At 72.3% G+C, this 55,659-nt stretch carries 52 protein-coding genes and 2 pseudogenes (2 of these 54 running past the window's edge); 23 read left to right on the top strand and 31 right to left on the bottom strand.

The genetic code is table 11. The features are described 5' to 3' along the window. Positions 1–923: the 5' portion of a deoxyribose-phosphate aldolase gene (deoC, locus tag VT52_RS13125; RefSeq protein WP_046420409.1), read on the bottom strand. The gene continues 37 nt to the left of window position 1, outside the view; the window shows 923 of its 960 coding nt (coding positions 1–923); its start codon is at positions 921–923; its stop codon lies off the left edge, out of view. Positions 924–1,079: 156 nt separating this feature from the next. On the opposite strand from deoC, the gene VT52_RS13130 reads away from it, so the two are divergent. Then, positions 1,080–1,781: a PH domain-containing protein gene (locus VT52_RS13130; protein ID WP_046420466.1), complete on the top strand. Its 702-nt coding sequence runs from the start codon at positions 1,080–1,082 to the stop codon at positions 1,779–1,781. Positions 1,782–1,968: 187 nt separating this feature from the next. On the opposite strand, the gene VT52_RS13135 is transcribed toward VT52_RS13130, so the two are convergent. The 3 genes from VT52_RS13135 to VT52_RS13145 form a co-directional block, all read right to left on the bottom strand. Beyond that, the gene (locus tag VT52_RS13135) at positions 1,969–3,612 is read right to left on the bottom strand and encodes a phospho-sugar mutase (protein WP_046420411.1); all 1,644 of its coding nucleotides are present in this window, start codon (positions 3,610–3,612) and stop codon (positions 1,969–1,971) included. A 583-nt stretch (positions 3,613–4,195) separates the two neighbouring features. Then, positions 4,196–5,020, bottom strand: a complete 825-nt coding sequence (locus VT52_RS13140) for a purine-nucleoside phosphorylase (RefSeq protein WP_046420413.1) — start codon at positions 5,018–5,020, stop codon at positions 4,196–4,198. Positions 5,021–5,158: 138 nt separating this feature from the next. Beyond that, positions 5,159–5,596 (bottom strand): gamma-glutamylcyclotransferase family protein, encoded by a 438-nt coding sequence (locus tag VT52_RS13145; RefSeq protein ID WP_046420416.1) that lies wholly within the window; start codon positions 5,594–5,596, stop codon positions 5,159–5,161. A gap of 275 nt (positions 5,597–5,871) precedes the next feature. On the opposite strand from VT52_RS13145, the gene VT52_RS13150 reads away from it, so the two are divergent. Together VT52_RS13150 and VT52_RS13155 are read left to right on the top strand one after the other, a co-directional pair. Beyond that, positions 5,872–7,320, top strand: a complete 1,449-nt coding sequence (locus VT52_RS13150; protein ID WP_046420417.1) for an NAD(P)H-quinone dehydrogenase — start codon at positions 5,872–5,874, stop codon at positions 7,318–7,320. 177 nt (positions 7,321–7,497) lie between these two features. Next, entirely contained in the window at positions 7,498–8,430 is a 933-nt protein-coding gene (locus tag VT52_RS13155) for a DeoR/GlpR family DNA-binding transcription regulator (RefSeq protein ID WP_079175019.1), read from the top strand. Positions 8,431–8,761: 331 nt separating this feature from the next. On the opposite strand, the gene VT52_RS13160 is transcribed toward VT52_RS13155, so the two are convergent. Next, positions 8,762–10,534, bottom strand: a complete 1,773-nt coding sequence (locus VT52_RS13160) for an acetyl/propionyl/methylcrotonyl-CoA carboxylase subunit alpha (RefSeq protein ID WP_046420422.1) — start codon at positions 10,532–10,534, stop codon at positions 8,762–8,764. Between the two features lie 363 nt (positions 10,535–10,897). Between VT52_RS13160 and VT52_RS13165 the strand changes: the two genes are divergently transcribed. Next, positions 10,898–11,488 (top strand): hypothetical protein, encoded by a 591-nt coding sequence (locus VT52_RS13165; protein WP_420856279.1) that lies wholly within the window; start codon positions 10,898–10,900, stop codon positions 11,486–11,488. Here VT52_RS13165 and VT52_RS13170 read toward each other — a convergent pair. The 4 genes from VT52_RS13170 to VT52_RS13180 form a co-directional block, all read right to left on the bottom strand. Then, a complete protein-coding gene (locus tag VT52_RS13170) occupies positions 11,460–12,077 on the bottom strand; it encodes a Maf family protein (RefSeq protein WP_046420424.1) in 618 nt (205 codons plus the stop codon). The two genes, VT52_RS13165 and VT52_RS13170, sit on opposite strands and share 29 nt — an antisense overlap. A gap of 54 nt (positions 12,078–12,131) precedes the next feature. Beyond that, positions 12,132–12,269: a morphogenic membrane protein MmpB gene (mmpB, locus tag VT52_RS37955; protein ID WP_167377695.1), complete on the bottom strand. Its 138-nt coding sequence runs from the start codon at positions 12,267–12,269 to the stop codon at positions 12,132–12,134. Between the two features lie 101 nt (positions 12,270–12,370). After that, the gene (locus VT52_RS13175) at positions 12,371–12,580 is read right to left on the bottom strand and encodes an acyl-CoA carboxylase epsilon subunit (protein WP_046420425.1); all 210 of its coding nucleotides are present in this window, start codon (positions 12,578–12,580) and stop codon (positions 12,371–12,373) included. Between the two features lie 25 nt (positions 12,581–12,605). Continuing rightward, positions 12,606–14,219: an acyl-CoA carboxylase subunit beta gene (locus VT52_RS13180; RefSeq protein ID WP_046420427.1), complete on the bottom strand. Its 1,614-nt coding sequence runs from the start codon at positions 14,217–14,219 to the stop codon at positions 12,606–12,608. Positions 14,220–14,329: 110 nt separating this feature from the next. Here VT52_RS13180 and VT52_RS13185 point away from each other — a divergent pair, with 110 nt between their 5' ends. Then, the gene (locus tag VT52_RS13185; protein ID WP_046420429.1) at positions 14,330–15,193 is read left to right on the top strand and encodes a biotin--[acetyl-CoA-carboxylase] ligase; all 864 of its coding nucleotides are present in this window, start codon (positions 14,330–14,332) and stop codon (positions 15,191–15,193) included. 214 nt (positions 15,194–15,407) lie between these two features. Here the strand turns inward: VT52_RS13185 and VT52_RS13190 are convergent, their stop codons facing one another. The 3 genes from VT52_RS13190 to VT52_RS13200 all read right to left on the bottom strand — a co-directional run bounded on the left by VT52_RS13190 (position 15,408) and on the right by VT52_RS13200 (position 17,829). Continuing rightward, positions 15,408–15,986: a TetR/AcrR family transcriptional regulator gene (locus tag VT52_RS13190; RefSeq protein ID WP_046420430.1), complete on the bottom strand. Its 579-nt coding sequence runs from the start codon at positions 15,984–15,986 to the stop codon at positions 15,408–15,410. A gap of 101 nt (positions 15,987–16,087) precedes the next feature. Then, positions 16,088–16,939: an alpha/beta fold hydrolase gene (locus tag VT52_RS13195; RefSeq protein WP_338059189.1), complete on the bottom strand. Its 852-nt coding sequence runs from the start codon at positions 16,937–16,939 to the stop codon at positions 16,088–16,090. Further along, positions 16,936–17,829, bottom strand: a complete 894-nt coding sequence (locus VT52_RS13200) for an SDR family NAD(P)-dependent oxidoreductase (protein WP_046420432.1) — start codon at positions 17,827–17,829, stop codon at positions 16,936–16,938. Before VT52_RS13200 ends, VT52_RS13195 begins: the two co-directional genes overlap by 4 nt. Before the next feature lie 337 nt (positions 17,830–18,166). Between VT52_RS13200 and VT52_RS13205 the strand changes: the two genes are divergently transcribed. After that, on the top strand, positions 18,167–19,285 hold the full coding sequence (locus VT52_RS13205; protein ID WP_046420433.1) for an adenylate/guanylate cyclase domain-containing protein: 1,119 nt from the start codon (positions 18,167–18,169) through the stop codon (positions 19,283–19,285). A 14-nt stretch (positions 19,286–19,299) separates the two neighbouring features. On the opposite strand, the gene VT52_RS13210 is transcribed toward VT52_RS13205, so the two are convergent. Further along, the gene (locus tag VT52_RS13210) at positions 19,300–19,821 is read right to left on the bottom strand and encodes a hypothetical protein (RefSeq protein WP_046420472.1); all 522 of its coding nucleotides are present in this window, start codon (positions 19,819–19,821) and stop codon (positions 19,300–19,302) included. A 428-nt stretch (positions 19,822–20,249) separates the two neighbouring features. On the opposite strand from VT52_RS13210, the gene VT52_RS13215 reads away from it, so the two are divergent. The 3 genes from VT52_RS13215 to hutH all read left to right on the top strand — a co-directional run bounded on the left by VT52_RS13215 (position 20,250) and on the right by hutH (position 23,945). Beyond that, positions 20,250–21,044, top strand: a complete 795-nt coding sequence (locus VT52_RS13215) for an enoyl-CoA hydratase/isomerase family protein (protein ID WP_046420434.1) — start codon at positions 20,250–20,252, stop codon at positions 21,042–21,044. 124 nt (positions 21,045–21,168) lie between these two features. Then, the gene (locus VT52_RS13220) at positions 21,169–22,311 is read left to right on the top strand and encodes a GGDEF domain-containing protein (protein ID WP_046420435.1); all 1,143 of its coding nucleotides are present in this window, start codon (positions 21,169–21,171) and stop codon (positions 22,309–22,311) included. Between the two features lie 95 nt (positions 22,312–22,406). Then, positions 22,407–23,945 (top strand): histidine ammonia-lyase, encoded by a 1,539-nt coding sequence (hutH, locus tag VT52_RS13225; protein WP_046420437.1) that lies wholly within the window; start codon positions 22,407–22,409, stop codon positions 23,943–23,945. 40 nt (positions 23,946–23,985) lie between these two features. On the opposite strand, the gene VT52_RS13230 is transcribed toward hutH, so the two are convergent. Beyond that, the gene (locus VT52_RS13230) at positions 23,986–24,768 is read right to left on the bottom strand and encodes a hypothetical protein (RefSeq protein WP_240509738.1); all 783 of its coding nucleotides are present in this window, start codon (positions 24,766–24,768) and stop codon (positions 23,986–23,988) included. Between the two features lie 42 nt (positions 24,769–24,810). Then, a complete protein-coding gene (locus tag VT52_RS13235; RefSeq protein WP_046420441.1) occupies positions 24,811–25,146 on the bottom strand; it encodes a hypothetical protein in 336 nt (111 codons plus the stop codon). Positions 25,147–25,255: 109 nt separating this feature from the next. Here VT52_RS13235 and VT52_RS13240 point away from each other — a divergent pair, with 109 nt between their 5' ends. The 4 genes from VT52_RS13240 (at position 25,256) to VT52_RS13255 (ending at position 29,433) form a co-directional block, all read left to right on the top strand. Continuing rightward, complete coding sequence (locus tag VT52_RS13240) at positions 25,256–25,603, top strand: hypothetical protein (protein WP_046420443.1); 348 nt, start codon at positions 25,256–25,258, stop codon at positions 25,601–25,603. Positions 25,604–25,844: 241 nt separating this feature from the next. After that, on the top strand, positions 25,845–27,092 hold the full coding sequence (locus VT52_RS13245; RefSeq protein ID WP_046420444.1) for a L,D-transpeptidase: 1,248 nt from the start codon (positions 25,845–25,847) through the stop codon (positions 27,090–27,092). A gap of 129 nt (positions 27,093–27,221) precedes the next feature. Further along, positions 27,222–28,700, top strand: a complete 1,479-nt coding sequence (locus VT52_RS13250) for an ABC transporter permease (protein ID WP_046420446.1) — start codon at positions 27,222–27,224, stop codon at positions 28,698–28,700. Between the two features lie 49 nt (positions 28,701–28,749). Beyond that, entirely contained in the window at positions 28,750–29,433 is a 684-nt protein-coding gene (locus tag VT52_RS13255; RefSeq protein ID WP_046420447.1) for an ABC transporter ATP-binding protein, read from the top strand. Between the two features lie 18 nt (positions 29,434–29,451). Here VT52_RS13255 and VT52_RS13260 read toward each other — a convergent pair whose 3' ends face one another. Next, the gene (locus tag VT52_RS13260) at positions 29,452–30,351 is read right to left on the bottom strand and encodes a helix-turn-helix domain-containing protein (protein WP_046420449.1); all 900 of its coding nucleotides are present in this window, start codon (positions 30,349–30,351) and stop codon (positions 29,452–29,454) included. Positions 30,352–30,530: 179 nt separating this feature from the next. Here VT52_RS13260 and VT52_RS13265 point away from each other — a divergent pair, with 179 nt between their 5' ends. Continuing rightward, complete coding sequence (locus VT52_RS13265; protein WP_046420452.1) at positions 30,531–31,571, top strand: NAD(P)-dependent alcohol dehydrogenase; 1,041 nt, start codon at positions 30,531–30,533, stop codon at positions 31,569–31,571. 81 nt (positions 31,572–31,652) lie between these two features. Here the strand turns inward: VT52_RS13265 and VT52_RS13270 are convergent, their stop codons facing one another. From VT52_RS13270 to VT52_RS13285, 4 genes are all read right to left on the bottom strand, one after another. After that, positions 31,653–32,930: an ATP-binding protein gene (locus tag VT52_RS13270; RefSeq protein ID WP_046420453.1), complete on the bottom strand. Its 1,278-nt coding sequence runs from the start codon at positions 32,928–32,930 to the stop codon at positions 31,653–31,655. 106 nt (positions 32,931–33,036) lie between these two features. Then, positions 33,037–34,137 carry a hypothetical protein gene (locus VT52_RS13275; protein WP_046420455.1) on the bottom strand — a complete coding sequence of 367 codons (1,101 nt, stop codon included), beginning with the start codon at positions 34,135–34,137 and terminating at the stop codon, positions 33,037–33,039. 97 nt (positions 34,138–34,234) lie between these two features. Beyond that, positions 34,235–35,872: a M48 family metallopeptidase gene (locus tag VT52_RS13280; RefSeq protein ID WP_046428390.1), complete on the bottom strand. Its 1,638-nt coding sequence runs from the start codon at positions 35,870–35,872 to the stop codon at positions 34,235–34,237. Between the two features lie 248 nt (positions 35,873–36,120). After that, entirely contained in the window at positions 36,121–37,239 is a 1,119-nt protein-coding gene (locus VT52_RS13285; protein WP_046428387.1) for a hypothetical protein, read from the bottom strand. A 164-nt stretch (positions 37,240–37,403) separates the two neighbouring features. Here VT52_RS13285 and VT52_RS13290 point away from each other — a divergent pair, with 164 nt between their 5' ends. Continuing rightward, positions 37,404–38,558 (top strand): cystathionine gamma-synthase, encoded by a 1,155-nt coding sequence (locus tag VT52_RS13290; protein WP_046428386.1) that lies wholly within the window; start codon positions 37,404–37,406, stop codon positions 38,556–38,558. 43 nt (positions 38,559–38,601) lie between these two features. Here VT52_RS13290 and VT52_RS13295 read toward each other — a convergent pair whose 3' ends face one another. The 3 genes from VT52_RS13295 to VT52_RS13305 all read right to left on the bottom strand — a co-directional run bounded on the left by VT52_RS13295 (position 38,602) and on the right by VT52_RS13305 (position 39,987). Further along, entirely contained in the window at positions 38,602–38,850 is a 249-nt protein-coding gene (locus VT52_RS13295; RefSeq protein ID WP_046428384.1) for a hypothetical protein, read from the bottom strand. Positions 38,851–38,902: 52 nt separating this feature from the next. After that, the gene (locus VT52_RS13300; RefSeq protein ID WP_046428382.1) at positions 38,903–39,406 is read right to left on the bottom strand and encodes a sigma factor-like helix-turn-helix DNA-binding protein; all 504 of its coding nucleotides are present in this window, start codon (positions 39,404–39,406) and stop codon (positions 38,903–38,905) included. Between the two features lie 95 nt (positions 39,407–39,501). Next, on the bottom strand, positions 39,502–39,987 hold the full coding sequence (locus VT52_RS13305; RefSeq protein WP_476756021.1) for a MarR family winged helix-turn-helix transcriptional regulator: 486 nt from the start codon (positions 39,985–39,987) through the stop codon (positions 39,502–39,504). Positions 39,988–40,149: 162 nt separating this feature from the next. Here VT52_RS13305 and ilvA point away from each other — a divergent pair, with 162 nt between their 5' ends. Further along, positions 40,150–41,379 carry a threonine ammonia-lyase gene (gene ilvA / locus VT52_RS13310; RefSeq protein ID WP_046428380.1) on the top strand — a complete coding sequence of 410 codons (1,230 nt, stop codon included), beginning with the start codon at positions 40,150–40,152 and terminating at the stop codon, positions 41,377–41,379. Positions 41,380–41,474: 95 nt separating this feature from the next. On the opposite strand, the gene greA is transcribed toward ilvA, so the two are convergent. Together greA and VT52_RS13320 are read right to left on the bottom strand one after the other, a co-directional pair. Continuing rightward, positions 41,475–41,975, bottom strand: coding sequence for a transcription elongation factor GreA (gene greA / locus VT52_RS13315; RefSeq protein WP_046428378.1), 501 nt, complete (start codon positions 41,973–41,975; stop codon positions 41,475–41,477). 244 nt (positions 41,976–42,219) lie between these two features. Beyond that, on the bottom strand, positions 42,220–42,618 hold the full coding sequence (locus tag VT52_RS13320) for a DUF4307 domain-containing protein (protein WP_046428375.1): 399 nt from the start codon (positions 42,616–42,618) through the stop codon (positions 42,220–42,222). A gap of 103 nt (positions 42,619–42,721) precedes the next feature. Here VT52_RS13320 and mca point away from each other — a divergent pair, with 103 nt between their 5' ends. Both mca and VT52_RS13330 read left to right on the top strand, forming a co-directional pair. Next, positions 42,722–43,603: a mycothiol conjugate amidase Mca gene (gene mca / locus VT52_RS13325; RefSeq protein WP_079175020.1), complete on the top strand. Its 882-nt coding sequence runs from the start codon at positions 42,722–42,724 to the stop codon at positions 43,601–43,603. After that, a complete protein-coding gene (locus VT52_RS13330) occupies positions 43,596–43,835 on the top strand; it encodes a hypothetical protein (protein WP_079175021.1) in 240 nt (79 codons plus the stop codon). Before mca ends, VT52_RS13330 begins: the two co-directional genes overlap by 8 nt. Positions 43,836–44,922: 1,087 nt before the next feature. On the opposite strand, the gene VT52_RS13340 is transcribed toward VT52_RS13330, so the two are convergent. Further along, positions 44,923–45,648: an SDR family oxidoreductase gene (locus VT52_RS13340; RefSeq protein WP_240509739.1), complete on the bottom strand. Its 726-nt coding sequence runs from the start codon at positions 45,646–45,648 to the stop codon at positions 44,923–44,925. A gap of 105 nt (positions 45,649–45,753) precedes the next feature. On the opposite strand from VT52_RS13340, the gene VT52_RS13345 reads away from it, so the two are divergent. Together VT52_RS13345 and VT52_RS35600 are read left to right on the top strand one after the other, a co-directional pair. After that, complete coding sequence (locus VT52_RS13345; RefSeq protein ID WP_046428367.1) at positions 45,754–46,611, top strand: LysR family transcriptional regulator; 858 nt, start codon at positions 45,754–45,756, stop codon at positions 46,609–46,611. 34 nt (positions 46,612–46,645) lie between these two features. Then, a pseudogene (locus VT52_RS35600) lies at positions 46,646–46,783 on the top strand (IS3 family transposase); the annotation flags it as partial. A gap of 130 nt (positions 46,784–46,913) precedes the next feature. On the opposite strand, the pseudogene VT52_RS13350 reads toward VT52_RS35600, so the two are convergent. Then, positions 46,914–47,138: pseudogene (locus VT52_RS13350) on the bottom strand (flavoprotein); the annotation flags it as partial. Between the two features lie 414 nt (positions 47,139–47,552). Between VT52_RS13350 and VT52_RS13355 the strand changes: the two are divergent. Further along, positions 47,553–48,155, top strand: coding sequence for a nucleotide-binding domain-containing protein (locus VT52_RS13355; RefSeq protein WP_167377696.1), 603 nt, complete (start codon positions 47,553–47,555; stop codon positions 48,153–48,155). 233 nt (positions 48,156–48,388) lie between these two features. Here VT52_RS13355 and VT52_RS13360 read toward each other — a convergent pair whose 3' ends face one another. Beyond that, a complete protein-coding gene (locus VT52_RS13360; protein ID WP_046428361.1) occupies positions 48,389–48,955 on the bottom strand; it encodes a Uma2 family endonuclease in 567 nt (188 codons plus the stop codon). A gap of 231 nt (positions 48,956–49,186) precedes the next feature. On the opposite strand from VT52_RS13360, the gene VT52_RS13365 reads away from it, so the two are divergent. Then, positions 49,187–51,220 carry a thioredoxin domain-containing protein gene (locus VT52_RS13365; protein WP_079175022.1) on the top strand — a complete coding sequence of 678 codons (2,034 nt, stop codon included), beginning with the start codon at positions 49,187–49,189 and terminating at the stop codon, positions 51,218–51,220. 436 nt (positions 51,221–51,656) lie between these two features. Here the strand turns inward: VT52_RS13365 and VT52_RS13370 are convergent, their stop codons facing one another. From VT52_RS13370 to trhA, 3 genes are all read right to left on the bottom strand, one after another. Then, complete coding sequence (locus tag VT52_RS13370; RefSeq protein WP_046428356.1) at positions 51,657–52,400, bottom strand: Mut7-C RNAse domain-containing protein; 744 nt, start codon at positions 52,398–52,400, stop codon at positions 51,657–51,659. 33 nt (positions 52,401–52,433) lie between these two features. Next, positions 52,434–53,084: a TetR/AcrR family transcriptional regulator gene (locus VT52_RS13375; protein WP_420856280.1), complete on the bottom strand. Its 651-nt coding sequence runs from the start codon at positions 53,082–53,084 to the stop codon at positions 52,434–52,436. Positions 53,085–53,300: 216 nt separating this feature from the next. Next, a complete protein-coding gene (trhA, locus tag VT52_RS13380) occupies positions 53,301–54,014 on the bottom strand; it encodes a PAQR family membrane homeostasis protein TrhA (RefSeq protein ID WP_046428348.1) in 714 nt (237 codons plus the stop codon). A gap of 288 nt (positions 54,015–54,302) precedes the next feature. Between trhA and VT52_RS13385 the strand changes: the two genes are divergently transcribed. Continuing rightward, on the top strand, positions 54,303–55,659 hold the 5' portion of the coding sequence (locus tag VT52_RS13385) for a phosphoenolpyruvate carboxykinase (GTP) (protein WP_046428345.1). Its footprint extends 464 nt past the window's final position; the window shows 1,357 of its 1,821 coding nt (coding positions 1–1,357); its start codon is at positions 54,303–54,305; its stop codon lies beyond the right edge, outside the window.

Consider the following 55,659-nt stretch of genomic DNA (forward strand, 5'->3'; position numbering starts at 1 on the left):
CCGGTGGCCAGCTTCTGACGCTGCATCAGCAGGTCGTTGAGCAGCGAGGAGGCGCCGAAGCGGAACCAGTGGTTGTCCAGCCAGTCCTGGCCCGCCGTCTCGTTGACCAGGACGAGGAACTTGATGGCGTCCTTGGTGGTGCGGATGCCGCCGGCCGGCTTCACGCCGACCTGGATGCCGGTCTGGGCGCGGAAGTCGCGCACCGCCTCCAGCATCAGCAGGGTGTTGGCGGGCGTCGCGTTGACCGCGACCTTGCCCGTCGAGGTCTTGATGAAGTCGGCGCCCGCGATCATGCCGAGCCAGGAGGCGCGGCGGATGTTGTCGTACGTCGACAGCTCACCGGTCTCGAAGATGACCTTCAGCCGGGCGCTCGTCCCGCAGGCTTCCTTGACGGCTACGATCTCGTCGTACACCTTCAGGTACTTGCCCGCGAGGAACGCGCCGCGGTCGATGACCATGTCGATCTCGTCGGCGCCCGCGGCGACGGCGTCACGCACGTCGGCCAGCTTGACGTCGAGGGCGGCGCGGCCGGCCGGGAAGGCGGTGGCGACCGAGGCGACCTTGACGCCGGAACCGGCGACGGCCTCCTTGGCGACGGCCACCATGTCCGGGTAGACGCAGACCGCGGCCGTGGTCGGGGCGGTCCGGTCGGTCGGGTCGGGGTGGACGGCCTTGGCGCCGAGCGCCCGGACCTTGCCCGGGGTGTCCGCGCCTTCCAGCGTCGTCAGGTCGACCATCGAGATGGCGAGGTCGATGGCGTACGCCTTCGCGGTGGTCTTGATGGAACGGGTGCCGAGCGACGCGGCGCGCGCCTCAAGGCCGACCGCGTCGACGCCGGGCAGCCCGTGCAGGAAGCGGCGCAGCGTGCTGTCGGACGCGGTGACGTCGGCGAGCGCATGTGCTGGGGGTGCAGTGGTGGGCATGGTCACCAGACGAGCATATCTACGCGCGTAGCGGCTGTACACCCCCGGGCCGCATTCCGGGTCCTTCCGGTGCGTGCGGAACCGGGAAGACCACGGATGTGCACGGGTGCCGGGGCACCTGGCGGCGCCCGCTCCGGCGTCGTGCACAATCGGGCCATGACGACCCCGGACAACAAGCCACCCGCGTCGCAGCCTCCGGTGCCCGCCGTGAAGGACCGGATCTACCGCTCGCCCATGGGGCTCGCCGGCGGCGTGCTGCTGCTCGCGGTCGTCGCCTGGCTGGGCTCCGACGCGCTGTTCAACGGCCACGGCCGCGCCCCCTGGCTCGCACTGGCCACGATGATCCTGCTCCTGCCGCTGGTGATCGCCTTCACGCTGCGTCCGGCCGTGTTCGCCAACGAGGAACGGCTGCGGATCCGCAACCCGTACCGGGTGATCACCGTGCCGTGGGCGGAGGTCGAGGCGCTGCGTTCCGGCTTCACCAACGAGGTGCGCACCAAGTCCGGCGCCAAGTACCAGCTGTGGGCCGTTCCCGTGTCGCTGCGCGGCCGCAAGAGGGCGGAGCGGCGGGCGGCGTCCGCGGCCCGCCGCTCGGCGACGGGCAGCGCGGGACTCGGGGCCGGGCTCGGCGCCAGGGGCGTCGGCTTCGGCGGGCTCGGTGCCGGCGGCGCCGACACCATCGGGCCGGCTCGGGCGGAGAGCGACAAGATCATGGACGACCTGCGCGATCTCCTGGACCGGTGCGGCGACGGGGAGCCCGCCCAGGGCGGTACGACGATCCGCTGGGCCTACGAAGTGGCGGCGCCGACGCTGGCGGGGGCCGTGCTGCTGGTGATCCTGCTGGTGACCGGCGGCTGAGGAGGCACCGGCCTTCAGCTCTACGGCGGTCGCGGTTGCTGTCGCTGTCGTAGGGCGGTCGCGGCCCTACCGCGTCCGTGACCGCCGGTACGCACAGCCGGTACGCACAAGGGGCACCCCTGGGATCGGGATCTGATCCGGGGGTGCCCCTGGCTTTCTCCGGCTTTCTCCGGTGCCGTCGGCGGTTTCAGATGCCGGCGGCGGCGGAGAGGTCGCGCTTGACGGCCTCCAGGAGCTCCTTCGCGCGGGCGTGGGCGGCCGGGAGGTCGGTGCGCGCCGGAACCGGCACGACGACCTCCAGGTAGCACTTCAGCTTCGGCTCGGTGCCGCTGGGCCGGACGATGACGCGGGCGCCGTCCAGGGTGTAGCGCAGGCCGTCCGTCGGCGGCAGCGTCTCCGTGCCCTCGGTCAGGTCCTCCGCCCGGGTGACGGCCAGGCCCGCGAGCCGCGTCGGGGGCTGCTCGCGCAGGCGGCGCATCGCGTCGGCGATCAGCGAGAGGTCCTGGACGCGCACCGACAGCTGGTCGGTGGCGTGCAGTCCGTGCTCGACGGCGAGGTCGTCCAGGAGGTCGAGGAGGGTACGGCCCTCCTCCTTCAGGCCGGACGCCAGTTCGGTGATCAGGAGGGCCGCGGTGATGCCGTCCTTGTCGCGCACGCCCTCGGGGTCCACGCAGTAGCCGAGGGCCTCCTCGTAGCCGTAGCGCAGGCCGTCGACGCGGGCGATCCACTTGAAGCCGGTGAGCGTCTCCTCGTACGGCAGCCCCGCCTTGCCGGCGATCCGGCCGAGCAGGGAGGAGGACACGATCGACTCCGCGAAGGTGCCCCGGGCGCCGCGGCGCACCAGGTGGGCGGCGAGCAGCGCGCCGACCTCGTCGCCGCGCAGCATCCGCCAGTCGGCGCCGTCCTTGACGGCCACGGCGCACCGGTCGGCGTCGGGGTCGTTGGCGATGACCAGGTCGGGGTCGGTGGCGCGGGCCCGGCCGAACGCCAGGTCCATCGCGCCCGGCTCCTCGGGGTTGGGGAAGGCGACGGTCGGGAAGTCCGGGTCGGGCTCGGCCTGCTCGGCGACCAGCACGGGCTCCGGGAAGCCGGCGCGGGCGAACGCGGCGAGGAGGACGTCCTTGCCGACGCCGTGCATGGCGGTGTAGACGGTGCGGGCGGTGCGGGGGGAGCCGGCGGCCAGTACGGCGTCGGTACGGGCGAGATAGGCGTCCAGGACCGCGTCGTCCAGGGTCTCCCAGCCGGACTCCGGGCGGGGCACGTCGGCCAGGGAGGCGATCGCGTCGATCTCGGCGGCGATGCCCGCGTCGGCCGGGGGCACGATCTGCGAGCCGTCGCCCAGGTACACCTTGTAGCCGTTGTCCCGGGGCGGGTTGTGGCTGGCGGTGACCTCCACACCCGCGACCGCGCCCAGGTGCCGGATCGCGAAGGCGAGCACGGGAGTGGGGAGCGGACGGGGGAGCACGGCGGCGCGCAGGCCGGCGCCTGTCATCACGGCGGCGGTGTCGCGGGCGAAGTCGGCGGACTTGTGGCGGGCGTCGTAGCCGATGACGACGAGGCCGGCGTCGGAGCCCCCGTGCGGGGTGCCGTTCTTCTTCAGGTACGCGGCGAGGCCGGCGGCGGCGCGGATGACGACGTTGCGGTTCATGCGCATCGGGCCGGCACCCAGCTCGCCGCGCAGGCCGGCGGTGCCGAACTGGAGGGTGCCGGCGAAACGTGCCGCCAGCTCCTTCTCGTCGCCGGAGCCGATCAGTTCGGCGAGTTCGGCGCGGGTCTCCGGGTCGGGGTCCTCGGCGAGCCATGCGTTGGCCCGCGCGATCAGATCGTGCACCTTGGGATCAACCTCTCCTGTGTTTGCCGAGTGGCTCTGGTTCGGCCGGGGGCGGCTGCCTGGGCCGCAATTGTCTCTGGTGGCGGGGGCGCTCGCGGGTACCGCTCGTTCCGCTCGTTCCGCTCGTTCCGCCGGGCGGGTCGCCGGGGCGTGACAGTCGCCGGCGCGCCCCGGCCTCTGAGCCGGGCGCCTGGCGGCGCCGACGAGATCCCGAGACCGACGACCGGGCTCCCCGTGCCGCTCGGCCGCGTGCCGCGAGGTGCCCGATGACGGACCGCAGTCACGGACCGCAGTCGTCCTGGACATGCGCACCGTCCGGAACCCGGAACCCGGAACCCGGAACCCGGAGCCGTCCGGCGGTCGGCCGGACCGCCCGCGCCGACCCGGCACCCGTCCGGATCACGCACGCCGTCCGTCACCGGCCCGGACGCGCGCACCGCACGGCACGGGCCGGGACGCACGAGCCGTCCGGCACCAGCCGGACACGTGCGGGGCCCGGCACCGCCGGCGGCACCCGTACACCGTCCCCGGCGTCGGCCGCCGGGAGCACGGGGCTTTTGACGCCCAGGCCGTCCGCCGAGGGTTACAGCTTCCGCAGCACCTTCGCCAGCAGCGCCCCCATGCGGGCGGCCGAGTCGCGGCCGGCCTGGAGGACTTCCTCGTGGTTGAGGGGTTCACCGGTCATGCCCGCGGCGAGGTTGGTGACCAGGGAGATGCCCAGGACCTCGGCCCCGGCCTCGCGCGCGGCGATGGCCTCCAGGACCGTGGACATGCCGACCAGGTCCGCGCCGATGACGCGGGCCATGCGGATCTCGGCCGGGGTCTCGTAGTGCGGGCCGGGGAACTGCGCGTAGACACCCTCTTCGAGGGTCGGGTCGATCTCCTTGCACAGGGCGCGCAGCCGCGGCGAGTACAGGTCGGTCAGGTCGACGAAGTTCGCGCCCACGATCGGCGAGGTCGCCGTGAGGTTGATGTGGTCGCTGATCAGCACCGGCTGGCCGGGGCGCATGCCCTCGCGCAGACCGCCGCACCCGTTGGTGAGCACGATGGTCTTGCAGCCGGCGGCGACGGCCGTACGGACGCCGTGCGAGACGGCGGCGACGCCACGGCCCTCGTAGTAGTGGGTGCGGCCCAGGAAGACGAGGGCGCGCTTGTCACCGAAGGAGTACGAGCGGATCTTGCCGCCGTGCCCCTCGACGGCCGGCGGCGGGAAGCCGGGCAGCTCGGTGACCTGGAACTCCGCGTCGGGAGCGCCGAGGGCGTCGACGGCCGGAGCCCAGCCGGAGCCCATCACGAGGGCGACGTCGTGGGTCTCGGCGCCGGTCAGTTCCCGCAGGCGCGCGGCGGCGGCGTCGGCGGCGGCGTACGGGTCGCCCTGGATGTCGTCCGGAAGAAGAGATGCGTTCACGTGGACGAGGGTAGCCGCTTCTCGCCTACGCGCGTAGATGACAGACATCACGGGATTGGGATCGTTGTCTTGTCGTTTCCGACGATGGATCGCCGCGGGTATTTCGCAGGTGTGGCAGGTGCGGCGGGAGTGCGCCGGTCAGCAGGGGCGCTTGCGCAGTTCCATCACGTAGTCGTGGGGCGCGCCGGCGGACTCCACCGCGTCGGCGATCTCGCCCAGGTAGCGGGCCGAGGGGAGGCCGCCCTCGTAGTCGTTGAGGACGTAGGTCCAGGCCGGCTTCTCGCCGTCCAGGGTGTGCACGCGTACACGGACGCGGCGGTACGTGCCGAGGTCCACGCCGTCCCAGCGGTCGAGGGACTCCTCGTCCATGGGCGCGATGTCGTACAGGCCGACGAACACCTGGGCCAGCGGCTCCTCGACGATCGTCGCCAGCGCGCCCTCCCAGCCGAGCTGCTCCCCGCCGAAGGTCAGCCGCCAGTCGTTCAGCCAGCCCGTGGCGCGCAGCGGGGAGTGCGGTGCGCGGCGGGACATCAGCCGGGCGTCGAGATTGCCGGCGTAGGCGGCATAGAGCGACATGGGGGAGAGGGTACGGCAGCGCTCCCGCCCCGCTTGCGCGCCCTGAGAGCGAGCCCCGGGGACGCCCCTGAGGAGCGGGGCTCCCCGGCCATCGGGTCTCCCGGCCTCCGGGTCCCCCGGCCCGGGGCCGCTCCGCGTCTCCAGGGAGGGCCTCGGCCGGGTATCGGGCGGCCCGGCCGGATTCCGTACGGTCCGTGATGCGGGGAACGCGCGTCGGCGCACGTCGGGCGGGGCCCACCGCCCCCGGGCAGTGGCATCTTGAAGCGTGCGGGACAATGGGGTACGTGACTCGGATCGTGATCATCGGTGGCGGACCTGGCGGATATGAAGCGGCGCTGGTGGCCGCGCAGCTCGGCGCGGAGGTGACCGTCGTCGACTGCGACGGTCTGGGCGGCGCGTCGGTGCTGACCGACTGCGTGCCGTCGAAGACCCTCATCGCGACGGCCGAGGTCATGACGACCTTCGACTCGTCGTACGAGGAACTCGGCATCATCGTCGCCGACGACACCCCGCCCCTGGAGCGGGCCGCGCGGGTCGTCGGCGTGGACCTGGGCAAGGTCAACCGACGGGTCAAGCGGCTCGCGCTGGCGCAGTCGCACGACATCACCGCCTCCGTGACGCGCGCCGGCGCGCGGGTCATGCGCGGGCGCGGACGCCTGGAGGGCATGCAGGCGCTCGACGGGTCGAGGAAGGTCGTCGTCACCGTCGCCGACGGCACCGAGGAGACCCTCACCGCCGACGCCGTCCTCATCGCGACCGGCGGTCACCCGCGCGAGCTGCCCGACGCCCAGCCCGACGGCGAGCGCATCCTCAACTGGACCCAGGTCTACGACCTCAACGAGCTGCCGGAAGAGCTGATCGTGGTCGGCTCCGGCGTGACCGGCGCGGAGTTCGCGGGCGCGTACCAGGCCCTCGGTTCCAAGGTCACCCTGGTGTCCTCCCGCGACCGGGTGCTGCCCGGCGAGGACCCGGACGCCGCCGCCGTCCTGGAGGACGTCTTCCGCCGCCGCGGCATGAACGTCATGGCCCGTTCCCGCGCGCAGTCCGCCAAGCGCGTGGGCGACCGGGTCGAGGTCACGCTCGCCGACGGCCGCGTCATCACCGGCACGCACTGCCTCATGGCCGTCGGCGCCATCCCGAACAGCGCGGGTCTCGGCCTGGAGGAGGCCGGTGTCAAGGTGCGCGACTCCGGGCACATCTGGACCGACAAGGTCTCCCGCACCACCGCGCCCGGCGTCTACGCGGCCGGTGACGTGACCGGTGTGTTCGCGCTCGCGTCCGTCGCCGCCATGCAGGGCCGGATCGCGATGTACCACTTCCTGGGCGACGCGGTGGCCCCGCTGAACCTGAAGACCGTCTCGTCCAACGTCTTCACCGACCCCGAGATCGCCACCGTCGGCTACACGCAGGCCGACGTGGACGCGGGCAAGATCGACGCCAAGGTCGTCAAGCTGCCGCTGCTGCGCAACCCGCGCGCCAAGATGCAGGGCATCCGGGACGGCTTCGTCAAGATCTTCTGCCGGCCGGGCACGGGCATCGTCGTCGGCGGTGTGGTCGTCGCGCCGCGCGCCTCGGAACTCATCCACCCCATCTCGATCGCCGTCGACAACAATCTGACGGTCGAACAGATCGCGAACGCCTTCACCGTGTACCCCTCCCTGTCGGGGTCGATCGCGGAGGTGGCGCGGCAGCTGCACACCCGCAAGGCGAGCGCCGAGGGCTGATGACCTGCGGCGACTTCCCGCTGGTCGCGGAGAGTCGCCGTACATGCGGCTGGCATAGTCGGGGTGGATAGGTCCGCGGAAGGTCCTATACCACCTCCGGTTGCGCCATGCGAACAACTTCTGTTAATCGGCGCAAACTGCTGAAAGCAGACGGTCGCTGGGGTTACTGTCAGTTTCGTGTTCGCTGCTGAACGTCGCCAACTGATCCTCGAAATGGTGCGAGCGAACGGTGCCGTGTCGCTCCGTGAGCTCGCCCGCGTCGTCCAGACCTCCGAAGTGACCGTACGGCGGGACGTGCGGGCACTGGAGGCGGAAGGACTCCTCGACCGCCGGCACGGCGGTGCCGTACTGCCGGGTGGGTTCACCCGGGAGTCCGGCTTCCCGCAGAAGTCGCATCTCGCGACCGCCGAGAAGACGGCGATCGCCGATCTCGCGGCCGGCCTCGTCGAAGAGGGCGAGGCGATCGTGGTCGGTGCCGGTACGACCACGCAGGAGCTGGCCCGCCGGCTCGCCCGCGTGCCCGGCCTCACGGTGGTCACCAACTCCCTCCTGGTCGCACAGGCGTTGGCCCATGCGAACCGGGTGGAGGTCGTGATGACCGGCGGCACCCTGCGCGGCTCCAACTACGCGCTCGTCGGCTCCGGTGCCGAACAGTCCCTCCAGGGGCTGCGGGTGTCGAAGGCGTTCCTGTCCGGAAGCGGTCTGACGGCCGAACGCGGGCTGTCCACCTCCAACATGCTCTCGGCCTCCGTCGACCGGGCGCTCGTGCAGGCCGCCGCGGAGGTGGTCGTCCTCGCCGACCACACCAAGCTGGGCACGGACACGATGTTCCAGACCGTGCCGACGGACCTCATCACCCGCCTCGTCACGGACGAGCCGCCCGGCCACGACGACCGCGCCGCGACGGAGTTGCAGGCCCTCGCCGACCAGGGGGTGCAGATCGCCGTGACCGGGGCGAACGGAAGCCCGGGGGGTGACCAGGTCCCGCCGGCCCGCCGCCCCCAGCTGCCGGGACCGCGCCGGGGCAACCCGCTCCGCTCGGCCTCGGTCCTCTCCGACCAGCCGCCGCCCTCCGAACGGGCCCGGGTCGCCGACCTCCGCCGCAGATGAGCCACGCCCGCCCGGCCGAGGGAGGTCGGCGGGAGTTCCGCGGGCGGGCCGAGTCGAGGAGCCGGCCCGCCGCTGGAGGGCGGGCCCGGCGAACCGTCGGCGGTTTCACCGCACCGGGAGCCGTATACAGGCGTGACCGGGGCGGGCCGGGTTCGCGGCACCGGGCGGGCGCGAGCGGGCCGCCGCGGGCTTGCCGGCGGGCCGAACGGCGCAGGGACCCGTGAGCCGTCTCCTGAGCGCGCCGCCCGCCGCGCCCTGGCCCCGAGTCACCCCCCCCGACGACGAACCGGCCCCCGGTGCGTGGGCCGGTTCCATGCCGTACGGACGGACGTCAGTCCTTGATCTCGCAGATCGCCGCGCCCGAGGTGATCGACGCGCCGACCTCCGCGCCCAGGCCCTTGATCGTCCCGGACTTGTGGGCGTTCAGGGGCTGCTCCATCTTCATGGCCTCCAGGACGACGACCAGGTCGCCCTCCTTGACCTCCTGGCCCTCCTCGACGGCCACCTTGACGATGGTGCCCTGCATCGGGGAGGCGAGGGTGTCGCCGGAGGCCACGGGGCCGGACTTCTTGGCGGCGCGGCGCTTGGGCTTGGCGCCCGCCGCGAGGCCGGTACGGGCCAGGGACATGCCCAGCGAGGACGGCAGCGAGACCTCCAGGCGCTTGCCGCCCACCTCGACCACGACGGTCTCGCGGCCGCTGTCCTCCTCCGCCTCGGCGTCGGCCGGCGCGGCGAAGGGCTTGATCTCGTTGACGAACTCGGTCTCGATCCAGCGGGTGTGGACCTTGAAGGGGTCCGTGGAGCCGGTGAGTTCGGGGGCGAAGGCGGCGTCCCGGACCACCACACGGTGGAAGGGGATCGCCGTCGCCATGCCCTCGACCTGGAACTCGTCCAGCGCACGCGCGGCCCGCTCCAGGGCCTCCTTGCGGGTGCGGCCGGTCACGATCAGCTTGGCGAGCAGCGAGTCCCACGCCGGGCCGATGACCGAGCCCGACTCCACGCCGGCGTCCAGGCGGACACCGGGGCCGGCCGGCGGCTCGAAGATGGTGACCGTACCGGGGGCGGGCAGGAAGTTGCGGCCCGGGTCCTCGCCGTTGATGCGGAACTCGAAGGAGTGCCCGCGCAGCTCCGGGTCGCCGTAGCCCAGTTCCTCGCCGTCGGCGATGCGGAACATCTCGCGGACCAGGTCGATGCCGGCGACCTCCTCGGTCACCGGGTGCTCGACCTGGAGACGGGTGTTGACCTCCAGGAAGGAGATCGTGCCGTCCTGGCCGACCAGGAACTCACAGGTGCCCGCGCCCTCGTAGCGGGCCTCCTTGAGGATGGCCTTGGAGGCGCGGTACAGCTCGGCGACCTGCTCGTCGGACAGGAACGGCGCCGGCGCCTCCTCCACGAGCTTCTGGTGACGGCGCTGGAGCGAGCAGTCACGGGTGGACACGACGACCACGTTGCCGTGCTTGTCCGCCAGGCACTGGGTCTCCACGTGCCGCGGACGGTCCAGGTAGCGCTCCACGAAGCACTCGCCGCGCCCGAAGGCGGCGACCGCCTCGCGCACCGCCGAGTCGTACAGCTCCGGGACCTCTTCGAGGGTGCGGGCGACCTTCAGGCCGCGGCCGCCGCCACCGAACGCCGCCTTGATGGCGATCGGCAGGCCATGCTCCTCGGCGAAGGCGACGACCTCGTCGGCGCCGGAGACCGGGTCGGGTGTGCCGGCCACCAGGGGCGCGCCGGCGCGCTGGGCGATGTGGCGGGCCGCCACCTTGTCACCCAGGTCGCGGATGGCCTGCGGCGGCGGGCCGATCCAGTTCAGACCGGCGTCGAGGACGGCCTGCGCGAATTCGGCGTTCTCCGAGAGGAAGCCGTAACCCGGGTGGATGGCGTCCGCGCCGGACTCCCGGGCCGCGTTCAGGACCTTCTCGATGTCCAGGTAACTGGTTGCCGGTGTGTCACCGCCCAGGGCGAACGCCTCATCCGCAGCGCGGACATGCAGAGCGTCCCGGTCCGGGTCCGCGTAGACGGCAACGCTCGCGATCCCCGCGTCCCGGCAGGCCCGAGCCACCCGGACAGCGATTTCGCCACGGTTGGCGATGAGCACCTTGCGCACGATTGAGGCTCCCTCCTTGAAACAAGCCGAGTTTAGGGACTGCCGACACGGCTCTTCGACCCGTCCCCAATGGTGAGCTTGCCCACACGGAGCGTGATGCGGGGCTCGCCCGACCCGCGAAAGTCCCGGTGGCACCTTGCTACGCAGGACTCCTCCGGAAAACCCTAGCCCTGCCATGTGGCCAAGGTCTCTGTAAGAGCGTGCTGCGGCCCACTCGGTTTCTTTGTCGAGTCCCTACGAATGGCCCAATGATTCTTTGCTGCCGCACGAACCCTTGCCCCCTGGTTTACCCGTTAGTAGCGTTCGCCCTGTCTCGGATCTACTGCTGGTAACAGCGGTCAAGGTGGGGAGCGGGTGGGGCCGGTGGTGCGCAGAACCGTGGCGTGGGTGGTGGCCGTCGTCCTCATCGTGGAAGCGCTCGGCATCGGGGCGCTGAACTGGTTCCTCGGTGTGGTCGTGGAGCGCCAGAAGATGTCCATGGCCGGCCTGGACCCGCACCTGATGTCGACGTCCTCGAAGATCGGCGGCGTCGTCTTCGGCCTCTACTTCGCGCTGTGCGCGCTGGTCGCCCTGCTCGTGGCGGTCCGCGACCGGGCCCCCGCCGGCTTCGGGCGTGTCGTGCTGATCAGCGCGGCCGTCGTGCAGGGCCTGCTGGGCGCCTTCGCCTGGGGCCTGATCGACGTGACGGCCTTCCTGGCCATGGTCGTGGTGCTCGCGCTCCTGGTGCTGCTCCTGGTGTCGTACGACCGGGACGGCGGCCCGGTCGAGGCGGCGCCCGGCGGGGGAGGCGGGACCGGCGGCGGCCCGAGAGTCCCGGACGAGCCCGTGGACGCCTCCGCCGCCCCTCCGGGGGAACCGGTCGCCGAGCGCCCGGCGGAGCCGCGGGACGGGGACGAGGGGCCGCGGGACGCCGTCGCCGGGCGGCTCACCCGGCTGGCGCCCACAACTCCGTGATGCCGACGCCGAGTTCGGCCAGCAGCTTGCGCACCAGGGGCATGCTGATGCCGATCACATTGCCGTGGTCGCCGTCGATGCCCTCGATGAAGGGTGCGGAACGGCCGTCCAGGGTGAACGCCCCGGCGACGTACAGGGGCTCGCCGGAGGCCACGTAGGCGGCGATCTCCTCGTCGCTGGGGTCGCCGAACCGTACGACGGTGGAGGCGGCCGCCGAGACGTAGCGCTTGGCCGCCGTGTCCCAGACGCAGTGCCCCGTCTGGAGGACACCGGCCCGGCCGCGCATGGACTTCCAGCGGGCGGTGGCCTCCTCGGCGTCCGCGGGCTTGCCGAGCGCGCGCCCGTCCAGCTCCAGAACCGAGTCGCAGCCGATCACCAGGGCGCCCTGCACCTCGGGCAGCGCCGCCACGACCGACGCCTTGGCCTCGGCGAGGGCGAGGGCCAGTTCGGCCGGGGTGGGGGCGGTGACGGCGTCCTCGTCCACCCCGCTCACGATGACCTCTGGCGTGAGGCCCGCCTGCCGGAGCAGGCCGAGGCGGGCGGGGGACTGGGAGGCGAGAACGAGTCGCCTGCGCTGCGTTGCGGTCATGCGGTCAGGTTAGTCACCCGAATGCGGGCCCGCGCGAATCGCCCGGCGGTGGGTTCAGCGCAGGCCCGTCAGCGCGGCCACGATCATGGCCGCGGTCACCGCCACGGCCATGAGGACGCCGAGCCGCCGCAGCATGTCCTGCGCGTCGCGCAGCTCCTTCGGCGGTTCGTCATCGGGGTCTGACCAGAGCACCGGTCCAGCGTGCGGGGAGGGCGGGGCCGGGCGCCTGAGTAGTCGTACTCAAATGGGCGCCCGGTGTCCTGCCGCTGCGCGCTCCCCCGCGCCCCGAGGGGTCAGCTCGGCCAGTAGGTCCGGGTCCAGGCCGCCGCGCCCGCCCGGGGAACGCGGGCGGCGGCGATGCGGGCCGGGTCGGACCACGCGTCCTTCGGGCCCCCCGCGCCGGCCGGCGCGGCCGCCTCCACCGCGGCGCGGGCGCGGACCACCGCCAGGGCGGCGGCCAGCTCCTCGGGGGTCGGGTTGCCTCGTACGACCTTGATCGTCATGTCGGCTCCTGTCGGTCGGCCGGGCCTAGAGGGGGATGTTGCCGTGCTTCTTCGGGGGCAGTGATTCCCGCTTGGTGCGCAGCTGACGCAGGCCCCGCACGATGTGCGAGCGGGTGTCGGACGGCATGATCACCGCGTCGACGTAGCCGCGCTCGGCCGCCACGTAGGGGTTGAGGAGGGTGTCCTCGTACTCCTGGATCAGCCGGGCCCGTACCGCCTCCACGTCCTCGCCGGTCGCGGCCGCCTCGGCGAGGGTACGCCGGTGCAGGATGTTGACCGCGCCCTGGGCGCCCATGACAGCGATCTGGGCGGTCGGCCAGGCGAGGTTGAGGTCGGCGCCCAGGTGCTTGGAGCCCATCACGTCGTAGGCGCCGCCGAAGGCCTTGCGGGTGATCACGGTGATCAGCGGGACGGTGGCCTCGGCGTAGGCGTAGATCAGCTTGGCGCCGCGGCGGATGATGCCCTCGTGCTCCTGGCCGACGCCCGGGAGGAAGCCGGGCACGTCCACGAAGGTGAGCACCGGCAGGTTGAACGCGTCGCAGGTGCGCACGAAACGCGCGGCCTTCTCGGAGGCGTCGATGTCCAGGCAGCCCGCGAACTGCATCGGCTGGTTGGCGACGACACCCACCGGGTGGCCCTCGACCCGGCCGAAACCGGTGACGATGTTCGGCGCGAACAGGGCCTGCGTCTCGAAGAACTCGCCGTCGTCCACGACGTGTTCGACCACCGTACGGATGTCGTACGGCTGGTTGGCGCTGTCCGGGACGAGGGTGTCCAGCTCGCGGTCCTCGTCGGTGGCCGCGAGGTCCGCCTCCTCCGGGAAGACCGGGGGCTCGGAGAGGTTGTTGGACGGCAGGTACGACAGCAGCTGCTTGATGTACTCGATGGCGTCCTTCTCGTCCCCGGCCATGTGGTGGGCCACGCCGGAGACGGCGTTGTGGGTACGGGCGCCGCCGAGCTCCTCGAAGCCCACGTCCTCGCCGGTGACGGTCTTGATGACGTCGGGGCCGGTGATGAACATGTGCGAGGTCTGGTCGACCATGACCGTGAAGTCGGTGATGGCCGGGGAGTACACCGCGCCGCCGGCGCAGGGGCCGACCACCAGGGAGATCTGCGGGATGACACCGGAGGCGTGGGTGTTCCGGCGGAAGATCTCGCCGTAGGCGCCGAGCGAGGCGACGCCCTCCTGGATCCGGGCGCCGCCGGAGTCGTTGATCCCGATGACCGGGCAGCCGGTCTTCAGGGCGAAGTCCATCACCTTGACGATCTTCTGGCCGTAGACCTCGCCCAGGGCACCGCCGAAGACGGTGAAGTCCTGGGAGAAGACGGCGACCGGGCGGCCGTCCACGGTGCCGTAGCCGGTGACGACGCCGTCGCCGTAGGGCCGGTTCTGCTCCAGCCCGAAGTTGGTGGAGCGGTGCTGGGCGAACTCGTCGAGCTCGACGAACGACCCCTCGTCCAGGAGCATTTCGACGCGCTCACGGGCCGTCAGCTTGCCCTTGGCGTGCTGTTTCTCGACGGCGCGCTCCGAGCCGGCGTGCGTCGCCTCGTGGATGCGCCGCTGGAGATCCGCGAGCTTGCCCGCGGTCGTGTGGATGTCGATCTCTTGGATCTCGTGACGCTCTTCCGGCTCGGACATCGGGATGCGGCTCCCTGCCTGCTCAAAAGGGGGGACGGTTACTCGTTCGTAGAGTAGTGCTGGGGCTACCGATCAGCACTGCGTCGTTTGCCACACCTAGGGTGGCTTGCATGACGCCCCGAGATGCAGCAGACGACAACACCGGCCGCTGGTCCGATCTGGACCGCCCGCCGCTGAACGCCAACGCCCTGCGCCGGGCACTGGTGCGCGAGGGCGGGCTGTGGTCCGGGCTGGAGGTGGTGCAGCGCACCGGCTCCACCAACAACGACCTGGTGGCGCGCGCCGCGGCCGGCCCGGTGGCCGAGGGCACGGTGCTGGTGGCGGAGGAGCAGACGGCCGCGAAGGGCCGCCTGGACCGCCGCTGGACGGCACCGCCCCGCTCCGGCCTCTTCGTCTCCGTGCTGCTGCGGCCCGCGGAGGTACCGGTGGACCGCTGGGGCTGGCTGCCGCTGCTCACCGGGGTCGCGGTGGCGGCGGGGCTGGCGCGGGCGGCCGGTGTGGACACGGCGCTCAAGTGGCCGAACGACCTGCTGGTCACGGTCGACGGGGAGGAGCGCAAGGCGGGCGGCATCCTGCTGGAGCGGGCCGGCCGGGACGGCGTCGTCATCGGCTTCGGCCTCAACGTCTCGCTGCGCGCGGAGGAACTGCCGGTGGCCGGTGCGGGGTCGCTGCTGCTCGCCGGCGCGGTGAACACGGACCGGGACCCCCTGCTGCGGGCGGTGCTGCGCTCTCTGGAGGACTGGTACGGCCGCTGGCGCGCGGCCGGCGGCGACCCCTCGGCGTGCGGCCTCCAGGAGGCCTACGCGGCCGGCTGCGCGACCCTGGGCCGCACGGTGCGGGCGCAACTGCCGGGCGACCGGGACCTGATCGGCGAGGCGGTGGCCGTGGACGGCGACGGCCGCCTGGTCATCGCGACGCCGCAAGGGGTTCAGCCGGTGGGGGCGGGGGACATCGTGCACCTGCGTCCGGCGTGAGGGGGCGGGCTCGTGGCCGAGGGGGCCGCGATCCCCTCGGGGGCGCGGGGAGCCGCGCGACAAGCCCCGATGGCGCCGCAGCTGGGACGGCGAGCCGGGGGCCGGGTCGTTCGCCCGCGCTTACGGGGCGCCGCCGCGCCCACCCGTACCGTCCCGTCGGCACACCTGCCCGCGGCCGGGGCGGTCGGCGGGTGTGGCCGTTCGCCGGGTGTGGCTACGGGCGGGGCGGGGTGCGTGCGCCCTCGAAGAACGCGGTCAGGTAGCGGCGGGCCGTCCGCAGCCGGGCCGCCGTGTCGCCGCCGTGGATGTCCACCGCGTGGGCGATGCCGCACATCAGCGGGACGAGATCGGCGGCGACGAGGTCCGGACGGATCACCGCGGCCGCCTGGGCCCGGTCGAGGAGTTCCGTGCCGGTCGTGGTCAGGGACCGCTTGAGCTCGGCCGTACGCGGCAGCGCGTCCGTCGACGCCGCCGTGACCGGCGCCAGCGCCGCATCGGTGACCTGCGCTTCGACGACGCGTGACAGGAAATCCTCCAGCGCGCGCAGCGGATCGGTGCCGGCCAGCGCCCGGCGGCCGTGCTCCGCGAGACCTTCGAGGCAGGGCGCGGCCACGGTCTCCAGCAGCGCCTCGGGCGTGGCGAAGTGCCGGTAGACGGTCCCGACGCCGAGGCCCGCCCGCCGCGCCACATCGTTGAGCTGGAGCGCGGCGCCCTCGTCCACCAGTTCGCGGGCTATGGCGACGATCCGGTCCCAGTTGCGGGCGGCGTCCTTGCGCAGCTGCGTGCTCGTCATGTGGGCGGTCCAGATCGCTCGTCTCGCGGCATCGGTTCGGCGTTCGATCGTACGCGGAGCGTTCGGGCCGCCGGGTCCGCGGGCGGCCCGTCGCCCGGTGGTCAGTGCCGGTGCTCCTCCTCGCCGAGGAACCCGGTGATCAGCTCCAGCCACCTCTGCGGCCGTTCCAGGAAGGGCAGGTGCCCGGTGGCCAGCTCGGCGGTCCGCGCGCCGGGGACGGCGGCGGCCAGCTCGTGCTGGAGGGCGGCCGGTATCAGGGGATCGGCGGCGGTGACGACGACCAGCGTGGGAACGGTGAGCGCCCCGAGGTCGGCCCGGACGTCGACGCGGCGGACCAGGTCGACCTGGGCACCGGTGCCGGCCGGCAGCGCGGGCGCGGTCTGTTCGGCGGCCCCGCGCACCTGGGCGGGGGTGAGGGTGTTCAGCACCGGTGCGCTCACGGTCAGGTGGGCCAGGTACTGGGCGAGCAGCACGTGCTGCCCGGACTCGTACAGCCGCTGCCAGATCGCGGCGGCCAGGTCGGTGCGCGTGTCCGGCCGGGCGAAGGCCGCGCTCAGCACGAGCGCGGTGACCCGGCCGGGATGCCGGACCGCGGCCCTGATCGCGACCGGCCCGCCGAGCGAGTACCCGCAGAGCGCGAACGTGCCGAGCCCCTCCGCGTCCGCCGCGGCGACGAGCTGGTCCGCCAGCTCGTCGAGTTCGAGGGGCCTGGGCGCGGCGGGCGTCCGCCCCGAGCCGGGGTAGTCGACCCCGACGACGGTGTGCCGGGCGGCGAGCCCTTCCAGGAGCGGCCCGTAGTTGGCCTCGATGCCGCCGCCCGCGCCATGCGCGAGCAGAAGACCGGGGCCGGAGCCGAGGACGGTGCGAGCGAAGGCGGCCGGGAACGCGTCGGTCATGGTGATGTCCCTGTCGGTCGGCGTGTCGGTCGGTGTGCCGGTCAGCGGGTCGGTCATGGGCGCGCCCCCACCGGTGCGCAGGTCTCGCTGAGCCGGCGTACCGCCTCGGCGAGACGGGGGTCCGTCGCGGGGCGGAACGGGGCGACCGGGAGTGCCTCGGGGCCTATGACGACGCCGGTCCTGCCGGTCAGGGCGTCGTCGGTGGCGGCGGTGATCGAGGACCTGGCCGCGACGGACGCCGGGCCGGAGGTGGCACGGGCGAACCTGCGCCGCACCAGCGGCCACAGCAGCCGCAGGGCGGGGGAGACGATCTTGGGATCGGTCAGCGTGCCGTCGGTCATGCCGGTCGCCGCGCCCCCGGGATCGGCGGCGAAGACCGAGACGCCCGTGCCGTCCAGCCGGGCGGCCAGGTCCAGGGTGTACGCGAGGTTGGCGAGCTTGGCGCGTCCGTAGTGGTGGAAGCCGTAGTAGCCGCCGGGCGGTTCGACGGCGTCGAAGACCCGTTTGGCGACGCCGACCGCGCCCGAGGTCACGTTCACGATCCTGCTCGGCGCGCCGGCCCTCAGCGTGGGCAGCAGGAGTTCCGTCAGCAGGTAGGGCGAGAGGTGGTTGACGACGAACGACACCTCGACGCCGTCCACGGTCCGCCGCTCGGCGAACATCGCTCCGATGTTGTTGACCAGCAGGGCCAGGGGCTCCCCCGAGGCGGCGTGGTCGTCGGCGATGCGGGCCGCGAGCGAGCGCACCTGGTCGAGTGAGGAGAGGTCGGCGAACAGGAACCGTCCGGGGCTCGCCGGGTTCACCGCGTCGATCCGCTCGACCGCCCTGGCTCCCCGCACGTGATCGCGCCCGACCACGGTGACCGCGTACCCCGCGGCCGCCAGTCCCAGCGCCGTCTCCAGCCCGATCCCTCCCGTCCCGGCCGTGACCACAGCTGTCTGCGACATGAGTGCCTCCACCCCGAAAAGAAAACGGATAGGTCATCCATTTAACGCCGGACGCTAGCACATAATCGGATCACCTATCCGGTTAGCGTTCCGGTGCGGGCGGACCCGCGCCCCGCGGATGCGCACGCCGGGCAAGCCGCCCATGCTGAGGGCGTGGGGTCTCGGGGCCGCGGGCCATCGGAAGGGCGTCGGCCCCGGCGTCGGCGCCACCCCGGCGCACGACCCGGCAACCGGACAGCCGGACCTCGGCCGAACCCGACGGAGTGAGCTGGCGCACACCTGCCGTAGAGTTGAGGCCGGTCGTACCTGACCGCGGCAGATCGGAAGGGCAGCAGGCGTGACCGTCGACGACACGGGCCCCGGCGAGCAGGACCGGACGGACCCCAGCGCCGCCGACTCCGGCGAGGACCCGCTCGCGCTCCGTCTCGAACAGCTCATCCTGGGCGCCGAGCGCCGCTACACCCCTTTCCAGGCCGCCCGCAGCGCCGGCGTCTCCATGGAGCTGGCGTCCCGCTTCTGGCGGGCGATGGGCTTCGCGGACATAGGTCAGGCCAAGGCCCTCACCGAGGCCGACGTCCTCGCCCTGCGCCGCCTCGCGGGTCTCGTCGAGGCGGGCCTGCTCAGTGAGGCCATGGCCGTACAGGTGGCGCGGTCCACCGGGCAGACCACCGCCCGGCTGGCCGAGTGGCAGATCGACTCCTTCCTGGAGGGCCTGACCGAGCCCCCCGAACCCGGCATGACCCGCACCGAGGTGACGTACCCCCTGGTCGAGCTGCTGCTGCCGGAGCTGGAGGAGTTCCTGGTCTACGTCTGGCGCCGCCAGCTCGCCGCCGCCACCGGACGCGTCGTCCAGGCCGCGGACGACGAGGAGATGGTCGACCGGCGCCTCGCCGTCGGTTTCGCCGACCTCGTCGGGTTCACCCGCCTGACCCGCCGCATGGAGGAGGAGGAACTCGGCGAACTCGTCGAGGCCTTCGAGACCACGGCCGCCGACCTGGTGGCCGCGCGCGGCGGCCGGCTCATCAAGACCCTCGGCGACGAGGTCCTGTTCGCCGCGGACGACGCGGGTACGGCCGCGGACATCGCGCTGCGCCTGGTGGAGACGCTGGCCAACGACGAGACGATGCCCGAACTGCGCGTCGGCATGGCGTTCGGCACCGTGACCACCCGGATGGGCGATGTGTTCGGCACGACGGTGAACCTGGCCTCCCGGCTGACCTCCATCGCCCCGCGCGACGCCGTCCTGATGGACAGCGCGTTCGCCAAGGAGCTGATCCGCGCCGGCGAGGCGCCCGCGTCGGAGGCGGAGGCGGCCGAGGCCGCGGCGACCGCCGAGAAGGAGGGCGAGGAACCCCCGTCGTACCGCTTCGCGCTCCAGCCGATGTGGCAGCGCCCGGTGCGTGGCCTCGGCGTGGTCGAGCCCTGGCTGCTCACCCGCAGGGACGAACAGCAGTAGCCGCCGGCCCGGGGCTATCCGCCATGGCCGCCGGGCACCTCCACGTCCACGTCCACGCAGAGCGCGATGACCGGCAGGCACAGCCCGCCCGGAGCGGGCGCGGGAGCGCCGCTGGTCGGTGCGGGCGCCGGGGTCGTCGGCGGCGCCGGGTGCGGGGTCGGCGCGGGAGGCGCCGGTTCGGTGGGCGTGGGCCGGGGCGGGGTGCTCGGCGCGGTGCTCCTCCCGGGCGCGGGTGGCACTCCGCCGTCCGGCCCGCCCGTGCCTCCTGAGCCGCCCGGTGCCGACGGATGCCCGGGTGCCGCCACGGTCCCGGTGGGCGTCGGCGCGGGAGCCCGCCCGTCCGGACCGGTGGCCGTCGAGGGCAGCGCGCGAGGGCCGGTGGCCGAGGTGCCGGTGCCGGTGGTGGTCTCAGCCGTACGGCCGCCGATCCCGGACGCGCCGGTCCTCGGCGCGCCGCCGACGGGCCCGCCGCCCGGGTCGAGCCGGGGTTCGGCCACCGCGGTGCCGGGGGCGCCGACGCCGGACTCCGGGGACATGCGGACCAGGCTGAGCACCCCGGCCGCGAGGACCAGCCCGCCCGCGACGAGCAATGCCCTGCGGGGGCGGGGTTTACGGTGCCGTCCGCGACGAAGGCCGGGGAACCAGCCGCCCGACCGCACGGGTGCCGTCGCCCCCGCCCCGCCTGTCCGAGTACGTGTTTCCGCCATGCCTGTTCTCCCCCACGACTCCCCACGGCTCCCCACAGGTCCCCGCGACTCCCCGCGACGCCGCGCGACGCCGCGCGCTCCCCTCGCGCCCCCACCGCGCAGCGCACGCTATGCGCTCGTGTGGGTGATGTGGGGCGAGACGGCCGTGATGTCACTCGAACGGGCGTAGCGGTACGGGGTTTCCCGTGGTCGGGTGCGGCTGCGATGATCGGGCCGACAGGGGTTAACCCGCGTTAACACGTGTACCGGAGGATGCGATGAGCGAGGCGCGGTTCGGGGAGTTCGTGCTGGTGAGGCGGCACGGATACGTCGCGGAGCTGGTCCTGGACCGGCCCAGGGCGATGAACGCCGTCTCCACGGAGATGGCCCGCTCGATCGCGGCCGCCTGTACGGCGCTGGGAGCGGACCGGGACGCCCGGGTGGTCGTCCTGACCTCGTCGCACGAGCGGGCGTTCTGTGTCGGCGCGGACCTCAAGGAGCGCAACTCCTTCAGCGACGCGGACCTGGTGCGGCAGCGGCCGGTGGCGCGGGGGGCGTACACCGGCGTGCTGGAGCTGCCGATGCCGACGATCGCGGCGGTGCACGGGTTCGCGCTGGGCGGCGGGTTCGAGCTGGCGCTGTCCTGCGACCTGATCGTGGCCGACCGTACGGCCGTGGTGGGGCTGCCCGAGGTGTCCGTGGGCGTGATCCCGGGCGGCGGCGGCACGCAGCTGCTGCCCCGGCGGGTCGGCGCGGCGCGGGCGGCCGAGCTGGTGTTCTCGGCGCGGCGCCTGGAGGCGGCGGAGGCCGGCGGGATGGGACTCGTGGACCATGTGGTCGAGGAGGGCCGGGACCGGGAGGAGGCGCTGGAGCTGGCGGCGCGCATCGCCGCGAACTCCCCGGTGGGCCTGCGCGCGGCCAAGCGGGCGCTGCGGCTCGGGCAGGGCCTCGATCTGCGGGCCGGCCTGGAGGTCGAGGACGCCGCGTGGCGTTCCGTGGCCTTCTCCGGCGACCGCGCGGAGGGTGTCGCCGCGTTCAACGAGAAGCGGAAGCCGCAGTGGCCGGGGGAGTAGGGGCGGGCGCCCCCGAGGCGGGTCCTCTCGCCCCGGGGCGCACCCCTGAGGTGCGCCCCTGATCAAACCCCCTGTTCGCCGCACCAACATCCCCATCACCCGAAATCCTCCCTAATCTGGAGTAATGGGCGACGACGAGCGGCTTGCCGCAGTGGTGGCGTTGGCGCAGGGGATGGCCGCGGCGCACACCGCCGAGGACTCGTGGCAGGCCGCCGCGCTCGGCGCCTGCCACGCGCTGGACGGCAGCTTCGCCGCGCTGTCGGTGTGGGAGCGGGAGCTGGGCCGGCTGCGGGTCCTGGTGAACGTGGGGGACCGGCGCCCGGACGAGGAGGAGTTCCCGGAGGCCGAGTCCTACCCGGTGCACCAGTTCCCGGAGATCACCGAGTTCCTGCACGAGCGCTGGGCCGGCGGCGGCGGTCCCAACGCCTGGGTGGAGGCCGCCGAGGGCACCGCCGCCGGTGTCCCCGGCTACTTCCACCAGCGGGTCGCCGCCCTGCGCCGCCGGGGCCGCGGCTGCTGCGTCGTCGCCCCCGTCGTGCTGCACGGCAGGGCCTGGGGCGAGGTGTACGTCGCGCGTGCCGTCGGGTCCCCGGTGTTCGGCCGCGCCGACGCCGACTTCGCGACCGTGCTCGCCGCCGTCGTCGCCGCGGGGCTCGCGCAGACCGAGCGCCTGGAGGAGGCCCGCCGGCTCGCCTACACCGACGCCCTGACCGGCCTCGCCAACCGCCGCGCCGTGGACGTGCACCTCGACGAGGCGCTCGAACGGCACCGCACCGGGGGTGCCGTCGTCAGCCTGGTGGTCTGCGACCTCAACGGGCTCAAGCGGGTCAACGACACCAAGGGCCACGCCGTCGGCGACCGGCTCCTCGAACGCTTCGGCTCGGTGCTGTCGCTGTGCGGCGCGATGGTGCCGGGCGCGCTCGCCGCGCGGCTCGGCGGCGACGAGTTCTGCCTCCTCGCGGTCGGTGCGGCCGCCGACGACGTGGTCAAGGCTGCCGACGAACTGTGCCGCCGCGCGGGCGAGCTGGAGCTGGGTGAGGGGGTCGCCTGTGGGGTCGCCTCGACCGCTGACCCGATCGGGCCGGTGGCCGACGCCCGGCGGCTGTTCCGTCTCGCGGACGCCGCCCAGTACCGTGCGAAGGCGATGCGCGCCGACCGCCCCGTGGTGGCCGGCCGTGAGGGCCCCGACGACCCCGTCGTGCGGCTCGCCGACGAACCGCCCCCGGCTCGCGCCGAGCGCCGCCGTTTCCGTGGCCGCAACCCCTGAGGGCTGCGACGAAGCCCACATCATCGCGTAAGGGGCGCACCCCGTCCCCACTAGTGACAGAGCTGCATTCAATGCGTACGCTCCTGAATATGGATATGCACACTGTGGTGGTGGGGACGTCCGGTGTCTCGGCGTCCGACGTTCTCGCCGTGGCGCGCGGCGCTGCCCGGATCGAGCTGTCGGAGGAGGCCGTGGCGGCGCTGGCCGCGGCCCGCGAGATCGTGGACGCGCTGGCGGCCAAGCCGGACCCGGTCTACGGCGTCTCCACCGGCTTCGGCGCCCTGGCGACCCGGCACATCAGCCCGGAACTCCGCGCCCAGCTGCAGCGCAACATCGTCCGCTCGCACGCCGCCGGCATGGGCCCGCGGGTGGAGCGCGAAGTCGTCCGTGCCCTGATGTTCCTGCGCCTGAAGACCGTCTGCTCCGGACACACCGGCGTACGCCCCGAGGTCGCGCAGACCATGGCCGACGTGCTCAACGCGGGGATCACCCCGGTCGTGCACGAGTACGGCTCCCTCGGCTGCTCCGGCGACCTCGCCCCGCTGTCCCACTGCGCCCTGGCCCTGATGGGAGAGGGTGACGCCGAGGGCCCCGACGGCGTCGTACGGCCCGCCGGCGAGCTGCTCGCCGAGCACGGGATCCAGCCCGTCGAGCTGCGCGAGAAGGAGGGCCTCGCCCTGCTCAACGGCACCGACGGCATGCTCGGCATGCTGATCATGGCCCTCGCCGACCTCGACACCCTCTACAAGTCCGCCGACATCACCGCGGCGCTGAGCCTGGAGGCGCTGCTCGGCACCGACAAGGTGCTCGCGCCCGAACTGCACGCCATCCGCCCGCACCCGGGCCAGGGCGACGCGGCGGCCAACATGCTCGCCGTGCTGGAGGGCTCCCAGCTCACCGGGCACCACCAGGACGACGCCCCGCGCGTCCAGGACGCCTACTCGGTGCGCTGCGCCCCGCAGGTCGCGGGCGCCGGCCGCGACACCATGGCGCACGCCGGCCTGGTCGCCGAGCGCGAGCTGGCCTCCGCCGTCGACAACCCGGTGGTGCTGCCCGACGGACGTGTGGAGTCCAACGGGAACTTCCACGGCGCGCCCGTGGCCTATGTGCTGGACTTCCTCGCCGTCGCCGCCGCCGATCTCGGCTCCATCGCCGAGCGCCGCACCGACCGGCTCCTGGACAAGAACCGCAGCCACGGTCTGCCGCCGTTCCTCGCCGACGACGCCGGTGTGGACTCCGGTCTGATGATCGCCCAGTACACGCAGGCCGCCCTGGTCAGCGAGCTGAAGCGGCTCGCCGTACCGGCCTCCGCGGACTCCATCCCGTCCTCCGCGATGCAGGAGGACCACGTCTCCATGGGCTGGTCGGCCGCGCGCAAGCTGCGCACCGCCGTGGACAACCTCACCCGGATCATCGCCGTCGAGCTGTACGCGGCCACCCGCGCGCTCCAGCTGCGCGAGGGCCTGAGCCCGGCGCCGGCCTCCCGGGCCGTGATCGAGGCCGTCCGGGCCGCCGGTGTCCAGGGCCCGGGGCCGGACCGCTTCCTGGCGCCCGACCTGGCCGCGGCCGACGCCTTCGTGCGCGGCGGCCACCTGGTCGAGGCCGTGGAGAAGGTCACCGGCCCGCTCCGGTGACCGGCGGGTGGAGGGGCCGCGGACCGGGGCCCCTCCACCGTCACCTCAGCCTGGTCTCCTGCGCCTTCACGACCGCGGGCGTCACCGTGTACGCCTTCTTGGCCATCATCGCGCCCAGGTTCGACGTGAAGTAGACGGACACGGTGGAGCCGTGCCGGTCCACCTCGGCGTGCACGGGGGCCGTGCCCCCGCCGTCGCTCCCGTCCTCCTCCATGGTCGCGGCGAACGCCACCGACGCGTCCCCGCCGCCCACCGGCTTCTCCGCGGTGACCTCGGTGAACTTCACCGAGGTGCCCGCCTGCCGGCCGGTGAAGCCGCCCGCGCAACGCCTCACGGCGGCGGACAGCGTCGTCAGCGCCCGTTCGGCGCCGTCCCCGCCGTACGAGGCGAGCGCCACCGTGGTGACGTCCCGGTCGAGGGACTTGCGCATCGTCTCCTCGAACTCGCCCTCGTCCAGGTCGTCCAGGGAGGTCGGCTCGGCCGAGGGCCGTTTCGCCGCGTTCTCGGTGACCATGCGGTCGGTGCTCGCCGGGGCCTCGGTGGGCGTGAGCCCGCTCATCACCCGGGTCAGGGGTTCGCAGGCGGCCTTGTCGGTGGTGATCCGCCGGGCGCGGGCCTCGGTCACCGCCCCGACCTGGTAACCGTGCAGGTCGCCCTGGGTCACGATGAGCTTCCGCAACTCGGTGGCGCTCAGCGCCTTTCGCGCCGAGCCCTTGTCCGCGGATTCCTTCGACCCTCCGTCAGAACACCCCGTGACGAGGGCGAACGACAGCGCGCTCACGGCGACGGCGGCGCACAGCCGCACGCCCGATGATCTCTCCATGGGTGAACTGTGTAAGCCCTGTGGAAGATCGGTCAAGGAAGATTAAAATCCCAGGCGTTCGCGGCGCACCGAATAGACGACGAACCCGGCGCCCAGGGCGAGGAACAGGGTGCCGCCGACGACGTACGGCGTGGTGTCCGGGCTGCCGGTGTCCGCGAGCCGCGCGTCGTCCGCCGGCCCCGAACCGGCTCTGGTGGCCGCCGCCGTCACCACACTCGCCTGCTCGGTGACGGGCGCGGAGAAGGTCGAGACGGAGCCGGCCGCCGCGTCCCGCGCCGGTTCCTCCTGGGACGCGTTCGCGGACGGTACGAACCACAGGGCGCACAGCAGAGTGCCCGCGGCGGTGGCGGTCAGCAGCGGACGGCGAGCGGATGACACGGAATATCGATCCCCTTGTGACGCTGGCGAATTGGCCGTGTGAGCCGATGTTAGTGAAAGTCGCGGGTCACGGGAAAGTCACGGGAGGTTTCGGCCGTACGCTCCCGCCATGAGCGATGAAGAGACATCACGTTATGTACGGCTTCGGGTGGAGCTGGTGGTCGAGGTCCTGGACGAGGGCGAGGTGACCAAGGCCGCGCTGCGCCGGCTCGCGGCCGATCCCGAGCTGCCGCGGTCCGAGCGGGACCAGGCCGAGGGCGCTGTGACGGAAGACACCGCGGAGGCCCTCGCCTATCTCGTGGACCCGTTCGACCTGGTCAGCGAGGTGCCCGGAGTGGAGCTCCAGCAGGCCTCCTGGTCGAGTGAGCGGATCGACTACGACCCGGACTCGCCCGAATGGGACATCGACGGGGAAGATGGAGAGGACGACGAAGACGAAGAGGACGGCATCGGCTGAGCGTCCCGGGGCACCCGAAACTCCGGACGGTGACCCGCCGTCCGGGGTTTTGTCGTACGAGGGGGCGCACGGACCGATCGCACACCACCCGCCCGGCGGCGTACCGCACCACGGGCCGGCAAACGTGGTGTGTCCCACAGACCCGGTGGATCCGGAACGGGACGAACCGGCCGTAGCGTTGAAGGTTCTTACGGGGACTCTCGGGGTTATCTGCGACTCGGCAACGATGGAGAAGCTTGTGATGACGGACGGTAAGCGGCGCAACGGCCTGGTGGCCGCGTCCGCTCTGCTCGGCGGCGTGCTGATGCTCTCGGCCTGTTCCGGAGGGGACAAGGCGGCGGCCCACGGCAGCGGCGAATCATCACAGGCCCAGGCCGACGCGGCGGCCGCCAAGAAGTCCTCCGAGGCGCAGATCGCGGTCACCCCGAAGGACGGCTCGGACAACGCGTCGATCAACAACTCCGGCACCGTCGCGGTCAGTAAGGGCACGCTCACCGGTGTCACCATGACCACCGAGGACGGCAAGGCCGTCGCCGGCCAGTTGTCCGCGGACAAGCTGAGCTGGAAGCCGACCGTCCAGCTGGAGCGCTCCACCACCTACAAGATCGCCGCGACGGCCAAGGACTCCCAGGGCCGCATAGCCCACGAGAACGCGTCCTTCACCACCGTCTCCCCGGCGAACAGCTTCATCGGCAGCTTCACCCCCGACAACGGCACGACCGTCGGTGTGGGCATGCCGGTCTCGATCAACTTCGACAAGGCGATCACCGACAAGGCGGCCGTGCAGAAGGGCATCACGGTCAGCTCCAGCAGCGGCCAGGAGGTCGCCTGCCACTGGTTCAACGCCAACCGCATGGACTGCCGCCCCCAGGACTACTGGAAGGAAGGCTCCACCGTCACCCTGAAGCTCGCCCTGGACGGCGTCCAGGGTGCCAACGGCGTCTACGGCGTCCAGCAGAAGACGGTCACCTTCCACATCGGCCGCAACCAGGTCTCCTACGTCGACGCGAAGACCCACCAGATGAAGGTCACGCAGGACGGCAAGGTCGTCAAGACCATCCCGATCTCCGCCGGCGCCCCCGACCACACCACGTACGAGGGCCAGATGGTGATCTCCGAGAAGTTCAAGCAGACACGCATGAACGGCGCGACCGTCGGCTTCACGGACGACGACGGCAAGGGCGAGTACGACATCAAGGACGTGCCGCACGCCATGCGCCTGACCACCTCGGGCACCTTCATCCACGGCAACTACTGGGGCGCCCCCTCGGTGTTCGGCAGCGTCAACACCAGCCACGGCTGCGTCGGCCTCCAGGACGTCAAGGGCGCGGGTGACTCGAACACCCCGGCCGCCTGGTTCTACGACCACTCGCTGATCGGTGACGTCGTGGTGGTCCAGCACACCGGCGACAAGACCGTCTCCCCGGACAACGGCCTCAACGGCTGGAACATGGACTGGGCCCAGTGGAAGGCCGGTTCGGCCGTCTGAGCCGTACCCCCGACAGCCCCGTGAGTGCCGCCCCCCAGAGGGGGGCGGCACCGCTGTTCCCGGGGTTTCTTATCCAGCTCTCACAGTGGACTCAGGGTGCCGTCACGGGACGTTTCTAACGTGCGGCGCATGTTCTTCACCTACCTGAGGCGCGAGCTGCGCCGCCGTCGGAAGGCGGCGCTCGTCGTCGCCTCCGGCCTCGCGCTGGGCATCGCGCTTGTCATCGTCGTCAACTCCGTGGCCAGTGGCATGGGCAAGGCCCAGGACAAGGTCCTCCAGTCCCTCTACGGCCTCGGTACGGACATGACGGTCACCAAGGCGGCCACGCCCACCGCCTCGGGCTCCCAGCAGCCCCGCTTCCAGTTCGGGGCGCACGGTGAGGGCGACAAGACCACGCAGAGCAGCGACCGGGTCCGGGTGCAGGGCTTCACCACCCTCGCCTCCTCCACCGTCTCCAAGGTCTCCGGCCAGCAGGGCGTGGCGGCGGCCGCCGGCGGCCTGAACCTCTCCGTGGTCAAGGTCAGCGGCACCTTCACCCGCGGCCAGTTCCAGCAGAGCGGCGGGGGCGGCGGCTACGGCTTCGGGCGCGGCGGCGGCAACAGCCGGCCGCAGGGCCAGGTCACGGGCGGCGGCGCCGACTTCAACATCAACCAGTACTCGGTCTACGGCACCGACGTCACCCGGACCGGCCTCGGCCCGCTGACCTCCTCCAAGATCACCAGCGGCCGCGGCTTCAAGTCCACCGAGACCAACGCCAAGGTGGCGGTGGCCGACTCGGCGTACGCCAAGGAGAAGAAGTACAAGGTCGGCTCCACGGTCACCATCAAGGACACCAAGTACACGGTGATCGGCATCGCCACCGCGGACAGCGGCGACTCGGCGGCCAACCTGTACATCCCGCTGGAGCAGGCCCAGACCCTCGCGGGGGAGAAGGACAAGGTCACCACGATCTACGTGCGGGCCACCGACTCCCAGAAGATCGACTCCGTCAAGAGCACCATCCAGAAGAACGTCTCCGGCACGACGGTCACCACCTCCTCCGACCTCGCCAAGACGGTCTCGGGCTCCCTGTCCACCGCCTCCTCGCTCGCCACCAACGTCGGCAAGTGGCTGTCGATCGCGGTGCTCGTGGCCGCGTTCCTGGTCGCCGGCCTGCTCACCTCCTCCGCGGTCTCCCGCCGGGTGCGTGAGTTCGGCACCCTGAAGGCGCTGGGCTGGAAGTCGGGCCGGGTCACCCGGCAGGTGGTCGGCGAGGCCATCGTCAACGGCCTGGTGGGCGGCGTCCTCGGCATCGCCCTCGGCCTCGCCGGCGCCTACGTCGTCACCGCGATCAGCCCGACGCTCCAGGCCCAACTGGGCGCGGGCGGGGGCGGCCTCGGCGGCGGGCGGGCCGGCGGCGGCTTCGGCGGGGGCGGTGGCGGCGGGTTCGGCGGACCCGGCCGGCAGGCGGCGAAGTCCCTGGAGGTGGCCCTGACCGCCCCGGTGAGCCTGACGACCATCCTCCTGGCGGTCGGCCTCGCGGTGGCGGGCGGCCTCATCGCGGGAGCGTTCGGCGGCTGGCGGGCCTCCCGGCTGCGCCCGGCGGACGCGCTGCGGCGGGTGGAGTAGCCGCGCCCCCGCGCAACCGCCCTCCCCGAAAACCCTCCCAGGAGCCACCATGTATGAACTCAAGAACGTCACCAAGCGCTACACCCGGGGCAAGGAGAGCGTCCACGCCCTCGACGGCGTCGACCTGACCATCGGCGACGGCGACCGCCTCGTCATCCAGGGACCCACCGGCGGCGGCAAGTCCACCCTGCTCCAGATGCTCGGCGGCCTTGACCGGCCCACCTCCGGGGAGGTCGTCCTGGACGGCACCGACCTGGCCAAGCTGAGCGAGGCCCGGCTGACCCGGGTCCGCAGCGAGAACATCGGCTTCGTCTTCCAGTCCTTCAACCTCATCCCCACGCTCACCGCCCAGGAGAACGTGGAGACCGCCCTCGTACCCCTCGGCATCAAGACGAAGCAGCGGCGCGAACTCGCCGCCGAGGCACTCCAGTCCGTCGGCCTCGGCGAACGTCTGGGGCACCTGCCCAGCGAGATGTCCGGCGGCCAGCAACAGCGTGTCGCCATCGCCCGCGCCCTGGTGAAGAAGCCCAAGGTGCTGCTCGCCGACGAGCCGACCGGCAACCTCGACGAGAGCACCCGGGACGAGATCATGGACGTACTCGAACGGCTGTGGAAGGAGCACGGCCTGACCTTCGTCATGGTCACCCACGACTCCGCGCTCGCGAAGAAGGCCCCCCGGGTCGCCACCATCCGCAAGGGCAGCATCACGGTGAAGGAGAACGCGGGCGCCTGACGCCCGGCCGCGCGGGGGCTATGCGGAGGTCCCCGCGCGGGTCGCGTCGCTTCCCCAACTGGCCAGCAGACGCAGGGACTCGGCGGACGGGGAGCCGGGTTCCGCGTGATAGGTGACCAGGCACTGGTCGCTGCCGTCCGACATGCGGAAGGACTCGAAGTTCAGGGCGAGGTCGCCCACCAGCGGGTGGTGCAGCCGCTTGACGCCGTGGCTCTTCTCCTTGACGTCGTGCGTGGCCCACAGCCGGCGGAACTCCTCGCTCTTGACGGAGAGTTCACCCACCAGGGCGGACAGCCGGGGATCGTCCGGATAGCAGCCCGCGTCCATGCGCAGCGCGCAGACGATGTCGATCGCCTTCTGCTCCCAGTCCACGAAGAGATCCCGGTACTCGGGCTTGAGGAACACCAGCCGCGCCCAGTTGCGCTCGGCCACCGGCAGCTCCGCCCAGTCGCCGAAGAGCGCCGCCGCCATCCGGTTCCAGGCGAGGATCTCCGAACGCCGGCCCACGATGTACGCGGGCACGCCCTCCATCGTGTCCAGCAGCCGGCGCAGCGCCGGGCGCACATGCTGCTGGCGGGCCGCCGGCTTCTTCTTGTGCGACTTCGGCTTGGCCAGGTGGGTCAGATGCGCGTGTTCGGCGTCCGTGAGGCGCAGGGCGCGGGCGATCGAGTCCAGGACCTCCGCCGAGACGTTGCGGCCGTTGCCCTGCTCCAGGCGCGTGTAGTACGCCACCGACACCCCGGCCAGCTGCGCCAGCTCCTCCCGGCGCAGCCCCGGCACCCGGCGGTGCCGGCCGAAGTCCGGCAGCCCCACGTCCTCGGGCTTGAGCCGGGCCCGCCGGCTGCGCAGAAACTCGCTCAGCTCGGCCCGCCGGTCCAGGGGCCGGCCGGTCACGGCGGCGTCCCGCTGTTCGTCCATACCGCAAGTATCCGTCCCCGCCGCCGGTCGTAGGCGTGCCAGCCTGACTCCGCCAGTGGTAGGCACGGCAGTCGTACGCAAAGGCGTGGCCTGGGTACGCCGCGGGAGAGCGGGCACTCTTGGGATGTGCTCGGTGGAAAAGCAGCCGGGCCTGCGTAGACCTTGTGAGGGAGAACCCCGTGACCACTGTTGCCGCGTACGCCGCGCCCGCCGCGAAGGCCCCGCTGGAGCGGACCGAGATCGAGCGACGGGCGGTGGGCGAGTTCGACGTCCTGATCGACATCAAGTTCGCCGGCATCTGCCACTCCGACATCCACCAGGTACGTGAGGGCTGGGGCAAGGCGTCCTTCCCGATGGTGCCGGGCCACGAGATAGCGGGCGTCGTCACGGAGGTCGGCTCCGGCGTGACGAAGTACGCCGTCGGCGACCGGGTGGGCGTCGGCTGCATCGTCGACTCCTGCCGGGAGTGCGACAACTGCAAGGCCGGCCTCCAGCAGTACTGCGACCGCGGCCCCACCTGGACGTACAACGACACGGACCGGGACGGTACGCCGACGTACGGCGGCTACTCCAAGAACGTCGTCGTGGACGAGAACTACGTCGTCCGCATCCCCGAGGGCCTGTCCCTGGACGTGGCCGCGCCGCTGCTGTGCGCCGGCATCACCACGTACTCCCCGCTGAAGCACTGGAACGCGGGCCCCGGCAAGAAGGTCGCAGTGGTCGGCCTCGGCGGCCTCGGACACATGGGCGTCAAGATCGCGCACGCGCTGGGCGCGGAGGTCACCGTCCTCTCCCAGTCCCTGCGCAAGAAGGACGACGGCCTGAAGCTGGGTGCCGACCACTACTACGCCACCAGCGACCCGAAGACCTTCGAGGACCTCAAGGGCACCTTCGACCTCATCCTCAACACGGTCTCGGCCCCGCTCGACTTCAGTGCCTTCCTCTCGCTGCTCCGCACGGACGGCGCCATGGTCAACGTCGGCCTGCCCGAGGAGCCGGTGCAGATCCTCCTCCACTCCCTCTTCGGTAACCGCCGCAGCCTCAGCAGCTCCGGTATCGGCGGCATCCCCGAGACCCAGGAGATGCTGGACTTCTGCGCGGAGCACGGGCTGGGCGCGGAGATCGAGCTGATCACCGCGTCGGAGATCAACGAGGCGTACGAGCGGGTGCTCGCCAGCGACGTGCGGTACCGGTTCGTGATCGACACGGCCACGATCTGACCCGCGGCGCATGGCCGGCCCGGCGGTTCGCCGTCGGGGGCGCGGGGCGCGGCCCCGCGCCCCCTTCGGGGCGCGCCGGGGTCACAGCCGGCTGTACGTGTCGATGTCCTCGCCGAACTCCTTGATCGCCCGGGTGGTCAGGGTCGGGCGGGTGTCGGAGATGGCGGTCATGTAGTCCTCGGTGTCCGCCGGGCGGCCCTCACGCCGGGCGACCTCGCGTTCGAAGGCGGCCTGGGCGCCCTTGCGGGCGGCGAACTCGATGTCGGCCGGGGTGAACAGCTCGCTCGCGGCGACCAGCCGGCCGAGGTCCACCGAGTCGTTCACGCCGTGGAGGTACCGGGCCCAGATCGCCGCGCGGGCGGTCGGGTCGGGCGGCCCGATGGGGATGACGTAGTCGAACCGCCCCGGCCGCAGGAAGGCCGCGTCGAGGGACCGTACGGAATTGGTGGCGCACACCAGCAGCCGTGAGTCGTGCTCGCGGAAGACGGGGATCAGCTTCAGCAGCTCGTTGGTCACCCCGTGCCCGGGGTCCACCGCCTTGCCGGAGCGCGCGGCCGCGATCTCCTCCACCTCGTCGATGAAGAGCACCACCGAGTCCAGCTCCGCGAGATCCGCGAAGGCGTCCCGCAGGGCCGTGGCCAGCCCCTCGCTGGTGTCGGCGGCCAGCCGCGAGGGGAACAGCTCCACGAACGGCCAGCCGAGCCGGGAGGAGACCGCCTTGGCGAAGCTGGTCTTCCCGGTGCCGGGCGGCCCGAACAGGATGACCGACTTCGGCGGCACGACCCCGTAACGGTCGGCCAGCGCCGGCTCCGTCAGCGGCAGCACCACCCGCCGCTCCACGACCTGCTTCTCCCGCTCCATCCCGGCCATCGCGTCCCACAGCCCCTCGGGCAGCATGCGCCCGCCGAGCACGGCGAGGAGGTCGGCGTCGGCGGCGCCGAGCGGTTCGAGCTTCTCGTGGTAGGCGAGGCCGTGGCGGCACCGGTAGCCGCTGTTCGCCAGCGCCTTCGAACCCGCCGCGCCCACCGGCAGCAGCGCACTGATGTGCCGCACCCCGAGCGCCCGCAGCCGCCGTTCCAGCTCGGCGAGCAGCGCACTGCCGATCCCGCGCTCGCGCCAGCGCGCGGCGAGCGCCATCAGCAGGATCCAGCCCCGCTTGCCCTGGGCCTGGGCCACCGCCATCCCCACCAGTTCGTCCCCGACCACCGCGACCACCGCCGGCTGCCCGGTCTTCGCCGCCGCCATCACCTCCGAGACCGGGAACACCGGGTCCTCGTCGGCCTGGCGGGACTGGTCCCAGATCTGGACGGCCTGATCGAGATCGTCGTCGTGATAGTCGCGCAGATGCCATGCGGGCATGGGGGCACCACCTCACCACCAAGGGGGTCTCCCATTGTCTCCGCGGGGGCGGGGGACGACATCTCCAGCCGGTCGCCGGGCACCGCGAGCGCCCGGCGGGCCGGGTTCAGACCGCCTCGGCCACCACCCCCACCGTCTCGTTCCGCACCCGGCAGTAGTACGACGCCGCCCCCTCGCCCCGGTAGCTCCACGGCAGGGCGTCCACATGGCCGTCGACCAGCCGGAACTGCTGGAGCGCCGCCTCGTGGCGGTCCTGGAGGTGCAGGTAGTAGGCGAGCAGGTGGCGCAGCTGGGCGAGGCCCGGACGGCCGGGGTCGTCCGCCGCGCAGGCCGCCGCGTCCGCGAGGCCCGCGTCCACCAGGGCGAGCATCTCGGGGGTGCTGTCGGCCGCGACATCGGTGGTCTCGTCGTGCTCGAAGCGCGCGATCAGCGGCAGCGCCGTCAGCAGGCTGCCGGCCGGCGCGTCCGCGGCCGCGCGCCGCGCGAACTCGAACGCCAGCTCCTTCGAGCCGCGCCACTTCGCGCACCAGTACTGGAGCGCCGCGTGGTGCGCGCCGTAGTGGTAGGGGTCACGGCTCGTGATCCGCTTCCACAGCTCCTCCATCTCGGCGTGCGGATAGCCGAGGCCCAGCCCCACCCAGATCTCCACCACGTACGGCGTCGGATCCTCGGGATTCAGCTCCGCCGCCCGCGCGATCTCCTCCCGGGCGGCGGACAGCATGCGCCCGAACCCCTCGAACTGCTCCCGGCTCGTGTACCGGGCCTGCTTCGCGCCCCGCAGGTCCCATGCCAGACGCACCGTGCTCTGCGCCCTGACCACGGCCGCGTCCGGATCACCCGGCCGGGCCGCCTCCCAGGCCAGCAGCCAGCCGTCCTCCTCGGCCGCGAGCGTGCCCAGCTCGGCGGTGAGCGTGGAACGGCGCTCCCAGTCGCGTCCGTTGACCCGCAGCAGCTCGGCCGCGGGCGCCCAGTCGCCGCCGCGTGCCGCCGTCAGCGCGGCCGACCACGCGGCGGGCGGGGGTGCGGCGTGCTCGGTGTCCTGACGCTCCGCGGGCAGCAGGCCCAGCCGCTCGGCGGCGAGCGCGGTCGGGTCCGGTCCGGGCGGGCTCGGGGAGAACAACTCCTTCACGAACACACCGGTGAACCACAGGGCCGCGATCACCACGGGCAGGGCCAGGACGGCCAGGATCCAGAGCAGGACGGTCATCTGCGAGTACGGTCCGTTCCTCGGTTCGGGGCAGAGGCAGGGGCAGGGGCGGGGGGGGGAGGGGGGAAGCGGTGAAGCGGGTCCTCGAGGACGCGTTTCAGGCGGGCTGGGACGCCGAGGGCAGCAGGGCGCGCAGCGCGGTGGTGTCCGGGTGGTCCGCGAGGGCCGCGTCCAGTGCCACCTCCAGGGACTCCTGCGGGGACCGCCCGGCATCGCCGGCCGCCGGCTCCTCGCCGGGCAGCCGTGCGACGGCCGGCTCGGACCAGGAGAAGTCCCAGCTCAGCAGCGAACACGCGCTGAACTCGGCGAGCACCATGGTCCGCAGCGACCGGTGCAGCACCGGCCGCGCGAACTCGCGGAACGCCCGCCCCCGCGCCGCCTTCGCCTCCGCAGACAGGGGCAACCGCTCCGCCAGCTGCCACAGCTCGCCCGCGTCCACGATCTCCAGCAACGCCGCCAGGGTCGCCGGCTGCCCGGTACGGGCGGCCAGCGCCTGGTGCAGCGGGGTCCGCGTGGTCGACAGACCCGAGGCCATCGAGGCGTTGAGCAGCTCCGGCCAGCCGGGGGCCCGCCCGTAGCGCAGCACCTCGTCGGTCAGCACGGCGTCCTCCAGCACGGCCAGGGTGCGCGCCGGGTCGCCGAGCAGGGCGAGCGCCGGGTCCGTCGCCTCGTCGGCGCGGCCGTCGGCGGGCAGCGCCTCGATCCGCCGCACCCGCTCCGCGATCGGCGGATGGGAGTCGTACGGCGACGCCGGCTCCTCCGGCAGCCGCGCGCGCAGCCCCTCCAGCTCCTCGGCGCGCGCCGCCAGCAGCGCGCCGAAGCCGCCGAAGAACTCACCGCGCGGCGGCAGCAGCCGGGCCCCGAGCCCCAGGGTGGCGTAGGAGTCCAGGTAGAAGCCGTGCGAGGCGGACAGCACCGGGATCTCCCGCAGCGTGGCGGCCGTCGCGTCGCGTCCCGCGATCCGGGCGGCTGCCTGGTCGGCGGCGAACTCCTGCCCCCGCGCCGTGGACAGCGAGGCGCGCAGGTACAGCTTGGCGTACTGGGTGTAGACCGCCGCCATCATCCGGTAGGTCGCCCCGGAGCCCCCGGTGTCGACCTTCTTCGCCTTCTTGCCCTTGGCGACCCGTCTGGCCTGGGCCTGCTCCTGCTTGGCCCGCTCGGCGGCCACCTTGCCGTCCGCCCGGTCGTGGAACTGCTCGATGACCCGCCCCAGTTGCACCCGGCCGCGCACCACCAGCGCGGAAAGCCGGGTGTCGCCGCCGGTGAAGTGCCCGTACTCATGGGCGAGTACGGCCCTCAGCCGGGCCTGGGTCAGACCGGTGAGCAGCGGCACGCCCAGGTAGAGCCGGCGCGGCCCGGGGAGCAGACCGAGGAGGCGCGGGTCCTCGCTGACCGCCGCGTTGACCTCGCCGGTGAGCCGGATCCGGTCGGGGGCGCGGGTGCCGGCCGCCGCCGCGACCTCCCGCACCAGCGCCCACAGCCGGGGCTCGTCGGCCTCGGTGACATCGATCCCGGGGGCGTCCTCGCCCTTCGGGGTGCGCAGCATGAACATGCCCTGCACGACGGGGACGGCCAGCAGCACCGTGACGAAGCCGAGCTTCACCACCGCCGGGCCGTGCCCCCAGTGGAAGGCGACGACGTCGACACCGACCAGCACGGCCAGCAGGACCAGACTCAGCAGATAGAAGCCGAGCAGCAGCACAAGAGCACGCAGCGCGCGCAGAGTTGCGCCCATCGGGCGGATCCCCCCACAGGACCTCGGAGACAGGAGAACGGAGAAGAAGCAGAGAAGCAGCGGCTGAGAGGCGGAGATGGAGCGGACGGGAACGAGGACGAGAAGTGGGACAGGGGAACGGGTGCGGCACGCGAGGCAGGCCGTCGCCGCCGCGCGGCACCGTGTGGGGGGATGCCGAACTATGCCCTACCGCAGATCAGAAGGGCAATGGAATTCCTGTGTGCGCCCTGAGGGACGGGCCGGCCGGATCAGCCGGCCAGAGTCGCCGGGCTGCCTCCGTTGGCCTCGTACCCCGCCACCGCCAGGGCGCGGTAGACCGCGAACTCGGCCGCCGGGTCGGCCGCCAGCGTCCAGGGCAGGGCGCCGACATGGCCGTCGACGTGTATCAGCTCCTGCATGGCCTCCGCCCAGCGCTCGGCGCGGACCAGGAAGAAGACCAGCAGGTGGCGGACGTGTGGCAGCGCCGGGTCGGCGGAGCCGGCCTCGTGTGCCGCGTGCCGTGCGCCCTGGACCGCCTTGGCGACGACCTCGCTCCGGTAGAGGCTAAGCACCAGGTTCACCTCGGGGAGGTGCTCGAACACCGCGAACAGCGGGAGCGCGGCCAGCAGCGATCCACGCGGGGCGCGGGCGGCGGCCGCCTCGGCGAAGGCGTACGCCTGCTCGCGCGAGCCGTGCCACTTCTCGCACCAGTAGAGCAGTGCGGCCAGATGCGCGCCCATGTGGTGCGGGGCGCGGTCGAGGACGTTCAGCCACAGCCGCTCGAACTCGTCGCGGGAGACTCCCAGTCCACGGGCGACGGCCAGCTCGATGATGTGCGGCACCGGGTCGGCGGGCGCCTGCCCGGCCGCCTGCCCGCACACCTCCCGGGCCTCTTCCAGGAGGAGCCGGAAGTCCTCGGTGCCGGCCACCGACGCCCGCCAGGCCCGCTGCACCAGGAACTCCGCGTGCACGACCGCGGCGCCCGCGTCCTCGGGCCGCTCCGCCCGCCACACCCGCAGCCACTGGCCGCCCGGCGTCTCGTGCACTCCGCCGGGACGCTGTTCGAGCTCCAGCGCGGCCGCGCCACCGAGGGCCTGCACCCGCTGCCAGCGCAGCTCGCCCGCCGTCTCGGTGCCGGCCAGCAGCTGGGCCGCCGCCCGGTAGTCCTGGGTGCGCTGCACCAGCTCCAGCGCGTCCAGCAGATCCTGGTCCGGGCCGGGCAGCCGTACGTCCAGCTCCTCCTGGCGCAGGAAGCCGTAGTCCGCGGGGTCGGCGGCGTCCGGGTGGTCCGGGTGCACCTGCTCGATCATCCCGCGCCTGCGCCTGACCAGCGGGAGCAGCACGAAGCTCAGCATGAGCAGTGCCATGAGCAGCCAGAGAATCACCATGCCCCAAGGGTTCCAGACGCCACCGGCAAATGCCCAACCCCGCCGCCGGCCTGTGGAAAACTCCGATCCGGGGCATGACAGCCGGCACAGGGACACCCCTCCGCCCATCCCCGCCCATACCGCGGGGCACCGGAATCCCGGCGGGCGCACTACGCTCGGTGCACATGAGCGACAGGCACATCAGTCAGCACTTCGAGACCCGCGCGATCCACGCGGGCAACACCGCGGACCCCCTCACCGGTGCGGTCGTACCGCCCATCTACCAGGTGTCGACCTACAAGCAGGACGGCGTCGGCGGGCTGCGCGGCGGCTACGAGTACAGCCGCAGCGCCAACCCGACCCGTACCGCCCTGGAGGAGAACCTCGCCGCGCTGGAGGGCGGCAGCCGCGGCCTCGCGTTCGCCTCCGGCCTCGCCGCCGAGGACACCCTGCTGCGCACGCTGCTCACCCCCGGCGACCACGTGGTGATCCCGAACGACGCCTACGGCGGCACCTTCCGTCTCTTCTCCAAGGTCGCCACCCGCTGGGGCGTGGAGTGGTCCGTCGCCGACACCAGCGACCCGGCCGCCGTGCGGGCCGCGATCACCCCGCGCACCAAGGCCGTCTGGGTGGAGACCCCCTCCAACCCGCTGCTCGGCGTCACCGACATCGCCGCCGTCGCTCAGGTCGCGCACGACGCGGGCGCGCGCCTCGTGGTCGACAACACCTTCGCCACGCCCTACCTCCAGCAGCCGCTGTCGCTCGGCGCGGACGTCGTCGTGCACTCGCTGACCAAGTACATGGGCGGGCACTCCGACGTGGTCGGCGGCGCCCTGATCGTCTCCGACCAGACGCTCGGCGAGGAACTCGCCTACCACCAGAACGCGATGGGCGCCGTCGCCGGCCCCTTCGACTCCTGGCTGGTGCTGCGCGGCACCAAGACCCTCGCGGTCCGCATGGACCGGCACAGCGAGAACGCCACCAAGGTCGCCGACATGCTCAGCCGGCACGCCCGGGTGACCAGCGTGCTCTACCCGGGCCTGCCCGAGCACCCGGGGCACGAGATCGCCGCCAAGCAGATGCGTGCCTTCGGCGGCATGATCTCCTTCCGCGTCGAGGGCGGCGAGGAGGCGGCCGTCGAGGTGTGCAACCGCGCCGAGGTGTTCACCCTCGGCGAGTCGCTCGGCGGCGTCGAGTCCCTGATCGAGCATCCCGGCCGGATGACCCACGCCTCCGCGGCCGGCTCGGCCCTGGAGGTCCCCGCCGACCTCGTCCGCCTGTCCGTCGGCATCGAGAACGTCGACGACCTGCTGGAGGACCTGCGCCAGGCCCTGGGCTAGATTCCGGACCGGACGGCTGGTGACCCGGGCCGGCAGGCCCGGGTCACCAGCCGTCCACCGGTGGAGTCGTCCGAGAGGGCGGCTCCACCCACGGGTGGGCGTACGCCGCCCACACCCCGAACACCACCGCCGCCACGCACACCAGCGCCCACAGCACCCGGCGCACCAGCCGCCCGCGCCGCAGCAGCCGCTGGCCGCGCCGCACCGCGTCCGGGTACAGCTCCGGCGGCACCGGCACCGGCCGTGCCCCCATCACCCGTCGCACGGCGGCCTCCCGCTCGGCCCGGTTCACCCCGGCCTCCCGGCGGCCCGCGGCCCGCGCGCGTTCCCGGCGTCCCGCGTCCTCATGACGGCGCCACCTCCGCGTTCACCGGGCGCGGACCGGCCGCCCCGACCGGGTGCAGCACCAGGGACGTCGCCCGGTCGCAGACGGTGTGCACGCGCTCCGCGGTCAGCCCGAGCAGCGCGGCCGTCTGTTCCTCCGCGACCCCCTCGTACATCCGCAGCACCAGGACCAGCCGCTCCTGCGGGTTCAGCCCGGCGAGCGGGCCGCGCGGCTCGGGCCGTGCGCGGCCGGGGAAGCGGTGCCGGTGCCAGATCGTGCGCGCGAAGCGGACGGCGAGGTACTGGCGCGCGCAGTCGTACGGGTCCTCGCCGCGCAGCCGGTGCCAGCGGGCGTAGGTGTGGCCGAGTGCCAGCGTCAGCAGGCGTCGCGCGCGGGGGTTGGCGTCCGGTGCCTCGGCCGTGAGCAGCGTCGCGGCGAGCAGCAGCCGGCCGGCCGCGCCCGCGACGAACGCCTCGAACTCCTGGGCCCGGTCTGTCCCTCGGACCACCCGCCGATCACGCAAGACGCCTCCCCGTCGGGGCCCTGTCCGGTACGGGACAGGTGAATCGCGTACGACGCAGGACCCGGCTCTCATATGAGACCGGCCGGGGCCCCGGGTCAAGACTCGGGAAGCTTCCCCTGGGTCCGGGCCGAGAGGCCGAGATTGAAGCGGGTCAGCAGGGCGCAGAACTGCTCGCGCTCCTCCGGGGACCAGTCCTCGGTCAGCTCCGCCATCAGCAGGCGCCGCGAGGAGCGCACCTCCGCCAGCCGGGCGGCGCCGCGCGGGGACAGCTGGAGCACCACCGCGCGGCCGTCCTCCGGGTGCGAGGTGCGCTTGACCAGCCCGGTGTCGACCAGCGGGGCCACCTGCCGGGTGACCGTGGAGGAGTCGATGCCCATGCCCGAGGCGAGTGCCTTGACACCCATCGGGCCCTCCTTGTCGAGGCGGTTGAGCAGCAGATAGGCGGCGCGGTCCATGGAGTTGCGCGCCTGCCCGACACCGCCGAGCCGCGTCTGTTCGGCGCGGCGGGCGAACACCGCCACCTCGTGCTGGAGGGAGTCGAGGAGACCGGGATCACCGACGGTCGTCATGTCCATCGACATTTCAGGTGTTGTGGGCATGGCCGGAGGCTCGCTTCATGAAGGGCTGCAAGGTTGGGGGACAGGGTACGCGGCCCGGCGCCGGGCCGTACCGGCGCTGCGCAAACCCGTCTTGGACCTTGGTCACCACCGTCGCGCACGACCGCGAGCTGCGATGCTGGAGTCATGAACCACCGCACCGCCCGCCCCTTGCGTTCCGTCACCCTGGACGACGTACGGGGAGCCCAGAAGATGCTCTCGGGCGTGGCGCGGACGACCGCGATGGAGGGCAGCCGGCACCTGTCCCAGCTGGTCGGCGCGCCGGTGCAGCTGAAGTGCGAGAACCTCCAGCGCACCGGTTCGTTCAAGCTGCGCGGCGCCTATGTGCGCATCGCCGGACTGCTGCCGGAGGAGCGGGCCGCCGGGGTGGTGGCCGCCAGCGCCGGCAACCACGCGCAGGGCGTCGCCCTGGCCTCCTCGCTGCTGGGCGTGCACGCCACCGTCTTCATGCCGCACGGCGCCCCGCTGCCCAAGGTCAGCGCGACCAGGGAGTACGGGGCCGAGGTCCGCCTCACCGGCCAGGTGGTGGACGAGACGCTGGCCGCCGCCCAGGACTACGCCGCCCGCACCGGCGCGGTGTTCATCCACCCCTTCGACCACCCGGACATCATCGCCGGCCAGGGCACGGTCGGCCTGGAGATCCTGGAGCAGTGCCCGGAGGTGCGCACGATCCTCGTCGGGGTCGGCGGCGGGGGACTGGTGGCCGGGATCGCGGTCGCGGTGAAGGCGATCCGGCCGGACGTGCGGATCATCGGCGTCCAGGCCGAGGGCGCCGCGGCCTACCCGCCCTCGCTGGCCGTCGGGCACCCGGTGGCGGTGGCGAGCCCGGCCACGATGGCCGACGGCATCAAGGTGGGCAAGCCCGGTGTGGTGCCGTTCGGCCTCGTCCGCGAGCTGGTGGACGAGATGCGCACGGTCACCGAGGACCAGCTGTCCGCCGCGCTGCTGCTGTGCCTGGAGCGGGCCAAACTGGTCGTGGAACCGGCCGGCGCGAGCCCGGTCGCGGCGCTGCTCGCGTCCCCGGACACCTTCGAGGGCCCCGTCGTCTGCGTGCTGTCCGGCGGCAACGTGGACCCGGTGCTGCTGCAGCGGGTGCTGCGGCACGGCATGGCCGCGCAGGGCCGCTACCTGGCCGTGCGACTGCTGCTCACCGACCGTCCGGGCGCCCTCGCCACCCTCCTCGGGGTGCTGTCGGGGGTGGACGCCAACGTCCTGGACGTCAGCCACGTCCGCACCGACCCCCGGCTCGGCCTCAGCGAGGTGGAGGTGGAACTGCACCTGGAGACCAAGGGCCCGGCCCACTGCGCCGAGGTCGGCCAGTGCCTGCGCGACGCGGGCTACACGGTCATCCCCTGAGACCGCGCCACGACCCGCACGGCCCGGGAGGTACGACGGGACCCCCGGCGTCCGCAGCGGACGCCGGGGGTCCCGGGGCAGGACAGCTCCGTGGCTCAGCCGTTGTAGGGCTCGGCCTTGAGGACGCGGACCGAGGCCTTCTTGCCGTTCGGCAGCTCGTACTCCGCGTCCTCGCCGACCTTGTGGCCGATGACACCGGCCCCCAGCGGCGACTGCGGCGAGTACGTCTCCACGTCCGAACTCGCGTACTCGCGGGAGGCGAGCAGGAACGTCAGCGTGTCGTCCTCGTCGCCGTCGAAGGCGATCGTGACGACCATGCCCGGTGCGACGGCGCCGTCGGCGGAGGCCGGGGCCTCGCCCACCTGGGCGCTCTCGAGAAGCTGGGTCAGCTGCCGCACACGCAGCTCCTGCTTGCCCTGCTCCTCCTTGGCCGCGTGGTACCCGCCGTTCTCGCGCAGGTCTCCCTCCTCGCGCGCGGCGGCGATCTTGGCGGCGATCTCCGTGCGCGCAGGACCAGTAAGGTACTCAAGCTCGACCTTGAGCTTGTTGTACGCCTCCTGGGTCAGCCAGGTGACGTTCTCGCTGGTCTGGGTCACAGGGTGCTCCTCGTCGGTACTGGGAATACAAAGCATCGCCCTACCCAGAAGAATGTTCCCTCTTGGATGGGCGAAACCACGAGCCTAACAATTCATCCGCGGAAGGGGGAGGACATAAGCCATCAGAATCACATCAACGCAGGTCGGAGCGTCCGCATTCCGGGTGAAGAAGCGGCGGGGCGGCGTGTCCGGCGCGGTGGACCACTGGCCGGACCGGGATCCGGTCGACGGGGCGCGCGGCGGGTCAGCCGCTGTGGCAGCCCAGCAGTTCGGCCGTGGTGCCACGGGCCGTCGTACGCAGCGTGACGACCTTGTCGATGCGCGTGGCCGAGCCGGTGAAGTGGAAGTCGGCACGGCCGACCTCGGTACCGTCCGCCGACTGGGAACGCAGGGTGCAGTAGCCGGCGGCCCCGGCGTCCTTGTGGACCTCCAGGTGGGCCTTGACCGCGTTGTCCGTGGCGTCGAAGGTGATCACCTGGGCGCTGATCCGCGTCTGCACGATGTAGTGGTACGCGAAGTAGCCGACCAGAGCCAGCAGGGCGGCGCCGAGGATCATGGCGGCGACCTTGAGTTTGCGGTCGGCACGCTCGTCGGAGGAGCGGCCGTAGCGGCCCGTGGGCAGCCCCGTGCTCGCCGTACTCATGATCGTCCTCTCCGCGGAATTAATCGCCCCCCGATTCGGTCACTATAGAAGCCTTCGAATGCGCCCTGAGCCTTGGGGGCGCCGACCTACCGAGGATTGAGTCTTGACTGACCAGCTGCGACTGATGGCCGTTCACGCGCACCCCGACGACGAGTCGAGCAAGGGCGCGGCCACCATGGCGAAGTACGTGTCCGAGGGGGTGGACGTGCTGGTGGTGACCTGCACGGGCGGTGAACGCGGCTCCATCCTCAACCCCAAACTCCAGGGCGACCCCTACATCGAGGCGAACATCCACGAGGTGCGCCGCAAGGAGATGGACGAGGCCCGCGAGATCCTGGGCGTCAAGCAGGAGTGGCTGGGCTTCGTGGACTCCGGGCTGCCCGAGGGCGACCCGCTGCCGCCGCTGCCCGAGGGCTGCTTCGCCCTGGAGGACGTCGACAAGGCGGCCGGCGAGCTGGTGCGCCAGATCCGCTCCTTCCGCCCGCAGGTGATCACCACCTACGACGAGAACGGCGGCTACCCGCACCCCGACCACATCATGACGCACAAGATCTCCATGGTGGCGTTCGAGGGCGCGGCGGACACCGAGAAGTACCCCGAGGACGAGTTCGGCCCCGCCCACCAGCCGCTGAAGCTCTACTACAACCAGGGCTTCAACCGCCCCCGCACCGAGGCCCTGCACCAGGCGATGCTCGACCGCGGCCTGGAGTCGCCCTACGGGGAGTGGCTCAAGCGCTGGAACGAGATCGAGCGGGTCGAGCGCACCCTGACCACGCATGTTCCCTGCGCGGACTTCTTCGAGATCCGCGACAAGGCGCTGATCGCGCACGCCACGCAGATCGATCCGGACGGCGGCTGGTTCCGCGTGCCGATGGAGCTCCAGAGGGAGGTCTGGCCGACGGAGGAGTACGAGCTGGCGAAGTCGCTCGTGGACACCTCCCTCCCCGAGGACGACCTCTTCGCGGGCATCCGGGACAATGCCTGACATGAGCGCAAGCATGAGCCTGGCAGCGACGGACCTCGTCTCCCTCGCCGATCTCGACCAGAACAAGGTCACCCCCGGTGTCCTCGGCTTCATCGTGTTCGCGGTGATGGCGTTGGCCGTGTGGGGCCTCATGAAGTCGATGAACAAGCACATGCGGAAGGTCGACTTCAAGGAGCCCGCCGACCCCGGCACGGACGGTCACCCGGCCGACACCTCGGCCCGGCGAAGCTGAACCAGGGCCGGCCCGGCACTCGGGCCCGGCCCTCGGCCGACGGACCCGGGTCTCGCGGCTCCGGCAGCCGGCCCTCCGCCGAGACCGTCGCCCCCGTCACCTCACGGGCGCGGCGGTCCGCAGCCGTGCGCGGCCACCGACCGGCGGCCCCTGAACGCGCGCCCGCCTGAGCGCCGGGCGCGCGGGGGCCGGCCGGCGGGTTCCCCGTATCCGGATCGCGGTGGACCGGGCCGCCGAGAACCAGGGGGCCGGCACCGGGACGATCCCCCTCCCGAGCGAGCTCCCCGGCCGCTGACCGCACCGAGCGCCGTCGCACCGCCCGCCGCGCTCGAACCGAGCAGCACAGCCACCGCCCGGCCCGTCGCGGCCGCCCTACGACGGCACCCGCGTCCCGCCCCGCCCCTTGCCCACCGCCAGGTACACGCACGCCACCGCCAGCGCGGCCTCCGCGACAGCGCAAGCCCACCGCCTGGAGCAGGGCCGTGCCCGTGCCCGCGGTGGTCATGTCGAACCAGATCCCCGTCGGGCGGCACCGCCCCGACCGGTCGGCGGTCGACACGAGCCGTCCGGTTGCTGGGGCGTCGCGAACGGGCGCGGTCAGCCGTGGCGCGCGGTGTCCGCGTCGGCGTCCATGGTCTCCCGCAGCTGCGTGGCGACCGCACGGAGGCAGCTTGCGAAGCCGTGGCGCCCGTCGGCGTCGAGGTATCGCTCGAAGGCGTTCCGGAAGGCGAGTGTGGCCCCTGCTCGAACGCGAGGAGACCAGCTCGCCCACGAGGTGCGCGGTCGGCTCGGGGACGTTGCGGGCGACGAGTACGGCGGTCATGGCGGCGCCGAGACCGACCTTCCTGAGGGCGTCGCGCTCCCGGAGTTCGGCGCCGGCCGCCACGGCGGCCTCGAGACGGGGCCGAGTTCGCGGTCGGCCGGCCCCGTCGCGGTCGACGCACTCCGGTCCGGCGAGCGGTCGCGGGTACGGGCAGGGGGAGCCCGAAGGCAGGACGCGGCTCCTGACCTGGGCTTCCTTGCGGCCGCACTCCAGGGCAAGGGTTCGCGCACCGCCTGTGGTCACTGACCCGCAGGGATCAGGGCGTCACCACGGTACGACGCCCTCGTCGTCGAACTGCCGACCGGTCGGGCCGCCGTCGGGCAGGGTCGCCAAGCGGATGGCGACCGCCGCGCCCTGCTCGGGGGTCTGCGTGCCGCTGAAGCCGTTGAGATCGGTTGCCACATAGCCGGGGCAGGCGCTGTTGACCAAGATGTTCGTGCCGCTCAGTTCCTTGGCGTACTGGACGGTGACGGCGTTGAGGTAGGTCTTGGTCGGCGCGTAGGCCCCGCTGATCCCGCCGAGGTCGACGCCGGGCGTGGTCTGCAGGGTCAGGGAGCCGACATGGCTGGACTGGTTGACGATCCGAGGGCGCGCCGACCCGCGCAGCAGCGGCAGCATCGCGTTGGTGACCCGGATGACGCCAATGACGTTGGTCTCCACCAGTCGCCGCACGGTCTCCAGGTCGATGGCCGAGGGACTCTCCGGCCGGCCGCCCGCGACGCCGGCGTTGTTGACCAGCACGTCGAGGCGGCCCGCTCGCTCCGCGATCAGCCGCGCCGCGGCAGCCACGCTCTCGCCCTCGGTCACGTCCAGAGGCACACCGAACGCGTCCGTGCCCGCCGCGCGCAGCTTCGCCACGGCGTCCCTTCCGCGCTGCTCGTCCCGCGCGCCCACGCCGACGCTCCAGCCCAGGGCGCCCAGCCCGGCCGCGATCGCGTACCCGATTCCCTTGTTCGCGCCCGTGACCAGCGCGATCGTCTTCTCGCTCATGACCGTGATCATGGCCGCGCCCCGGTCGGACACCAACACCGTCGCGGCCGCGCATCGATACCCTGGCGGTATCGATCGGCCGTTCGCTGGAGTTAGCGTGGCAGCGTGGAGATACGTGAGCTGCGGTACTTCGTCGCCGTCGCCGAGGAACTGCACTTCGGCAGGGCCGCCCAGCGCCTGGAGATCGCCCAGCCGCCCCTGTCGCGCGCCGTCGCACGACTCGAACGCAAGCTCGGGGCCGTGTTGCTGGAGCGCACCAGCCGCAAGGTCACGCTCACCGAGGCCGGTGCGGTGCTGCTGGCCGAGGGGCGCGCGATCCTCGCCGCGGTGGCCGCGGCCGAGCGGCGCGTCCAGCAGGCCACGCGAACGCTTCCGCGCGTGGTCCTCGCGGTCAAGGCCGGCACCGCCGGTGCGTCGGTGGCCGAACTCCTCGACGCCTACCGCGCGGAGCCCGGCGCCGCCGCCGTCGATCTGCTGCTCTGCGAGGCGCATCAGCAGCAGGACCTGCTCCGGAAGGGGCAGGCCGATGTCGCCCTGCTGCATCTGCCGTTCGATTCGCGGGCCGGACTCGACTCGGAAGTCCTGCACATCGAGCGGCAGGTGGCGGTGCTGCCGGCCCCCCACCCACTGGCCGGCCGCCCGTGGCTCCGGTCGGCCGAGGTCGTCGCCTTGCCGGAACTGCCGATGGCCCGGTGGCCCGACCCCGACGGCGGCTACCCGGAGGGGTCAGGGGCGAAGGTGCGGAACCTGACACAGCTCTTCCAGCTGATCGCGCTCGGCCGTGCCACCGCGATCGTCCCCGAGTCCGCCGTCACCGACCTGCGCCGCGATCTCACTGTCGTGCCGGTCCTGGACGCTCCACCCGTGACAACCGTGATCGCCTGGCCGCCGCAGAGCCGGCTTCGGGCGGTCGCCGACCTGATTCGGGTGGCGGCCCGGCTCTGGGACACCACCGGGCCCTGACGAATCCTTCGGCCCGCCCGCTCTTTCAGGCCGCCGGCAGAACGTCCTTGATCGCCAAGTCTGGTCTACCCGGCAGGAGTTGCGGATCGCGATTGTCACCTGGATCGAGCGGACCTACCACCGACGCCGGAAGCGTCTGGGCCGATTGACCCCCGTCGAGTACGAGAGCATCATGACCCCACCCCGCAGCCCTGGCTGCATAAACCCCGCTGTCACCCGATCATGCAGCAGTCCCCGGCCTGACTTCGCGACCTTGGGTAGTTGAGGCTCGGAACATTGAGCTTCTTCGAGCTAGCCACCGATCAGGTGGATGAGCGCGAGGACTCCAGGGCGGTTGCGCCGAGGGCGATCAGTTGCGGCGCGGCCGGGGCCGAGCAGCAGCTGCCGGACTGGGTGGTGTCGGCCTCATCAAAAAGTTCGGCTCCGTCGCACACACCGGTTTCGGGGAGGTTGAGTTCGACGCGGGCGGCGGCGACGGAGTGGACCTGTTCGTAGCCGGTCATGGCGAGGGAGGCCGGGGCGCGACCGGCCCGCGCACTGAGGCGGCCGACCGCATCCCTGGGCCGTCCCGTTGGCCAACAAGCCCCACCAAGCCCGCGACTGCGAGCCGCTGGCCGGCATCCGCAACGGCTTCCGCGAATTCGTCTTCAACTGACCTCACACGCAAGGGAATGAACATGGAGGTGAACGAGCCGCGCGTGCTGATCTGCGGAAGCCGCAGCTGGCCGTAGAGACCGTCTGGATCGTCTGGCGACCCCCAGCGGCGTCTCAGTGGTTTCACCCGACTGACCCGCTACTGGTCCGGCCGCCACAACATGAGCCTCGGCCCAGCAGCACGAGGTGGACCTGCCTGGAGTTGCGGCATGCGAGGTCGCGCGAAGTGTCAGACCAGGGGCGTACCGTTCTCTCACGGCGCAGGATTCCCTGCCTCTGCAAGCGACTTGGCGTCCTGCGAGGTTCAGTTCGCGACAAAGAAGAGCGGCTACAAGCGGAAGGCCCTGCCCCAGCCGGTCAGGTTCGAGGTCTGGGTCCGCAGCGGGGGCCGATGCGCGATCCGCAACCGCTACCTTCTCGATGGGGCCCTGGCCGACAAGACCATCCGCCTCGGCGAGCTCGCCCACATCGTCGGCCAGCAGAACACGGCGGGCTCTCCCCGGGGGCAGAACGATCTCGTCGAGCGCGACACCGCGGACAACGTGATGCTGGTCTGTGCCGACGAGCACGACGAGATCGACGCGCCGGAGAACCTCGACGTCTTCACCGTCGAGAAACTGCTCGCGCTCAAGCACGCCCACGAAGACCGGATCAAGCACGTCACCGGCATCGCACCAGACCGTACGACCACCGTGCTGCGGATGATCGGTCAGGTTCGGGGGCAGCAAGTCGAACTGAATGCCCACGGCCTACGTGGTCAGATCACGCCAGGGCGCGGACCACGGATCCATGAGCGCACCAGGTATCGGGGTCGGCATTACGTGGAGGTATGGATCGTCAAGGACGGCAAGGTCGTCGCCAGCGATCACCACGACGTAGTGATCCGCTGACGACGCCACGCCATCAGGGTGACGGGCATGAAGCGGGGGCGGCTCCCCACGCGGCTCGTCCCCGGCGAGAACATGCAGGTCGGCACCTGGTTGAAGCTCTGCGTCTTCCCTTCGGACCGCCTACGACGGGTCCGGGCCGAGTTGCGGGTCGATGCCCAGAGGCCCCCGGTTGCGGACATGTCTTCGCCCACGGGACGTCGGAGGCGCCGAGGGCGCGGGCGATTCCTCGTTGCTCACAGGGCCCCAAGGTCGACCGTGACAGGGAATGGCGCGGTGGCCTTCACCGTGCCGGTGAACACCTCGCCGTCCCGGTAGGCCCTGTTGGCTGGGTCGAGGACGTAGGTGTAGACGATCGGAACGCCGGTGGCGGACTGCTCGATGCGCCAGTAGAAGGGGATGCCGGCTTTGGCGTATTGGTCCACCTTCACGATCCGGTCGGTGGTCTCTGACCCCGGGGACACGACCTCGACGACCAGGAGCACGTGCTCGGGGCGGGTGGGCGTGAGGTCGATGGTCTCCGCCCGGTACACGGTGACGTCCGGACGGCGGTTGGTGAGCGGCACGTCCTGCAAGCGGACGTCGAAGTCCGTGTCGGCGTTCCAGTCCGGGCCCGCGGCGGCGTCCAGGGCATTGGCCAGGAGCCGAGCCAGTCGGTTGTGCCGCTTGGAAGCACTCGGGCTCACGACGACCATCCCGTCCACGATCTCGATGCCGGCGCACTGCTCCTCGGACCAGGAGTCGTACTGCTCCGCGCTGATCTGCGTGTGCATCCACGCGGGCGCCACCATCTCGGCGGTCATGAAGTACCTCCTTCGAGGATGCGGTGCTGCTCGACTCAGCCTACTGCCCGCTTCCAGGTGGGCACCGGCCTTGGGTCGGGGCAGAACCTCCAGCGTCCGCAGGGCGGCCTGGGTGCAAAAGGGGCGATCCGCATTCACCACGTGATGGCGCATGAGTGCAAATCGGCCAAGTGGGGCGGGGGCTTCCGGGTCGAACCGGCAGTACCGTGTCGGCGTGAGAGGCTGGGTCGTATGAACCGGTTGGCTGGTGTGACCTCGCCTTATCTGCTTCAGCATGCCGATAATCCGGTCGACTGGTGGCCGTGGGGACCGGAGGCGTTCGAGGAAGCGAAACGGCGCGATGTGCCCGTTCTGTTGTCGGTCGGATACTCTGCGTGTCACTGGTGCCATGTCATGGCCCATGAATCCTTCGAGGACCAGGACACCGCCGACTACCTCAACACGCACTTCGTGAGCGTCAAGGTCGACCGCGAGGAGCGGCCGGACGTCGATGCCGTGTACATGGAGGCCGTGCAGGCCGCCACCGGGCAGGGCGGCTGGCCGATGACCGTGTTCCTCACGCCGGATGCCGAACCCTTCTACTTCGGCACCTACTTCCCGCCCGCGCCCCGGCACGGGATGCCGTCCTTCCGGCAGGTGCTGGAGGGGGTCCAGCAGGCGTGGAGCACCCGGCGTGACGAGGTCGGAGAGGTCGCCGGGAAGATCGTGCGGGATCTGGCGCAGCGCGAGATCGGCCCGCAGGGGACCCGGCCGCCGGGGGAGCGGGAACTCGCCCAGGCGCTGCTCGGGCTGACCCGTGAGTACGACGCGCAGCGTGGCGGATTCGGCGGCGCGCCCAAGTTCCCGCCGTCCATGGTGCTGGAGTTCCTGCTGCGCCACCACGCACGCACCGGCGCCGAGGGCGCGCTCCAGATGGCCCAGGACACCTGTGAGCGAATGGCCCGCGGCGGGCTCTACGACCAACTCGGCGGCGGGTTCGCCCGTTACTCCGTCGACCGCGACTGGATCGTGCCGCACTTCGAGAAGATGCTGTACGACAACGCCCTGCTGTGCCGTGTGTACGCGCACCTGTGGCGGGCCACCGGCTCCGAACTCGCCCGGCGGGTGGCACTGGAGACCGCCGACTTCATGGTCCGCGAACTGCGCACGGACGAGGGCGGGTTCGCGTCGGCGCTCGATGCCGACAGCGACGACGGGAGCGGGCGGCATGTCGAGGGGGCGTACTACGTCTGGACGCCCGAGCAGCTGACCGGCGCGCTCGGCGAGTCCGACGCCCGGCTCGCCGTCCAGTTCTTCGGCGTCACCGACGAGGGCACCTTCGAGCACGGGCAGTCCGTCCTCCAGCTCTCACAGGAGGAGGGCGTGTTCGACGCGGAGCAGATCGCCGCCGTCAAGCGCCGGCTGCTCGACGCCCGCGCCCGGCGGCCCGCGCCCGGCCGGGACGACAAGGTCGTCGCCGCCTGGAACGGACTCGCGATCGCCGCGCTCGCCGAGACCGGTGCCTATTTCGACCGCCCCGATCTGACCGAGGCCGCCCTCGGCGCCGCCGACCTGCTCGTGCGGGTGCACCTGGACGAGCACGCCCGGCTCGCCCGCACCAGCAAGGACGGCCGGGTCGGCGCCAACTCCGGTGTCCTGGAGGACTACGCGGACGTCGCCGAGGGCTTCCTCGCGCTCGCCTCCGTGACCGGTGAGGGTGTCTGGCTGGAGTTCGCCGGGCTGCTCGTCGACCAGGTGCTCGCCCGCTTCACCGACCCCGCCACCGGCGCGCTCTACGACACCGCCGCGGACGCCGAACAGCTCATCCGCCGCCCCCAGGACCCCACCGACAACGCCACCCCCTCCGGCTGGTCGGCCGCCGCGGGCGCGCTGCTCGGCTACGCCGCGCAGACCGGTTCCGAGCCCCATCGGACCGCCGCCGAGCGGGCGTTGGGCGTCGTACAGGCCCTCGGTCCGCGCGTGCCCCGGTTCATCGGCTGGGGGCTCGCCGTCGCGGAGGCACTGCTCGACGGGCCGCGGGAGATCGCGGTCGTCGGTCCGTCCCTCGCCGATCCGGCGACAACGGCCCTGCACCGTACGGCACTTCTGGGCACAGCCCCGGGCGCGGTCGTCGCCGTCGGCACCCCGGACGGCGAGGAGTTCCCGCTGCTCGCCGACCGCCCGCTCGTCTCCGGTCGGGCGACCGCCTACGTCTGCCGCGATTTCACCTGCGACGCCCCGACCACCGACCCGGACCGGCTCCGCACGGCCCTCGAAAGCCCCTGAGCCGGGGGACGAGACCTGGACCAAAGCCCCCGGAACCGAGGCGTCGGGCGCCGCTGAGGATCATCGCCCCCAGCGTGAGCTGCGCGCCCCACCGCACGAGCAAGGCCCAGGGGCCGGGAGCACGTCTCCCGGCCCCTGGGCCGGGCCGGCGCCCCGACGCCCGCGACGAGGGACGGCCGGAAGGCGGCGTGGAACGCCGGGCCCGGGACGGCCGGGCACTGGTCGCCGTACGTCAGGCACTCGGTGCCGCGTTCGCCGGAGAGGACGACCGCCCAGGACAGGGCGACGGCCGGCGGCAGCAGTACAGGTCCGGCGATCGCCCAGGCGCTGACGAAGCGGTCCTGCTGCCGCGGGGTGCGGGCCACCGGCTGCTCGGTCGTGGTGTTCATGCCCCGTCCCACCGCGCGGTCCCGGCCGGCGGGAGCGGCCCGCCTGCTCAACCGCCCCGAGTGCTCTCCCGGGCACGCATGCTCAACGCCCGCTCCACGACCGCCTCCAGCTGGTCGTGATGCGCGCCCTTCCAGTACGCGCGCCCGCAGGACGCGCACTGGGCGAAGACGTCGTACGACCGCTGAGTGCCGCCCTTGAGCTGGTCGGCGACCTCCTCCTTGGTGGCGCTCCGCAGCAGCCCGTTGCACGCGGTGCAGCGGGTCCAGGGACGCAGTTCGGGGGCGAACCGGTCGAGGACGTCCCTGAGCTGCTCCTCGGGCCGGGTGCTGTAGACGTACGCGCCGGCCCACAGTTCGCGCCGGCGCAGCAGCCCCCGGTCGCGGCTGAGCATCACCCGCTGCTCGGCCGCCGAGAGCGCGGCCAGCGCCGGGTCGCCGATGTCGGTGGACTCGTACGCCGCGTCGACGCCGAGCAGTCGCAGCCTGCGGGCCAGGGTGCCGAGGTGGACGTCGAGGAGGAAGCGGAGCGGGGCACCGGGGACCCGCTGGGGGCGCGTCACCGCGCGCACGCGCACGCTCTCGCCCGCGCGCGGGATGTGCGAGACCGGCACCTCGCGGCCGTCCACGACCAGCGCGCCGACCTCGGTCAGCGGCACGCCGAGGGACTCGATGACATGGCCGAGCGTCGAGACGCCGTCGGTGCCGAGCGCGGTGGCGCCCGCGCGCCGGGCCGCGGGTACGAACGGGTGCAGCTCGGGGGCGACTTCGACGTGGATCTCGGTTCCGTTCACCCCGTCAGCATGGCACGCCGGGAGCGGGGGAGCTCAGTGGTTTTCGGCGCCCGGCAGGCCGTGCTCCAGGACGTCCAGGGTGCGGTCGACCAGGTCCCGCAGATCCTCCTGGTGGCCGTGCTCGGCCCAGTACATGACGGTCTCCATCAGCCCCCCGATCAGCGACATGGCGTAGACCCGCACCTCCAGGCCCCCGGGGTCGCGGCCGGTGCGCTCGGCGACCGCCCGGCACAGCATGCGGCCGGTCACCGACATGCTCTCCGTCATCCGCGAGCGCACCGCCGGGACCCGCACCATCAGATGGGTGCGCAGCCGGAAGACCTCCGGGTCCTCCTCGACCCCGACCTGCACGGTGCGCCGCAGCACGTGCCGGATGGTGTCGGGCCAGGGCTCCCCGGCGGGCCGTCGCCCGATCTCCTCCAGCATGACCGCGTCGAACTCGTCGGTGAGGACGATGTCCTCCTTGGTCGGGAAGTACCGGAAGACCGTCGACGGCGACACCTCCGCCCGGTCGGCGATCTGGTCGATCGTCGTGGCGTCGTACCCCTGCTCCTCGATCAGTGCGTACGTCGCCCCGCGGATCGCCTCCCGGGTCTTGATCTTCTTGCGCTCCCGCAGGCCGAGGCGGGGGCCCTCGGAGCGGGCGCGGGCGGCGGAGGTGCTGGTGGGGCGTGCGGCCGTCATGCCGGTCATTGTCGGGCATGGGCGGCCGGGGCGGCCACGGCCGGGATCTCCTCGGCCCGTCCGCCGTCACGCTCGGCGCCTGCGTCATCACACGGCACGACCGGCACGACCGGCAGCGGTGGGGCCGTAGCCCGAGTCCGCCGTCCCGCGGGTCGGACATGAGAAAAGGCCACGGCTCCCGGATGGGACGAGCCGTGGCCCGAGGCGGGGCGGGGGTCACGCGTGCTGGTACGCCACCAGTGAGATCCCCACGTAGTGCACGACGAACGCCGCGAGCGTGAAGGAGTGGAAGACCTCGTGGAAGCCGAACCAGCGCGGTGACGGGTTCGGACGCTTGAAGCCGTAGACGACGCCGCCCGCGCTGTAGAGCAGCCCGCCGACGATCACCAGGACCAGTACGGCGATGCCGCCGGTGCGCAGGAAGTCGGGCAGGAAGAAGACGGCCGCCCAGCCCATCGCGATGTAGCAGGGCGTGTAGAGCCAGCGTGGTGCGCCGACCCAGAAGACGCGGAAGACGATCCCGGCCGCCGCCGCGGCCCAGATGCCCCACAGCAGCCACTGGCCCTTGGCGCCGGGCAGCAGCAGCATCGTCAGCGGGGTGTAGGTGCCCGCGATGATCAGGAAGATGTTGGCGTGGTCGAGGCGGCGCAGCAGGCCGCCCATCCGCGGGCCCCAGTCGCCGCGGTGGTACAGCGCGCTGACGCCGAACAGCAGGCAGGCCGTGAGGACGTAGATCCCGCAGGCGATGCGGCCTCTGGTCGAGTCGGCGAGGGCGGTGAGGACAAGCCCAGCGACGAGTACGGCGGGGAACATGCCGAGGTGCAGCCAGCCGCGCAGCCTCGGTTTGATCGGGTGCGACAAGGGGAGCGCCAGGGGACCGCGGCCGCCGGCCGGCGTGTCGTCGGGCGCGTCGGGGACGGACGCAGTCATGCGCCGCATGGTACCCACGCCCCCGTAAATCGCATGTGAGGGGCATGTCTTGGTCGGGTGAGCGCAAAAAAACGTTCAGCTGAAATCCAGACGGACGCAAAGGGAAAGCAAACGCCCCTGGAAGCGTGGCTCACCTCACTTCGCTCACCTGTGAGACCCCCTGGACAGATGGGCGGACCAGGCGGATGATCAAATGAGTGCAGTCGGCACCGGATGAGCAAAAGCGAAGCGTCCGGGTCGCAGCCCCCACGGGGCAACAAGGACAAAATCCCTCACTTAGGAGCAACCGTGGCGCGCGACAACTCGGCTACCAGCGTTCCCACCCGCCACCAGGAACTGATCTCGTGGGTCAACGAGATCGCCGAACTGACGCAGCCGGACAACGTGGTCTGGTGTGACGGATCCGAGGCCGAGTACGAGCGCCTGTGCGAGGAGCTCGTGGCCAAGGGCACCTTCAAGAGGCTCGACCCGGTCAAGCGCCCGCACTCCTACCTCGCCGCCTCCGACCCGACCGACGTGGCGCGTGTCGAGGACCGCACCTTCATCTGCTCCGAGGAGGAGCAGGACGCGGGCCCGACCAACAACTGGAAGGCCCCCGCCGAGATGCGGGAGATCTTCGCCGGCGAGAAGGGCCTGTTCCGCGGCTCCATGCGCGGCCGCACCATGTACGTCGTCCCGTTCTGCATGGGTCCGCTCGGCTCCCCGCTGTCCGCGCTCGGTGTCGAGATCACCGACTCCGCCTATGTCGCCGTCTCCATGCGCACCATGACGCGCATGGGCCAGGCCGTCCTGGACGAGCTGGGCGAGGACGGCTTCTTCGTCAAGGCGGTCCACTCCGTGGGCGCCCCGCTGGAGCCGGGCCAGGCCGACGTGCCGTGGCCGTGCAGCCAGACCAAGTTCATCTCCCACTTCCCCGAGGCGCGCGAGATCTGGTCGTTCGGCTCGGGTTACGGCGGCAACGCCCTGCTCGGCAAGAAGTGCTACGCGCTGCGGATCGCCTCCGTCATGGCGCGCGACGAGGGCTGGCTCGCCGAGCACATGCTGATCCTCAAGCTCACCCCGCCGCAGGGCGAGTCCAAGTACGTGGCCGCCGCGTTCCCGAGCGCCTGCGGCAAGACCAACCTCGCCATGCTGGAGCCCACCGTCTCCGGCTGGACCGTGGAGACCATCGGCGACGACATCGCCTGGATGCGCTTCGGCGAGGACGGCCGCCTGTACGCGATCAACCCCGAGGCGGGCTTCTTCGGTGTCGCGCCCGGCACCGGCGAGCACACCAACGCCAACGCGATGAAGACCCTGTGGGGCAACGCCGTCTTCACCAACGTGGCGCTCACCGACGACGGCGACGTCTGGTGGGAGGGCATGACCGAGGAGACCCCGGCCCGTCTCACCGACTGGAAGGGCAACGCCTGGACGCCGGCCGCCGGGGCCCCGGCCGCCCACCCCAACGCCCGCTTCACCGTGCCCGCTTCGCAGTGCCCGATCATCGCGCCCGAGTGGGAGGACCCCAAGGGTGTGCCGATCTCCGCGATCCTCTTCGGCGGCCGCCGGGCCAGCGCCGTGCCGCTGGTGACCGAGTCCTTCGACTGGGACCACGGCGTCTTCCTCGGCGCCAACGTGGCCTCCGAGAAGACCGCCGCGGCCG

Origin of the sequence: Streptomyces malaysiense (assembly GCF_000980885.2) — a bacterium.
In the GTDB taxonomy this organism is placed as follows: Bacteria; Actinomycetota; Actinomycetes; order Streptomycetales; family Streptomycetaceae; genus Streptomyces; species Streptomyces malaysiense.

Excerpts from the sequence above, each read along its gene's own strand:
- VT52_RS13130 (WP_046420466.1), top strand. The coding sequence starts at position 1,080 with ATGACGACCCCGGACAACAAGCCACCCGCGTCGCAGCCTCCGGTGCCC.
- VT52_RS13145 (WP_046420416.1), bottom strand. The coding sequence starts at position 5,596 with ATGTCGCTCTATGCCGCCTACGCCGGCAATCTCGACGCCCGGCTGATG.
- VT52_RS13150 (WP_046420417.1), top strand. The coding sequence starts at position 5,872 with ATGGGGTACGTGACTCGGATCGTGATCATCGGTGGCGGACCTGGCGGA.
- VT52_RS13170 (WP_046420424.1), bottom strand. The coding sequence starts at position 12,077 with ATGACCGCAACGCAGCGCAGGCGACTCGTTCTCGCCTCCCAGTCCCCC.
- VT52_RS13175 (WP_046420425.1), bottom strand. The coding sequence starts at position 12,580 with ATGACGATCAAGGTCGTACGAGGCAACCCGACCCCCGAGGAGCTGGCC.
- VT52_RS13180 (WP_046420427.1), bottom strand. The coding sequence starts at position 14,219 with ATGTCCGAGCCGGAAGAGCGTCACGAGATCCAAGAGATCGACATCCAC.
- VT52_RS13185 (WP_046420429.1), top strand. The coding sequence starts at position 14,330 with ATGACGCCCCGAGATGCAGCAGACGACAACACCGGCCGCTGGTCCGAT.
- VT52_RS13190 (WP_046420430.1), bottom strand. The coding sequence starts at position 15,986 with ATGACGAGCACGCAGCTGCGCAAGGACGCCGCCCGCAACTGGGACCGG.
- VT52_RS13195 (WP_338059189.1), bottom strand. The coding sequence starts at position 16,939 with ATGACCGACCCGCTGACCGGCACACCGACCGACACGCCGACCGACAGG.
- VT52_RS13200 (WP_046420432.1), bottom strand. The coding sequence starts at position 17,829 with ATGTCGCAGACAGCTGTGGTCACGGCCGGGACGGGAGGGATCGGGCTG.
- VT52_RS13210 (WP_046420472.1), bottom strand. The coding sequence starts at position 19,821 with ATGTCCCCGGAGTCCGGCGTCGGCGCCCCCGGCACCGCGGTGGCCGAA.
- VT52_RS13215 (WP_046420434.1), top strand. The coding sequence starts at position 20,250 with ATGAGCGAGGCGCGGTTCGGGGAGTTCGTGCTGGTGAGGCGGCACGGA.
- VT52_RS13220 (WP_046420435.1), top strand. The coding sequence starts at position 21,169 with ATGGGCGACGACGAGCGGCTTGCCGCAGTGGTGGCGTTGGCGCAGGGG.
- hutH (WP_046420437.1), top strand. The coding sequence starts at position 22,407 with ATGCACACTGTGGTGGTGGGGACGTCCGGTGTCTCGGCGTCCGACGTT.
- VT52_RS13230 (WP_240509738.1), bottom strand. The coding sequence starts at position 24,768 with ATGGAGAGATCATCGGGCGTGCGGCTGTGCGCCGCCGTCGCCGTGAGC.
- VT52_RS13240 (WP_046420443.1), top strand. The coding sequence starts at position 25,256 with ATGAGCGATGAAGAGACATCACGTTATGTACGGCTTCGGGTGGAGCTG.
- VT52_RS13245 (WP_046420444.1), top strand. The coding sequence starts at position 25,845 with ATGACGGACGGTAAGCGGCGCAACGGCCTGGTGGCCGCGTCCGCTCTG.
- VT52_RS13250 (WP_046420446.1), top strand. The coding sequence starts at position 27,222 with ATGTTCTTCACCTACCTGAGGCGCGAGCTGCGCCGCCGTCGGAAGGCG.
- VT52_RS13255 (WP_046420447.1), top strand. The coding sequence starts at position 28,750 with ATGTATGAACTCAAGAACGTCACCAAGCGCTACACCCGGGGCAAGGAG.
- VT52_RS13260 (WP_046420449.1), bottom strand. The coding sequence starts at position 30,351 with ATGGACGAACAGCGGGACGCCGCCGTGACCGGCCGGCCCCTGGACCGG.
- VT52_RS13270 (WP_046420453.1), bottom strand. The coding sequence starts at position 32,930 with ATGCCCGCATGGCATCTGCGCGACTATCACGACGACGATCTCGATCAG.
- VT52_RS13275 (WP_046420455.1), bottom strand. The coding sequence starts at position 34,137 with ATGACCGTCCTGCTCTGGATCCTGGCCGTCCTGGCCCTGCCCGTGGTG.
- VT52_RS13280 (WP_046428390.1), bottom strand. The coding sequence starts at position 35,872 with ATGGGCGCAACTCTGCGCGCGCTGCGTGCTCTTGTGCTGCTGCTCGGC.
- VT52_RS13285 (WP_046428387.1), bottom strand. The coding sequence starts at position 37,239 with ATGGTGATTCTCTGGCTGCTCATGGCACTGCTCATGCTGAGCTTCGTG.
- VT52_RS13290 (WP_046428386.1), top strand. The coding sequence starts at position 37,404 with ATGAGCGACAGGCACATCAGTCAGCACTTCGAGACCCGCGCGATCCAC.
- VT52_RS13305 (WP_476756021.1), bottom strand. The coding sequence starts at position 39,987 with ATGTCGATGGACATGACGACCGTCGGTGATCCCGGTCTCCTCGACTCC.
- ilvA (WP_046428380.1), top strand. The coding sequence starts at position 40,150 with ATGAACCACCGCACCGCCCGCCCCTTGCGTTCCGTCACCCTGGACGAC.
- VT52_RS13320 (WP_046428375.1), bottom strand. The coding sequence starts at position 42,618 with ATGAGTACGGCGAGCACGGGGCTGCCCACGGGCCGCTACGGCCGCTCC.
- VT52_RS13330 (WP_079175021.1), top strand. The coding sequence starts at position 43,596 with ATGCCTGACATGAGCGCAAGCATGAGCCTGGCAGCGACGGACCTCGTC.
- VT52_RS13340 (WP_240509739.1), bottom strand. The coding sequence starts at position 45,648 with ATGAGCGAGAAGACGATCGCGCTGGTCACGGGCGCGAACAAGGGAATC.
- VT52_RS13360 (WP_046428361.1), bottom strand. The coding sequence starts at position 48,955 with ATGACCGCCGAGATGGTGGCGCCCGCGTGGATGCACACGCAGATCAGC.
- VT52_RS13365 (WP_079175022.1), top strand. The coding sequence starts at position 49,187 with ATGAACCGGTTGGCTGGTGTGACCTCGCCTTATCTGCTTCAGCATGCC.
- VT52_RS13375 (WP_420856280.1), bottom strand. The coding sequence starts at position 53,084 with ATGACGGCCGCACGCCCCACCAGCACCTCCGCCGCCCGCGCCCGCTCC.
- trhA (WP_046428348.1), bottom strand. The coding sequence starts at position 54,014 with ATGACTGCGTCCGTCCCCGACGCGCCCGACGACACGCCGGCCGGCGGC.